The sequence below is a fragment of the Acidovorax sp. 99 genome (genome assembly GCF_003096455.1).
Classification (GTDB): domain Bacteria; phylum Pseudomonadota; class Gammaproteobacteria; order Burkholderiales; family Burkholderiaceae_C; genus Acidovorax; species Acidovorax delafieldii.
Genome location: NZ_QEKU01000001.1, coordinates 4,885,218 through 4,941,966, shown reverse-complemented (window position 1 = coordinate 4,941,966; position 56,749 = coordinate 4,885,218). Strand labels below are relative to the sequence as shown.

52 protein-coding genes, 1 other RNA gene and 1 pseudogene (2 of these 54 only partly in view) are annotated in these 56,749 nt (G+C 64.8%); 31 read left to right on the top strand and 23 right to left on the bottom strand.

All coding sequences use genetic code 11. The annotated features are described in order from the left end of the window. From C8C95_RS22685 to C8C95_RS22645, 9 genes are all read left to right on the top strand, one after another. Positions 1-134 carry the 3' end of a histone deacetylase gene (locus C8C95_RS22685; protein WP_116750071.1) on the top strand. It extends 799 nt beyond the left edge of the window, so 134 of the gene's 933 nt are visible here — the last part of the coding sequence; its start codon lies off the left edge, out of view; its stop codon occupies positions 132-134. Further along, on the top strand, positions 131-616 hold the full coding sequence (locus C8C95_RS22680) for a thioesterase family protein (RefSeq protein ID WP_116750070.1): 486 nt from the start codon (positions 131-133) through the stop codon (positions 614-616). The genes C8C95_RS22685 and C8C95_RS22680 overlap by 4 nt, the downstream gene beginning before the upstream one ends. A 226-nt stretch (positions 617-842) precedes the next feature. Further along, complete coding sequence (gene pncB, locus C8C95_RS22675; protein WP_116750069.1) at positions 843-2,063, top strand: nicotinate phosphoribosyltransferase; 1,221 nt, start codon at positions 843-845, stop codon at positions 2,061-2,063. A gap of 66 nt (positions 2,064-2,129) precedes the next feature. Next, entirely contained in the window at positions 2,130-3,542 is a 1,413-nt protein-coding gene (locus C8C95_RS22670) for a sodium:proton antiporter (RefSeq protein WP_116750068.1), read from the top strand. Positions 3,543-3,559: 17 nt separating this feature from the next. Further along, on the top strand, positions 3,560-4,543 hold the full coding sequence (locus tag C8C95_RS22665; protein WP_116750067.1) for a D-glycerate dehydrogenase: 984 nt from the start codon (positions 3,560-3,562) through the stop codon (positions 4,541-4,543). A 75-nt stretch (positions 4,544-4,618) separates the two neighbouring features. Next, entirely contained in the window at positions 4,619-6,166 is a 1,548-nt protein-coding gene (gene rmuC, locus C8C95_RS22660) for a DNA recombination protein RmuC (protein ID WP_116750066.1), read from the top strand. After that, positions 6,163-7,362 carry an MFS transporter gene (locus C8C95_RS22655; protein WP_116750065.1) on the top strand — a complete coding sequence of 400 codons (1,200 nt, stop codon included), beginning with the start codon at positions 6,163-6,165 and terminating at the stop codon, positions 7,360-7,362. The genes rmuC and C8C95_RS22655 overlap by 4 nt, the downstream gene beginning before the upstream one ends. Positions 7,363-7,402: 40 nt before the next feature. Then, complete coding sequence (locus C8C95_RS22650; protein ID WP_116750064.1) at positions 7,403-8,740, top strand: surface lipoprotein assembly modifier; 1,338 nt, start codon at positions 7,403-7,405, stop codon at positions 8,738-8,740. 47 nt (positions 8,741-8,787) lie between these two features. Continuing rightward, positions 8,788-9,762, top strand: a complete 975-nt coding sequence (locus tag C8C95_RS22645) for a FecR family protein (RefSeq protein ID WP_116750063.1) — start codon at positions 8,788-8,790, stop codon at positions 9,760-9,762. 57 nt (positions 9,763-9,819) lie between these two features. Here the strand turns inward: C8C95_RS22645 and C8C95_RS22640 are convergent, their stop codons facing one another. The 5 genes from C8C95_RS22640 to C8C95_RS22620 form a co-directional block, all read right to left on the bottom strand. After that, on the bottom strand, positions 9,820-10,683 hold the full coding sequence (locus tag C8C95_RS22640; RefSeq protein WP_116750062.1) for a TIGR00730 family Rossman fold protein: 864 nt from the start codon (positions 10,681-10,683) through the stop codon (positions 9,820-9,822). Between the two features lie 119 nt (positions 10,684-10,802). Continuing rightward, the gene (gene crcB / locus C8C95_RS22635; RefSeq protein WP_116750061.1) at positions 10,803-11,186 is read right to left on the bottom strand and encodes a fluoride efflux transporter CrcB; all 384 of its coding nucleotides are present in this window, start codon (positions 11,184-11,186) and stop codon (positions 10,803-10,805) included. A gap of 121 nt (positions 11,187-11,307) precedes the next feature. Further along, positions 11,308-12,612 carry a TRAP transporter large permease subunit gene (locus C8C95_RS22630; protein WP_116750060.1) on the bottom strand — a complete coding sequence of 435 codons (1,305 nt, stop codon included), beginning with the start codon at positions 12,610-12,612 and terminating at the stop codon, positions 11,308-11,310. A gap of 17 nt (positions 12,613-12,629) precedes the next feature. After that, on the bottom strand, positions 12,630-13,139 hold the full coding sequence (locus tag C8C95_RS22625) for a TRAP transporter small permease (protein ID WP_056746372.1): 510 nt from the start codon (positions 13,137-13,139) through the stop codon (positions 12,630-12,632). A gap of 18 nt (positions 13,140-13,157) precedes the next feature. Beyond that, a complete protein-coding gene (locus tag C8C95_RS22620) occupies positions 13,158-14,141 on the bottom strand; it encodes a TRAP transporter substrate-binding protein (RefSeq protein WP_056746370.1) in 984 nt (327 codons plus the stop codon). Between the two features lie 187 nt (positions 14,142-14,328). Here C8C95_RS22620 and C8C95_RS22615 point away from each other — a divergent pair, with 187 nt between their 5' ends. Then, a complete protein-coding gene (locus C8C95_RS22615; protein WP_056063673.1) occupies positions 14,329-14,865 on the top strand; it encodes a winged helix DNA-binding protein in 537 nt (178 codons plus the stop codon). A 92-nt stretch (positions 14,866-14,957) separates the two neighbouring features. Next, the gene (locus C8C95_RS22610; protein ID WP_116750059.1) at positions 14,958-18,608 is read left to right on the top strand and encodes a hydantoinase B/oxoprolinase family protein; all 3,651 of its coding nucleotides are present in this window, start codon (positions 14,958-14,960) and stop codon (positions 18,606-18,608) included. Positions 18,609-18,673: 65 nt separating this feature from the next. On the opposite strand, the gene mnhG is transcribed toward C8C95_RS22610, so the two are convergent. The 16 genes from mnhG to gyrA all read right to left on the bottom strand — a co-directional run bounded on the left by mnhG (position 18,674) and on the right by gyrA (position 37,787). Next, positions 18,674-19,072, bottom strand: a complete 399-nt coding sequence (mnhG, locus tag C8C95_RS22605; protein ID WP_116750058.1) for a monovalent cation/H(+) antiporter subunit G — start codon at positions 19,070-19,072, stop codon at positions 18,674-18,676. Then, the gene (locus tag C8C95_RS22600; RefSeq protein WP_056063664.1) at positions 19,069-19,347 is read right to left on the bottom strand and encodes a K+/H+ antiporter subunit F; all 279 of its coding nucleotides are present in this window, start codon (positions 19,345-19,347) and stop codon (positions 19,069-19,071) included. The genes mnhG and C8C95_RS22600 overlap by 4 nt, the downstream gene beginning before the upstream one ends. Further along, entirely contained in the window at positions 19,344-19,835 is a 492-nt protein-coding gene (locus C8C95_RS22595; protein ID WP_110961973.1) for a Na+/H+ antiporter subunit E, read from the bottom strand. Before C8C95_RS22595 ends, C8C95_RS22600 begins: the two co-directional genes overlap by 4 nt. Positions 19,836-19,891: 56 nt before the next feature. Then, positions 19,892-21,625 carry a monovalent cation/H+ antiporter subunit D gene (locus C8C95_RS22590; protein WP_116750057.1) on the bottom strand — a complete coding sequence of 578 codons (1,734 nt, stop codon included), beginning with the start codon at positions 21,623-21,625 and terminating at the stop codon, positions 19,892-19,894. Next, positions 21,622-21,987, bottom strand: a complete 366-nt coding sequence (locus tag C8C95_RS22585; protein ID WP_108625301.1) for a Na+/H+ antiporter subunit C — start codon at positions 21,985-21,987, stop codon at positions 21,622-21,624. The genes C8C95_RS22590 and C8C95_RS22585 overlap by 4 nt, the downstream gene beginning before the upstream one ends. After that, on the bottom strand, positions 21,978-24,923 hold the full coding sequence (locus tag C8C95_RS22580; RefSeq protein ID WP_116750056.1) for a monovalent cation/H+ antiporter subunit A: 2,946 nt from the start codon (positions 24,921-24,923) through the stop codon (positions 21,978-21,980). Before C8C95_RS22580 ends, C8C95_RS22585 begins: the two co-directional genes overlap by 10 nt. Before the next feature lie 342 nt (positions 24,924-25,265). Next, a complete protein-coding gene (locus C8C95_RS22575; protein WP_116750055.1) occupies positions 25,266-25,739 on the bottom strand; it encodes a helix-hairpin-helix domain-containing protein in 474 nt (157 codons plus the stop codon). 37 nt (positions 25,740-25,776) lie between these two features. After that, positions 25,777-26,934, bottom strand: coding sequence for a lipopolysaccharide assembly protein LapB (gene lapB / locus C8C95_RS22570; protein ID WP_056746358.1), 1,158 nt, complete (start codon positions 26,932-26,934; stop codon positions 25,777-25,779). Continuing rightward, entirely contained in the window at positions 26,924-27,253 is a 330-nt protein-coding gene (locus C8C95_RS22565) for a LapA family protein (RefSeq protein WP_056063651.1), read from the bottom strand. Before C8C95_RS22565 ends, lapB begins: the two co-directional genes overlap by 11 nt. Before the next feature lie 132 nt (positions 27,254-27,385). Beyond that, positions 27,386-27,718, bottom strand: a complete 333-nt coding sequence (locus C8C95_RS22560; RefSeq protein WP_056065071.1) for an integration host factor subunit beta — start codon at positions 27,716-27,718, stop codon at positions 27,386-27,388. 85 nt (positions 27,719-27,803) lie between these two features. Beyond that, positions 27,804-29,489, bottom strand: a complete 1,686-nt coding sequence (gene rpsA / locus C8C95_RS22555) for a 30S ribosomal protein S1 (RefSeq protein ID WP_056063647.1) — start codon at positions 29,487-29,489, stop codon at positions 27,804-27,806. 195 nt (positions 29,490-29,684) lie between these two features. Next, on the bottom strand, positions 29,685-31,727 hold the full coding sequence (locus tag C8C95_RS22550) for a bifunctional 3-phosphoshikimate 1-carboxyvinyltransferase/cytidylate kinase (protein WP_116750054.1): 2,043 nt from the start codon (positions 31,725-31,727) through the stop codon (positions 29,685-29,687). Positions 31,728-31,870: 143 nt separating this feature from the next. Continuing rightward, on the bottom strand, positions 31,871-32,743 hold the full coding sequence (locus C8C95_RS22545) for a prephenate dehydrogenase (protein ID WP_015014432.1): 873 nt from the start codon (positions 32,741-32,743) through the stop codon (positions 31,871-31,873). A gap of 12 nt (positions 32,744-32,755) precedes the next feature. Continuing rightward, positions 32,756-33,853 carry a prephenate dehydratase gene (gene pheA / locus C8C95_RS22540; RefSeq protein ID WP_056063641.1) on the bottom strand — a complete coding sequence of 366 codons (1,098 nt, stop codon included), beginning with the start codon at positions 33,851-33,853 and terminating at the stop codon, positions 32,756-32,758. Between the two features lie 65 nt (positions 33,854-33,918). Beyond that, positions 33,919-35,028: a 3-phosphoserine/phosphohydroxythreonine transaminase gene (serC, locus tag C8C95_RS22535; RefSeq protein WP_116750053.1), complete on the bottom strand. Its 1,110-nt coding sequence runs from the start codon at positions 35,026-35,028 to the stop codon at positions 33,919-33,921. A 95-nt stretch (positions 35,029-35,123) separates the two neighbouring features. Continuing rightward, positions 35,124-37,787 (bottom strand): DNA gyrase subunit A, encoded by a 2,664-nt coding sequence (gene gyrA, locus C8C95_RS22530; protein ID WP_116750052.1) that lies wholly within the window; start codon positions 37,785-37,787, stop codon positions 35,124-35,126. 223 nt (positions 37,788-38,010) lie between these two features. Here gyrA and ompA point away from each other — a divergent pair, with 223 nt between their 5' ends. The 4 genes from ompA to ssrA all read left to right on the top strand — a co-directional run bounded on the left by ompA (position 38,011) and on the right by ssrA (position 40,532). Beyond that, positions 38,011-38,655, top strand: a complete 645-nt coding sequence (ompA, locus tag C8C95_RS22525) for an outer membrane protein OmpA (RefSeq protein WP_015014428.1) — start codon at positions 38,011-38,013, stop codon at positions 38,653-38,655. Between the two features lie 90 nt (positions 38,656-38,745). Beyond that, a complete protein-coding gene (gene ubiG, locus C8C95_RS22520) occupies positions 38,746-39,456 on the top strand; it encodes a bifunctional 2-polyprenyl-6-hydroxyphenol methylase/3-demethylubiquinol 3-O-methyltransferase UbiG (RefSeq protein WP_116750051.1) in 711 nt (236 codons plus the stop codon). Position 39,457: 1 nt separating this feature from the next. After that, entirely contained in the window at positions 39,458-40,132 is a 675-nt protein-coding gene (locus C8C95_RS22515) for an HAD-IA family hydrolase (RefSeq protein WP_099730465.1), read from the top strand. 13 nt (positions 40,133-40,145) lie between these two features. Beyond that, positions 40,146-40,532, top strand: a transfer-messenger RNA (tmRNA) gene (ssrA, locus tag C8C95_RS22510). A gap of 119 nt (positions 40,533-40,651) precedes the next feature. Here the strand turns inward: ssrA and C8C95_RS23925 are convergent. Next, positions 40,652-40,840, bottom strand: a pseudogene (locus tag C8C95_RS23925) (integrase); the annotation flags it as partial. Positions 40,841-41,062: 222 nt separating this feature from the next. Here C8C95_RS23925 and C8C95_RS22500 point away from each other — a divergent pair. From C8C95_RS22500 to hutC, 8 genes are all read left to right on the top strand, one after another. Next, positions 41,063-41,530 carry a Spy/CpxP family protein refolding chaperone gene (locus C8C95_RS22500; RefSeq protein WP_056063625.1) on the top strand — a complete coding sequence of 156 codons (468 nt, stop codon included), beginning with the start codon at positions 41,063-41,065 and terminating at the stop codon, positions 41,528-41,530. A gap of 17 nt (positions 41,531-41,547) precedes the next feature. Next, positions 41,548-41,874: a hypothetical protein gene (locus tag C8C95_RS22495; protein WP_056065068.1), complete on the top strand. Its 327-nt coding sequence runs from the start codon at positions 41,548-41,550 to the stop codon at positions 41,872-41,874. A 17-nt stretch (positions 41,875-41,891) separates the two neighbouring features. Continuing rightward, entirely contained in the window at positions 41,892-42,578 is a 687-nt protein-coding gene (locus C8C95_RS22490) for a response regulator transcription factor (RefSeq protein ID WP_056063622.1), read from the top strand. After that, entirely contained in the window at positions 42,575-43,957 is a 1,383-nt protein-coding gene (locus C8C95_RS22485; protein ID WP_116750050.1) for a HAMP domain-containing sensor histidine kinase, read from the top strand. Before C8C95_RS22490 ends, C8C95_RS22485 begins: the two co-directional genes overlap by 4 nt. Before the next feature lie 406 nt (positions 43,958-44,363). Next, on the top strand, positions 44,364-45,329 hold the full coding sequence (locus C8C95_RS22480) for an ABC transporter substrate-binding protein (RefSeq protein WP_099732135.1): 966 nt from the start codon (positions 44,364-44,366) through the stop codon (positions 45,327-45,329). 22 nt (positions 45,330-45,351) lie between these two features. Then, positions 45,352-46,212 (top strand): ABC transporter permease, encoded by an 861-nt coding sequence (locus C8C95_RS22475; protein WP_116750049.1) that lies wholly within the window; start codon positions 45,352-45,354, stop codon positions 46,210-46,212. Then, a complete protein-coding gene (locus tag C8C95_RS22470; RefSeq protein ID WP_116750048.1) occupies positions 46,209-46,988 on the top strand; it encodes an ABC transporter ATP-binding protein in 780 nt (259 codons plus the stop codon). The genes C8C95_RS22475 and C8C95_RS22470 overlap by 4 nt, the downstream gene beginning before the upstream one ends. Positions 46,989-47,018: 30 nt before the next feature. Beyond that, on the top strand, positions 47,019-47,831 hold the full coding sequence (hutC, locus tag C8C95_RS22465) for a histidine utilization repressor (protein ID WP_116750047.1): 813 nt from the start codon (positions 47,019-47,021) through the stop codon (positions 47,829-47,831). 34 nt (positions 47,832-47,865) lie between these two features. Here the strand turns inward: hutC and C8C95_RS22460 are convergent, their stop codons facing one another. Beyond that, a complete protein-coding gene (locus C8C95_RS22460) occupies positions 47,866-48,828 on the bottom strand; it encodes an IS110 family transposase (protein WP_116749627.1) in 963 nt (320 codons plus the stop codon). Between the two features lie 389 nt (positions 48,829-49,217). Here C8C95_RS22460 and hutH point away from each other — a divergent pair, with 389 nt between their 5' ends. The 8 genes from hutH to C8C95_RS22420 all read left to right on the top strand — a co-directional run. Further along, entirely contained in the window at positions 49,218-50,756 is a 1,539-nt protein-coding gene (hutH, locus tag C8C95_RS22455) for a histidine ammonia-lyase (RefSeq protein WP_108497400.1), read from the top strand. A gap of 40 nt (positions 50,757-50,796) precedes the next feature. Beyond that, on the top strand, positions 50,797-52,521 hold the full coding sequence (gene hutU / locus C8C95_RS22450; protein ID WP_116750046.1) for a urocanate hydratase: 1,725 nt from the start codon (positions 50,797-50,799) through the stop codon (positions 52,519-52,521). A 105-nt stretch (positions 52,522-52,626) separates the two neighbouring features. Then, positions 52,627-53,373, top strand: coding sequence for an IclR family transcriptional regulator (locus C8C95_RS22445; protein WP_243415756.1), 747 nt, complete (start codon positions 52,627-52,629; stop codon positions 53,371-53,373). 31 nt (positions 53,374-53,404) lie between these two features. Continuing rightward, positions 53,405-54,154 carry a glutamine ABC transporter substrate-binding protein gene (locus C8C95_RS22440; protein WP_116750044.1) on the top strand — a complete coding sequence of 250 codons (750 nt, stop codon included), beginning with the start codon at positions 53,405-53,407 and terminating at the stop codon, positions 54,152-54,154. 29 nt (positions 54,155-54,183) lie between these two features. Continuing rightward, positions 54,184-54,852: an amino acid ABC transporter permease gene (locus C8C95_RS22435; protein WP_010465675.1), complete on the top strand. Its 669-nt coding sequence runs from the start codon at positions 54,184-54,186 to the stop codon at positions 54,850-54,852. Positions 54,853-54,866: 14 nt separating this feature from the next. Further along, positions 54,867-55,643 (top strand): amino acid ABC transporter ATP-binding protein, encoded by a 777-nt coding sequence (locus C8C95_RS22430; RefSeq protein ID WP_116750423.1) that lies wholly within the window; start codon positions 54,867-54,869, stop codon positions 55,641-55,643. Positions 55,644-55,699: 56 nt separating this feature from the next. Next, positions 55,700-56,593: a phytanoyl-CoA dioxygenase family protein gene (locus C8C95_RS22425; RefSeq protein ID WP_116750043.1), complete on the top strand. Its 894-nt coding sequence runs from the start codon at positions 55,700-55,702 to the stop codon at positions 56,591-56,593. Further along, on the top strand, positions 56,590-56,749 hold the 5' end (the start) of the coding sequence (locus C8C95_RS22420) for a HutD family protein (RefSeq protein WP_116750042.1). The gene runs 470 nt beyond the window's last position; the window shows 160 of its 630 coding nt (coding positions 1-160); the start codon lies at positions 56,590-56,592; its stop codon lies beyond the right edge, outside the window. The genes C8C95_RS22425 and C8C95_RS22420 overlap by 4 nt, the downstream gene beginning before the upstream one ends.

The following is a 56,749-nucleotide window of genomic DNA, read 5'->3' as shown; positions in this document are numbered from 1 at the left end:
AGCGGCGCATTCCCACGGTGTTCGTGATGGCGGGCGGCTACGGCAACGACCTGGAGGACACACTGCAGGCGCAGCTCACCACCTGGCGCGTGGCCTGGCAGTACCACCAGCGCTGGCAGAATGTGCGGCCATGACCTCTGCCGCCAGCCCCTCTCCCGTCGCTTCTTCCGCACCGGTCCGCCCGGCTCCGCAGCCGCGCAGTGCCTACCCCTTGTTCCGTCCCATCACCACGCGCTGGGCCGACAACGATGTGTATGGCCATGTGAACAACGTCGTGTACTACAGCTGGTTTGACACCGCCGTGAATGCCCACCTGATCGACCAGGGCGTGCTGGACATCCATGCGGGCCAGACCATTGGCCTGGTCATCGAGACCCAATGCAATTACTTCGCGCCACTGGCGTTCCCGCAGACAGTGGAGGCTGGCATCCGCGTCGCGCGGCTGGGTGGCTCCAGCGTGCGCTACGAGGTGGGCCTGTTTGCGCAGGGTGAGTCACTGACGGCGGCGGCAGGACACTTCATCCACGTGTATGTGGACCGCGAGACCCGTCGCCCAGTGGCCGTGCCAGACGCGTTGCGCAAGGTCTTGCAGGCGCTGGCCGTACCCAGCGCATGAGTGGTTGCATACCGTTGTCACTGATTTGATAGCAAAAGGCTCAGGTGGAATGTGCGCCCGAGCCCTGAACAGCCTGAATAGCGGGTGGCGGCAGAGCATCGGCTGAAGCCGCCCCCAGGCCGCGCACCGAGTGCCGTGATGGCCTACACTTTGCGGCTTTATTGTCCGGTCTGCGGCCGGAGCATCGCGTGCCCAGCGTGCGCGGTTTCTGAGGCGTGCCCTGTCCATGATCATCACCAGCCTGCTCGACACCGACCTGTACAAGTTCACCATGATGCAGGTGGTGCTGCACCAGTTTCCGGGCGCGCAGGTCGAATACAAGTTCAAGTGCCGCAACCCCGGCGTGCAGCTGGCGCCGTTTGCCAACGAGATCCGCGACGAGATCCGTTCGCTGTGCAGCCTGCATTTTCAGGACGCCGAACTGGCCTACCTGCGGTCGCTGCGGTTCATCAAGAGCGACTTCGTGGACTTTCTGGGGCTGTTCAGGCTCAACGAGAAATACATCACCGTCGTGCCCCAGCACAACGGCGAGATCGACATCACCATCCGCGGGCCCTGGCTGCACACCATCCTGTTCGAGATCCCGGTGCTGGCCATCATCAACGAGGTGTACTTTCGCAACACGCAGAAGGTGCCCGACTTTCCGGAAGGCCGCCGCCGTCTCGATGCCAAGATTGCGCTGCTTCAGGGCGAGGGCCTGTCCGACCTCAAGATTGCCGACTACGGCACGCGCCGCCGCTTCTCGCGCGCCTGGCACGAGGAAGTGCTGCGCGTGCTGGTGGCACGCCTCGGCACCGGGGACCGCCGCCCAGGTGCGCCCGCAGGTCCCGGGCAGTTTGCGGGCACCAGCAACGTGCTGTACGCGATGAAGCTGGGCGTGACCCCCCTGGGCACCATGGCGCACGAATATCTGCAGGCCTGCCAGGCGCTGGGCCCGCGGCTGCGCGATAGCCAGGTGTTTGGCTTCGAGATGTGGGCCAAGGAATACCGGGGTGACCTGGGCATTGCGCTGTCGGACGTGTACGGCATGAGCGCCTTCCTGCGCGACTTCGACCTGTATTTTTGCAAGCTGTTCGATGGCGCCCGCCATGACAGCGGCGACCCGTTCGCCTGGGGCGAACGCTTGCTGGACCACTACCGCAAGAACCGCGTGGACCCGCTGACCAAGACGCTGATCTTCAGCGATGCGCTCACCATCCCGCGCACCATCGAGCTGTACCAGCAGTTCCGGGGTCGCTGCCAGCTCGCGTTTGGTATCGGCACCAATCTGACCAATGACCTCGGCAGCCCGCCTGCCCATGAGCCTTTGCAGGTCGTCATCAAGATGACGCGCTGCAATGACCAGCCTGTGGCCAAGCTGTCGGACACGCCGGGTAAGGGCATGTGTGATGACGAGAAGTACCTGGCCTACCTGCGCCAGGTGTTTGATATCCCTTCGCCGGTGTGACCGTGCCCCGCAGGTGCCATGGCCCTGCGTCCCCTGATTTTTAGCAATGAGACGGAGACAAGAACCATGAAATTTTCGCGCGGGCTGGCAGTGGCCGGCCTACTGGCGGCGTTGCCGGGTCTGGCACTGGCGGCCGATATTGATGGCAGTGCGTTGTCAGTGCTGTGGGGCGTGCCCTTTGCCGGTATTCTGCTGTCGATTGCCTTGATGCCGCTGTTGGCGCCCATCTTCTGGCACCACCACTTTGGCAAGGTCGCAGCCGGTTGGGCGCTGGCTTTTCTGGTGCCGTTTGCGCTGGTGTTTGGCCCCGGCGCGGCGGGCGCGAGTTTTGTGCATGCGCTGGTGGCCGAATACATTCCGTTCGTCATCCTGCTCACCGCGCTGTTCACCGTGGCGGGGGGCATCTACATCCGGGGCAACCTGCATGGCAGCCCGGCGCTCAACACGGCCATCCTCGCTATTGGCGCGGTGCTCGCCAGCGTCATGGGCACCACGGGGGCGTCGATGCTGCTCATCCGCCCGTTGATCCGCGCCAATGACAACCGCAAGCACACAGCGCATGTGGTGGTGTTTTTCATCTTCATCGTGTCCAACGCCGGGGGCTCGCTCACGCCCTTGGGTGACCCACCGCTGTTCCTGGGCTTCCTGAAGGGCGTGGACTTCTTCTGGACTGTGAGCCACATTTTCCCCGAGACCCTGTTTCTGGTGGGCTCGCTGCTGGCCATCTTTTTCGTGATGGATTCCTGGTACTACCACCGGCGCGAAGAGGTGCTCAGGGCCGACCCCTCGCCCGACACCAAAGCCATCGGCTTTGACGGCAAGGCCAACTTTGCGCTGCTGGGCGTGGTGGTGGTGCTGGTGCTGCTGAGTGGCCTGTGGAAGTCGCAGGTGGCGTTCACCATCGCCGGGGCCGAGGTGGGGCTGCCCGGCATCGTGCGGGACGTGGGCCTGATTCTGGTGGCACTGGTGTCCCTGCGCATCACGCCCAGGCAGGTGCATGAAGACAACCAGTTCAGCTGGGGCCCCATGCAGGAAGTGGCCAAGCTGTTTGCGGGCATCTTCCTCACCATCATCCCGGTGATCGCGATGCTCAAGGCGGGCGTCAATGGCCCCTTTGGTGCCGTGGTGTCCGCCGTCACGCGGCCGGACGGCACACCCGATCCGGCCATGTACTTCTGGGCGTCCGGGCTGCTCAGCTCGTTCCTCGACAACGCGCCGACCTACCTGGTCTTCTTCAACACCGCCGGGGGCGACCCGGCCGTGCTGATGACCACCCTGGCCCCCACGCTGGCCGCCATCTCAGCGGGCTCGGTGTTCATGGGTGCCAACAGCTACATCGGCAACGCGCCCAACATGATGGTCAAGGCCATTGCCGAAGACCGGGGCGTGAAGATGCCCAGCTTCTTTGGTTACATGCTGTGGTCCGGCAGCATTCTGGTGCCGCTATTTGTGGTGATGACGTTTATCTGGTTCCGTTGATTGGAGTTTTGAGCGCTATGAGCAAACCTCGCATCCTGGTCGCCCGCGCGATCTTTCCTGACATCGTGGACCGCCTGCGCCAGCATTTCGATGTGGAAGACAACCCCGACGACGTGATCTGGACTCCGCAAGAGCTGGCCGCGCGCCTGGCTGACAAGGACGGGGTGCTGACCACCGGCAGCCAGCGCATCGACGCCGCGCTGCTGTCCGCTGCGCCGCGTCTCAAGGTCTGCGCCAACATGGCCGTGGGCTACAACAACTTTGACGTGGATGCCATGACCGCCGCTGGTGTGTTGGGCACCAACACGCCCGATGTGCTGACCGAGACCACGGCCGACTTTGGCTTTGCGCTGCTGATGGCCACGGCCCGCCGCATGACCGAGAGCGAGCATTACCTGCGAGCCGGGAAGTGGACCAAGTGGAGCTACGACATGTTCGCGGGCAGCGACATCCACGGCAGCACGCTGGGCATCATCGGCATGGGCCGCATCGGGCAGGGCGTTGCCAAGCGCGGGGCGCATGGTTTTGGCATGAAGGTGGTCTACCACAACCGTTCGCGCCTGTCGGCCGAGCTGGAGGCCGAATGCAAGGCCACCTACGTGGGCAAGGATGAGTTGCTGCGCACCGCAGACCATGTGGTGCTGGTGGTGCCCTACACGCCCGCTTCGCACCACACCATCGGCGCGGCCGAGCTGGCGTTGATGAAGCCCACGGCCACGCTGGTCAACATTGCGCGTGGCGGCATCGTGGACGACGCTGCGCTGGCTGTGGCCCTGCGCGAGCGTCGCATTGCGGCGGCGGGGCTGGATGTGTTTGAAGGCGAACCCAGCGTGCACCCCGATCTGCTGACCGTGCCCAACGTGGTGCTCACCCCGCACATTGCCAGCGCCACGGTGCCTACCCGGCGCGCCATGGCCAACCTGGCGGCGGATAACCTGATTGCCTTCTTTGACGGGCGGGGGCCGCTCACGCCGGTGAATCAGCCCTCCACTCTCCGTTGATGCGGGATTCTGGGTCCAATCGACCGGATGCGCTAGTCAATCATGCGCTGATAGCTATCAAAAATATAGTAAATCTTGGCCACTGACACACTTGTTCTCTTGGCGGCGCTGGCACTGGCGCTGGTCCTTCTGGTGGTGCTCTTGTTGCGCCGTCCCCGCGTGGACCTGCCGCCCGAGTGGCTGGCACGCCTGCAGTCGCTGGAGCAAACCACACAGGCGACGCAGATTGCGGTGGCCAAGAATGACGGCGCGCTGGACGGCATGGGCCAGCAGCTGCGTGGCTTTACCCAGACCACACAGTCCACGCTGGAAACACTGCGCCAAGCCGTGGACGAACGCCTGGCCCAGGCCGTGGCCGAATCCCGCAACGGCCGCGCCGAGCTGTTGGCTGCCTTTGGCGTATTCGAGGCGCGGCTGGAGCAGCGCCTCACGGCCCTGGATGCGGCCACACGCCTCACGCTCGATTCGCTCAAGGGCGATACCCAGTCGCAGCTGGGAGTGATGTCGCAAGCGCTCAAGGACCAGCTCGAAGCCAACGGCTTTCAGATCAAGAACCAGTTTGCGGTGCTGCAAGACGCCGTGTCGCAGCAGCTCACCGGGCTGGTGCAGGGCAGCCAGCACAACGCCGAGCAACTGCGCACCGCGCTCAACGAGCGGCTGGCCGCCATCCAGGCCGACAACGCCACCAAGCTTGAAGAAATGCGCCGCACGGTGGACGAAAAGCTGCACGCCACGCTGGAGCAGCGCCTGGGCGAGTCGTTCAAGCTGGTGAGCGACCGGCTCGAACAAGTGCACAAGGGCCTGGGTGAAATGCAGACCCTGGCGGGCAGCGTGGGCGACTTGAAGCGCGTGATGACCAACGTGAAGTCGCGCGGCACCTGGGGCGAAATGCAGCTGGGCGCCATCATCGACAACGTGCTCACGCCCGACCAGTTCGCGCGCAACGTCAAGACGGTGCCGGGCAGCGACGAGCTGGTGGAGTTTGCGATCCGCCTGCCTGGCAAGAGCGACGAGCACCCGGTGTGGCTGCCCATCGACTCCAAGTACCCCGTGGAGCAGTACCAGCGCCTGCTGGACGCGCAGGACGCGGTCGACAAGGCAGCCATCCTGTCTGCAGGCAATGCGTTCGAGACGTCGATCAAGCTGGAGGCCAAGAAAATCTTTGCCAAGTATGTGTCGCCCCCACACACCACCGACTTCGCCGTGCTCTACCTGCCCACCGAGGGCCTGTTTGCCGAGGTGATGCGCCGCCCCGGCCTGGTCGAATCCGTGCAGAACGAGTGCCGCGTGATGATCACCGGCCCGGCCAACCTGGCCGCCATGCTCAACAGCCTGCAAATGGGCTTCAAGACACTGGCGATTGAAAAGCGCTCGTCCGAGGTGTGGAGCCTCTTGGGCATGGTCAAGACCGAGTTCGCCAAGTTTGGCGACGTGGTCGAGGCCACCAAAAAGTCCATTGACGCCGCCGCCAAGAAGTTTGACGAGGTAGGTGTGCGCACCCGTGCCATCCAGCGCAAGCTGCGGGATGTGCAGGACCTGCCTGCGCCCGACACAGCCGTGCCGCTGGCAGGGGCCAGTCCATCGGCATTGCCTGGTTTGGATTCCGAGGACGACCTGCCGTGAACTGGGCCCTGGCGCGCCTGATTGCGGGGCAGATCTGCGTGCACGCCTGCATGGCGGGCATGCGACTGGCGGCGCCACTGCTGGCGCTGCGCGAAGGCCACAGTGCAGCAGCCGTGGGGGTGTTGCTGGCGTTGTTCGCACTCACGCAGGTTTTTCTGGCCTTGCCCGCAGGGCGCTATGCGGACCGGCACGGCTTGAAGCGCCCCGTGGGCTACGCGGTGGCCCTTGCATCGGCAGGGGCTGCGCTGGCGCTGGTGTTTCCCGTCTTTCCGGTGTTGTGTGTGGCTGCGTTGATGACCGGTGGCGCCACCGGGGCCGCCACCATTGCACTGCAGCGCCACGTGGGGCGCGCTGCGCACGACGCCACGCAACTCAAGCAGGTGTTCAGCTGGCTGGCCATCGGGCCTGCGGTGTCCAATTTCATCGGGCCGTTCTGCGCGGGGCTCATGATCGACAACGCGGGCAGTGCTGCGGGCAGTACCGAGGGCTATCGCGCCGCCTTTGCCCTGATGGCGGTGTTGCCCCTGCTCACCTGGTTCTGGGTGCGAGACACGGTCGAGCTGCCGCCCGTTATTGCCGCCGCGGGCGGCCCCCCGCAGCGCGCGTGGGACCTGATGAACGAACCTCCGTTTCGCCGCCTGCTGCTGGTCAACTGGATCTTGTCCTCGTGCTGGGACGTGCACACCTTCGTGGTCCCGCTGCTGGGGCACGAGCGGGGCCTGTCGGCGTCCGTCATCGGCTCCATCCTGGGGGCGTTTGCGATTGCCGCTGCCGTCATCCGCGTGCTCATGCCCATCGTGGCCGAGCGGCTGCGCGAGCGGGTGGTGGTGGCGGGGGCCATGGTGGCAACCGCCGTGCTGTTTGGTGTGTACCCGCTGCTGCACAGCGCGCTGGCCATGGGCGTTTGTTCGGTGCTGCTCGGGTTTGCGCTGGGCTCAGTGCAGCCCATGGTGATGAGCCTGCTGCACCAGATCACGCCGCCAGCGCGCCACGGCGAGGCACTGGGCCTGCGGCTCATGGCCATCAATGCATCCAGCGTGCTCATGCCCATGCTGTTTGGATCGGCCGGGGCCGTGATTGGCGTGGGAGGGCTGTTCTGGGTGGTCGGCTGCGCCGTGGGCACGGGTGCACGCACAGCGTGGCGCATGGGTGAAAACCACCCTCCTGAGTCCCCCAAAAAGGGTAAACAGGTGTAAATTGCCTCCACCCGGCAGCGGGTTTCGAGAGGGGGCGTTCATGTACCTGCGAATTTGGTCACGGCGCGTGCTGCCATGGTGCGCGGTTCTGGCCTGGGGCGGTGGTTTGTCATGCGCGGCGCGGGCTGATGAGCTGGTACAGCAAGCGCTGGCGCTGGTGCAACAAGGCCAGGCACTTCAGGCGTTCCGCTTGCTGGATGCCCAGGAGGCCCAGCGGGCGGGCGACCCGGCGTTCGACGCCGCCATGGGCGATGCTGCGCATGCCGCCGGGCAGTACACGCGGGCCATCATGGCGCGCGAGCGTTGGCTGGCTGCACAACCCGGCAACATGGAGGCCCAGGTGGCGCTCGGGCAATCCTTGCAGGCTGTGGGCGACCGCCGGGGCGTGATGGCTTTGCCTGCACCCGTGCAGGCCGCACTGATTCCGGTGGATGCCGGGCACACGCTCGATCAGTTTTTGTATTCCTACGATCGGCTCGATGCCGGAGGACGCTCTTCGCTCAAGGGCTATGTGGAGCTGGGCGTCGGCCACGACTCCAATGCCAACGCAGCGCCTGTGGTGGGCGACCTGCAGTCGCCTGTGCCCGGCACCCCGGCGTGGGCGCTGCTGCCTGAGGCGCTGGCAACCTCCGGCAACTATGTGGTGGCGCAAGCGGGGCTGCGGGGGCGGGCAGTGCTCAACGCGCGCTGGTCGGTGGTGGGCACAGCCGTCGGGGCTGCCCGGCACTATGGGGGCGGCGCAGACCGGTTTGACCACACGGCACTGGATGGCACCCTGGGGCTGGCCTGGCGGGCAGAGCGCCATGAACTGATTGTGTCTGGCCAAGGGTCTTACTACGCGCTGGACGGCACGCGGCTGCGGACCATGGGCGGTGTGCTGGGCGAATGGATTTACCGCATAGACGGTTTTCGCCAGTGGGGCAGCTTTGTGCAGGTGCTCGATGTGCGTTACCCCGACCAGGCGCTGCGCAATGTGCGCCGCAGCGTGGTGGGCACGTCGTATTCCCATTTGTTCCGAAACGGTTCGTCGGCCTACGGTGGCGTATACGGTGGTCAGGAGCGCGCGCAGGCCAGCGGCGCCGACGCGCTGGGCCACCGGCTGTGGGGCCTGAGGGCGGGGGGGCAGTGGCCCCTGGCGCCTCAGTGGTCGGTGTTTGCCAGTGCGGACTGGGAACACCGGCGCTACGGCGGGCAGGACCCGTTTTTTGCGGTCACCCGTACCGACCGGCAGGCCCAGGTGGCTCTGGGGCTGAACTGGACTCCATCGCCGGGGTGGCGGGTCACGCCGCAATGGTCGTTCACGCGCAACGCATCCACACTGCCCATCACCGACTATGAGCGCCGGGTGTTCTCCATCACCGTGCGCCGGGAGTTCTGAATGCTGTTACATGGCTGGTCCTGTGCCGACGCACCTGGGAGTTGTCTATGACGTCAGACCAAAAATACGCGCGGCTGGCGCTGCTGATGGGCATGGTGGCAGTCTGGCCCCTGACCGGGCTGGCCGCTGCGGGGCTGGTGCAGTTCGCGGCTGGAGACGTGCAGCTGCGGCGGGGCGAGACCTTGTCCCGCCTGTCCAAAGGTGCCGAACTCGATGGTGGAGATGTGGTGCTCACCGGCACCGAAGGAAGGGCACAGATACGGTTCTCCGACGGGGGGCTGGTGGCCTTGTACCCAGACTCGCAATTCACCGTCACCCGATATGCCGACGGTGCAGGAGCGGGCGAAGACCACTTTGTGGTGAACCTGCTGCGGGGGGGGATGCGCGCCCTCACGGGGCTCATCGGCAAACGCAATCCCGCCAACTACAAGGTGGTCACACCGACGGCGGTGGTGGGCATCCGGGGTTCCGCTTTCTTACTGGCCATCGATGCCAACGGCCAGGTGTTCGTCTCAGGGGAGCAGGACGAGATCGAGGTCTGCACCCAGGCGGGTTGTGTGGGTGTGACGGCGGGCGAGGCCGTGCTGGTGGTCTCAGACCAGGACTTGCCTGTCTATACCCATACCCGTGCGTTGTTGCCGGTGCCCCAGGTTCAGACACCCTTGCTGGCGGGCGACCAGCTGGATGTGCAGGGGCGCCGCGCCTTTGTCTACATCGTTCCGGCGCCGGTCCCTGTGCCCGTTCCACCGCCGCCAGAGACCGCGCCGCCCCCAGCGCCCGTGCCCGTGCCCCCACCACCTCCCACGGGTACACCACAGCCGGGTACTCCAGCGCCGCCCGCCCCGACACCGACTACGCCACCGCCACCCACGCGGCCTACGGCACCGCCGGTGACAACGGCACCGCCGCCTGCGACGACGGCGCCACCGCCGCCGACAGTGCGGCCGCCTATCGTGTTCATCCCCGTCCTACCCATCATCCTGCGCCCGCCACCTCCGCCGCCACCGCCTGTCATCAGGTAGCAGAAAGAGGCCTCAACACTCCACCGACACGCGCGTGCGTCGGTGGAGGGTTAACTTTCAGAGCTTGTAAAACGCCCGGATCAGGTCCCAGGCCTCCTGAGGGTCATCGGTGTAGTGAAACAGGTTGAGGTCCTGCGCAGAGATGGTGCCTTCTTCCACCAGTACGTCGAAGTTGATGAGGCGCTTCCAGTAGTCGGTGCCGAACAGCACGATGGGTACAGGCTTGGCCTTTTTGGTCTGAACCAGGGTCAGCACTTCGAACAGCTCGTCCAGCGTGCCAAAGCCGCCAGGGAAGGCCACCAGCGCCTTCGCACGCATCATGAAATGCATCTTGCGCAGCGCGAAGTAGTGGAACTTGAAGGACAGCGAGGGCGAGATGAATCGGTTGCCGCTTTGCTCGTGGGGCAGGGCGATGTTCAGGCCCACGTTCAGTGCGCCGGCATCGTGGGCGCCCCGGTTGGCGGCCTCCATGATGCCGGGGCCGCCGCCGGTGCAGATGTAGATGCGGTCGGCAGGGCGCTGGCGCTCGCTGTAGTCGGCCACCAGCTTGGCGAACTGGCGGGCCAGGTCGTAATAGCCCGCGTTGCGCACGGCCAGGCGCGCGCGGCGCACGCGCTCGGCATCGCCACTGGCTTCGGCGTCGGTCAGCTGGGCTGCGGCTTCGTCGGGCGCCACAAAGCGCGCACTGCCGTACACCACCACGGTGCTTTCAATGCCTTGTTCGGCCTGACCCAGGTCGGGCTTGAGCATTTCGAGCTGAAAGCGGATGCCGCGCGTTTCACGGCGGAACATGAATTCGGGGTCGGCAAAGGCCATGCGGTTGGCATCGGCCTGCAGGGGGTTGCCGTTGTGGGCGTGGTTGTGCAGCTCGGCCCAGGCATCGGCCAGGCGGCGTTCGTTGAGTTGGGTGTTGGCTTCCATGAGGGGCTCGCGTATCGATAGGTGAACAGAGAAGAGCGGGACAGCACCGGCAGCAGCAGGTGAGGGCCCATGCAGTGTGGCGTGGATTGATGACGAAATGACGTGCTAGTGCCGGAATATCAAGCGCGAGATGCTATGAAATACGAAGCACTTTGCATGCCAAGTACCGTAAGGCCCAGGGAGCCCAACAGATGCAGTGCGGTGGTGCCCAGTGCCAGGGCGTAGCGCTGCACCATCAGCATCTCAACGACTTCGGCCGAGAAGCTGGAGAAGGTGGTGAGTGCGCCCAGAAACCCGGTGACGAGTGCCAGCCGCCACACGGGGTCCAGCTGGGGCATGGCGTGGAACACGGCCACACACACGCCAATGAGGTAGCCGCCCACCAGATTGGCGGCAAGTGTGCCCCAAGGAATCAGCCCGCCGGGGCTGAGCCACAGGCTCAGGCGCCAGCGCGCCAGCGCGCCCACACAGGCGCCGATGCAGATGGCAAGAACGTTCAACATCGGGCCATTGTCGCTGTATTTTGAGGCGTCGGACGGGCGGCTCTCCAGCCCCCAAAACGCCAAGCGGGGCGTCCCCGGTGGGGGCGCCCCGCTTGGCGGTGCCTGCTGGTGGCAGGTGTGTTCAGCGCGCCGACATCTGCTGTGGCAACCAGGTCACGATGCCGGGGAAGACATAGATCAACGCCACAGCGCCACACATCAGGAAGAACATGGGCATGGCCACCTTGGCAATCCAGGGCAGCTGGCGCCCCGTCATGCCCTGCAGCACAAACAGGTTGAAGCCCACAGGCGGCGTGATCTGCGCCATCTCGACCACCAGCACGATGAAGATGCCGAACCAGATGGTGTCGATGCCAGCCGCCTGCACCGTGGGCATGAGCACTCCCATGGTCAGCACCACCATCGAGATACCGTCGAGAAAGCAGCCCAGGATGATGTAGAAAACCGCCAGCGCCACGATGAGCTGCGCCTGGTTCAAGCCCAGCGACGCGATCCACTCCGCCAGGTGGCGCGGCAGGCCGATGTAGCCCATGGCCAGCGTGAGGAAGGCAGCACCCGCGAGGATCAGCGCGATCATGCAGTACAGGCGCGTGGCGCCCATCAGCGAGTCCTTGAACGTGCCCCAGGTCATCGAGCCCTGAACGGCCGACAGCACCAGCGAGCCCACCACGCCCACGGCCGCTGCCTCGGTGGCGGTGGCAAAGCCGGTGTAGATGGAGCCCAGCACGGCTGCAATCAGCAGCACCACGGGGATCAGGCTGCGCGATTCCGACAGCTTTTGCATGAAGCTCATGCTCACGTCGGCGGCAGGCACCTGCTCGGGATGGCGGAGCGCCCACAGCATGATGTAGCCCGAGAAAAGTGCCGCCAGCAAGATGCCCGGCAGCACACCCGCAATGAACAGCTGCGAGATCGACACCTCGGCCGACACGCCGTACACGATCATGATGATGGACGGCGGGATCAACAGACCCAGCGTGCTCGCGCCCGCCAGCGTGCCCACCACCATGTGCTCGGGATAGCCGCGGCGCGTCAGCTCGGGCAGCGTCATCTTGCCGATGGTGGCGCAGGTGGCAGCGCTGGACCCCGACACAGCGGCAAAGATGGTGCAGCCCACCACGTTGGTGTGCAGCAGCCGGCCCGGCAGCGCCTGCACCCACGGGGCCAGGCCCTTGAACATGTCTTGCGACAAACGGGTGCGGAACAGGATTTCGCCCATCCAGATGAACAGGGGCAGGGCGGTGAGGGTCCAGCTGGAGGCGCTGCCCCAGATGGTCACGGCCATCGCATCGCCCGCCGGGCGGGCGGAGAACAGCTGCATGGCGATCCAGGCGACGCCGGAGAGGGTGAGCCCGATCCATACGCCGCTGCCCAGAATCAGGAACAGCGACAGTACGAGCAGGCCGGTTATGGCGAGGTCACTCATGGTAGGTCGTGCCGGGTTTATTCATTGCGCAATGCTTCGCCAGAGGAGGCATCCACACGCTTGCCCATCATCTCCAGCACCAGCTCGTCCAGGAACGCGATCGCCAGAATCACCGTGCCCAAGGCCATGGCGATCTGCGGAATCCACAGAGGCGTGGCGTCGCTGCTGGTGGAGATGTCGTGGAACTCGTGCGACTGCCAGGCCAGCTTGCAGCTGTACACCGCGAACAGTACGGCCAGCAGGGTGGCAATGGCCAAAGCCCAGATCTCGAACGCCTTCTTGGCGCCGCCCTTCAGAAAGTTGAGCAGCAGTGTGACGCGGATGTGCTCGCCGCGCTTCAAGGTGTGGGCGAGCGCCAGAAAGCCCGATGCGGCCATCAGATAGCCCGCATAGGCATCCGTGCCCGGCACGTGGAAGTGGAACTGGCGGCTGGCGATGGACAGCAGCACCATCCCCAACAAGCCGACCATGAAAAGCGCCGCCAGGGCGGCGGCGCTGTCGTACAGAAAGTCCAGCAGACGACGCATGTGCGTGGGCGCCTGGGCTTACTTGCGGTAGGCGTCGATGAGCGCCTTGCCTTCGGGGCCGGCCTTGTCCAGCCATTCCTTGAGCATGGTGTCGCCCACCTTGGCCATGTCGGCCTTCAGGGCGGCCGGTGGGGCCACCACATCCATGCCATTGGCCTTGAGCTTGGCGACGGTGTCGGTGTTGACCTTGGCACTGTTGGCCCAGCCGCGTGCTTCGGCGTCGGCTCCGGCCTTCAGCAGCGCGTCCTGGCTGGGCTTGTCGAGGGCGTCAAACGCCTTCTTGTTCACCAGCACGGCGTTCTTGGGCAGCCAGGCCTGGGTGTCGTAGTAGAACTTGAGGTGTTCGTACAGCTTGCTGTCCACACCGGTGGCGCCCGAGGTCATCGTCGATTCGACCACGCCCGTGGCCAGCGCCTGCGAGAACTCTGCGGCCTGCACCGTCACGGGCTGGGCGCCGACCAGCTCGGCAATGCGGGCGGTGGCAGGGCTGTAGGCGCGCCACTTGATGCCCTTGAGGTCGGCGGCAGAGGCCAGCGGCTTCTTGGTGTAGATGCCTTGTGGAGGCCAGGCCACGGCGTACAGCAGCATCATTCCCTGCTCAGCCAGCTTCTTTTCCAGGAAGGGCTTTTGGGCGGCGTAGAGCTTCTTGGAGGCGTCGTAGCTATCGGCCAGGAAGGGCAGGCCATCCACGCCAAACAGCTGCCATTCGTTCTGGAAGTTGGCCAGCAGGATCTCGCCCATCTGCGCCTGGCCGCCTTGCACAGCGCGCTTGATTTCAGGGGCCTTGAACAGCGCGGCGTTGGCATGCACCGTGATCTTGAGCTTGCCGCCCGTGGCCTTGTCCACATCGCTGGCCAGCTGCACCATGTTCTCGGTGTGGAAGTTGGTGGCGGGGTAGGCGGCGGCCAGGTCCCACTTGGTCTGGGCGAATGCCGAGGTGGCAGACAGGCCCGCAGCCAGGGTCAGGGCGAGTGCGGTCACGGGGAAGATTCGACGCTTCATGGATATTGCTCCGCAGGGTTGTATGTACAAGATTGGATGTAACAAATCACTGTATCGGAAGCCGATCCGATTGCGATAGGTGTTTTGCCTAAACGCTGACAAATTGCCAACAAATTACCATCGACTTGCCTACAATGCCCCATGCATATCCCGTGCCAATGACAGAACCCGCAGGCCTGAACCAGCCATGAAATCTGACGCCAAGCCCAAGGCCAAAACCGACTCCGGTCCCATCGTGTCTTCGGCGCATCTGGTGTCGGCGCAGAGTGCAGAGATGAGCGAGTTCGAGTTCGGCCTCATCGTGGCGGGCAACGCTTTCCACCGCTGGGTGGTGCACTGCATGGCGGCGGCGGGTCTCAAGGACCTGACGCCGCTCGACGTGGTGGTGCTGCACCATGTCACGCATCGCGCGCGCGACAAGCGACTGGCCGACATCTGCTTCATCATGAACGTGGAAGACACGCACCTGGTGAACTACTCGCTCAAAAAGCTGCAGACCCTGGGCGTGGTCGCCTCGCAGAAGAACGGCAAGGAAGTCACCTACGCCGCCACCGACACCGGCCGCGCCTATGTGCAGCGCTACCGCGAGATCCGCGAGAGCTGCCTCATCGATGCATTGAATGCCGATGACGCGCTCAACCGCGACATCGGCGAACTGGCCCGTTTGCTGCGTGTGCTCTCGGGCATGTATGACCAGGCAGCGCGCTCCGCAGCGTCGCTATGACAACCTGCCCCTGGTTTCTGGTTTTTTGAATGAAATGCAGCTGTAGCGCAGGTATTCAATGCGCTGGCAGCTATTGATTAGATAGCATCATCATGTCCCAACAAGTTTCTCCTTTGTCCCGCTGGCAGTTCTGGATCGACCGGGGCGGCACCTTCACCGACGTGGTGGGAAAGCGCCCGGACGGCACCTTGGTCACGCACAAGCTGCTGTCCGAGAACCCCGAGCAGTACAAGGACGCGGCGGTGGCCGGCATCCGCCACCTGCTGGGCTTGCAGCTGGGCGAGCCGGTGACGCCCGCGCTGGTGGAGTGCGTGAAGATGGGCACTACCGTGGCCACCAACGCGCTGCTGGAGCGCAAGGGCGAGCCCACGCTGCTCATCACCACCAAGGGCTTCAAGGACGCGCTGCGCATTGCGTACCAGAACCGCCCCCGTTTGTTTGACCGCCACATCGTGCTGCCCGAGCTGCTGTACGAGCGCGTGGTCGAGGCGCAGGAGCGCATGGGCGCGCAGGGCGAAGTCATTGAGCCGCTGGACGAAGCGCATTTGAAGGAACGCCTGTGGGCCGCCTACGACGCGGGCCTGCGCAGCGCGGCCATCGTGTTCATGCACGGCTACCGCTACACCGCCCATGAAGAAGCCGCCGCCCGCATTGCGCGCGAAATCGGCTTTACGCAGGTGAGCGCCTCGCACGCCACCAGCCCCATGATGAAGCTGGTGAGCCGGGGTGACACCACGGTGGTGGATGCGTACCTGTCGCCCATCCTGCGCCGCTATGTGGACCAGGTGGCGAGCGAAATGCCGGGCGTGAAGTTGTTCTTCATGCAGTCGTCGGGCGGCCTCACGGATGCGCAGGTGTTCCAGGGTAAGGACGCGATCCTGTCGGGCCCCGCAGGCGGCATCGTCGGCATGGCCCGCACCGCCGGTTTGGCAGGCCACCACAAGGTCATCGGCTTTGACATGGGGGGCACCAGCACCGACGTGAGCCATTACGCGGGCGAGTTCGAGCGCGAATTCGAGACCCAGGTGGCGGGCGTGCGCATGCGCGCCCCGATGATGAGTATCCACACCGTGGCGGCCGGTGGCGGCTCCATCCTCGGCTTTGATGGCGCACGCTTCCGCGTCGGCCCCGAAAGCGCGGGCGCCAACCCCGGCCCCGCCAGCTACCGCCGGGGCGGCCCGCTGGCCGTGACCGATGCGAACGTGATGGTGGGCAAGATCCAGCCCGCGCACTTCCCCAAGGTGTTTGGCCACGCTGCGAACGAGGCGCTGGATGGCGATGCGGTGGCACAGAAGTTTGAAGGCCTCGCCACACAGACCGGACGCAAGGCCGAGGATGTGGCCCACGGCTTCATTCAGATTGCCGTGCAGCAAATGGCCAATGCGATCAAGAAGATCAGCGTGGCGCGCGGCTACGACGTGACGCGCTACACGCTGCAGTGCTTTGGCGGCGCGGGCGGTCAGCACGCCTGTTTGGTGGCCGATGCGTTGGGCATGACGCGCGTGTTTGTGCACCCGCTGGCGGGCGTGCTCAGTGCTTACGGCATGGGCCTGGCGGACCAGAACGTGATCCGTGAACAGGCGGTGGAAACCAAGCTCGCGCCCGAAGCGCTCGCAGGCATCGAGGCCACGCTGGACCAACTCGCCACCACCGCGCGCACCGAGCTGGAGCGCCAGCAGGTGGGCGCGGGCACTGCCGTGGTGCACCGCCGCGTGCATGTGCGCTACGAGGGCAGCGACTCGGCACTCATCGTACCGTTTGGCTCGCTGACCGAAATCACCGCCGCGTTCGAGAACGCTTACCGCCAGCGTTTTGCATTCCTCATGCAGGGCAAGGGCCTGGTGGTGGAGGCTGTGTCGGTCGAGGCCGTGGTGCCCGGCGACGCGCCCGTGGAGCCACGCCACACGCTACAGCCCGCGCGCGAGGTGCCGCGCCGCAGCACCGTGCGCATGTACACCGGTGGCATCGATGGCGTGCCTGCATGGCACGACGCCGCCCTGGTGGTGCGCGAGGACCTGCGCCCCGGCGATGTGATCCCCGGCCCGGCCATCATTGCCGAGAAGAACGCCACCACCATCGTGGAGCCCGGCTGGGAAGCAGCACTGACCGATCTGGACCACCTGCTGCTCAACCGCCGTGTGGCCCGTGCCGTGCAGCACGCCGTGGGCACCACGGTGGACCCGGTGCTGCTCGAAGTGTTCAACAACCTGTTCATAAACATTGCCGAACAGATGGGGCTGCAGCTGCAGAACACGGCGTACTCGGTGAACATCAAGGAGCGGCTGGACTTCAGTTGCGCGCTGTTTGACACCGCAGGCAACCTCATCGCCAACGCGCCGCATATGCCGGTGCACCTGGGCTCGATGGGCGAGAGCATCAAGACGGTGATCCGCGAGAACGCGGGTCGCATGCAGCCTGGCGATGTGTTCGTGCTCAACGACCCGTACCACGGTGGCACGCACCTGCCGGACATCACGGTCATCACGCCGGTCTACATCGCCAACGAGGCCGAGCCCACGTTCTATGTGGGCAGCCGGGGCCACCACGCCGATGTGGGCGGCACCACGCCGGGCTCCATGCCGCCGTTCTCCACGCGCATTGAAGAAGAGGGCGTGCAGATCAACAACGTGAAGCTGGTGGAACGCGGCACCTTGCGGGAACGCGAGATGATTGCGCTGCTGGAAAGCGGCGAATATCCATCCCGCAACCCGCAGCAGAACATGGCCGACCTGCGCGCGCAGATCGCCGCCAACGAGAAAGGCCAGCAGGAGCTGCGCCGCATGGTGGCCGAGTTTGGGTTGGACGTGGTGCAGGCCTATATGCGTCATGTGCAGGACAACGCCGAAGAGTCCGTGCGCCGTGTCATCACACGGCTCAAGGATGGTGCGTTCACGCTGCCTCTGGACAACGGCGCGCAGATCAGCGTGGCGGTGAAGGTGGATGCGCAAAGCCGCAGCGCCACCATCGACTTCACCGGCACCAGCCCGCAGCAGACGAACAACTTCAACGCGCCCACGGCGGTGTGCATGGCGGCGGTGCTGTATGTGTTCCGCACGCTGGTGGATGACGACATTCCGCTGAACGCGGGGTGCCTCAAGCCGCTCAACGTCATCATCCCGCCCGGCAGCATGCTCAACCCCAACCCGCCAGCCTCGGTGGTGGCGGGCAATGTGGAAACGTCCACCTGCATCACCAACGCGCTGTATGGCGCCTTGGGCCTGATGGCGGCGGGACAGTGCACGATGAACAACTTCACGTTTGGCAGCACGCGCTACCAGTACTACGAGACCATCTCGGGCGGCAGCGGCGCGGGCGGTGTGTGGGATGCCAACGGGCAACTGGCGGGCGGTTTTGACGGCACCAGCGTCGTGCAGTGCCACATGACCAACTCGCGCCTGACGGACCCCGAGGTGCTGGAGTTCCGCTTTCCGGTGCGGCTGGAGGGCTACGAGATCCGCAAGGGCTCGGGCGGCGCCGGGCAGTGGAAAGGTGGCGACGGCGGCGTGCGCCGTGTGCGCTTTCTGGAGCCGATGACGGCCAGCATCTTGTCGAACGGCCGCCACCATGGCGCGTTTGGCATGGCGGGTGGTCAGCCGGGGGCCATGGGTATCAACAAGGTGGTGCGCAGCGATGGCCGGGTGGAGCTGCTGGACCACATCGGCCAGGCCGAGATGGCGCCGGGCGATGTGTTCGAGATTCACACCCCCGGTGGCGGCGGGTTTGGTGCGCCAAGGACGAAATAAGGGCCAAAAATGCTGCAGGCGCATGTTTTATATGCGCCTGCAGCTATCAAATCAGGAGTTTCTGATCAGGAGTCTTTGGCTTCTGTGCCGCCATCCACCTTGGGCTGGCTCAGGCTGGGTGGCACATCACGCCCAGCCTGGCGGGCGCGGAATAACGCCGCACGCATCAGAAAAATCGACATGATGGGCACCGTGATCGCCACGAACACGGCAATCAGCAGCGCATGGAGGGCCAGGCTGCTGTCGGCCACCGAGAAGTACAGCACCGTGCCGTGCATGATCAGCCAGCAGCCCAGCGTGGCGATGATGGAGGGGGCGTGTACCCGTTCAAAAAACGTGGGCAGCCGCAGCAACCCGATGGAGCCCAGCAGGGCCAGCGCGGCACCGGCCAGCACCAGCACGGCCACGATGATTTCCAGCCACAGCGGAAGAACAGCGGTGGCGGTGGTGGCGGCTTCGGTCATTCGATCACCTCGCCGCGCAGCAAAAACTTGGCCATGGCCATGGAGCCGACAAAGCTGAACAGCGCCAGCAGCAGCGCGGCCTCGAAGTAGTTCTTGCTGCCGTAGAGCAGCCCCAGCACCAGCATCACCAGCATGCCGCTCAGGTACATGCAGTCCAGCGCCAGCACACGGTCTTGCGCGGACGGGCCCTTGAGCAGTCGGATCAACGCACAGCCCATGGCCAGCGCGAGCATCAGCAGGGCGGCCGGCAGGGCCCAGTCCAGCACGGGGGTCATTCAAAAATCTCCATCAAGGGGGCCTCGTAGCGCTGCTTCACCTCAGCGATTACCGTGGCGGGGTCGTCCAGCTCCAGCACGTGCAGCAGCAGCATGCTGCGGTCCAGCGAAATCTCGGCCCAGGCGGTACCGGGCGTGATGCACACGATCATCGCCAGCACGGCCAGTGCGTTGGGGTCCCGCACGTCCAGCGGGATGTGCACAAAGCCCGCTGGGTGGCGCCTGCGGCCGGGCGCCAGCAGCAGGCGGGCCACGGCCAGGTTGGACCGGGTGGTATCTGCCACCACCGTGAGTGCCAAGCGCAAGACGGTGCCTGGCTTGCGAATGCGCACCGGCAGCGGGCGCAGCCCGGCTGTCAGCAGCGGGATGGCCAGTGCCAGCACGGAGCCCAGTACCAGGTGACCTGCACTCAGGCTGCGGTTGAGCAGCAGCCACAGGCCCAGCAACGCCAGCGAGAGCAGCGGGGCGGGCACCAGGCGCCGCAACAGACCGGGGCGCGGGGGAACGGCTGGGGCGTTGGATGCCGTCGATGGGCCTGGTTGGGTCATGGCTTGCTCCCCGGTGGCAGGGTTTCAGGCGCTGCTGCAGGCGAAGGTGCGACGGGCGCCGCGGTCATCACCGCACGCACGTAGGTGCCGGGCGCATGCAGGGCATCGGCCGTAGCCTGGGTGTAGCGCATCACTGCACCGGCTTGCCACACCAGCGCCACGCAGGCCAGCAGCAGCAGGGCAATGGGCAGTCCCTCCAGCACCAGCAGTTGCGGTGAAGCCCGGCCCTGGGCCGACCAGAAATGGCGAATGCCTGCGCGCGTGAGCGCCAGCAGTGCCAGCAGCCCCGAGCCCACCAGCAGCGCCACCAGCGTCCAGCCCGCAGCGCCCAGGCGGAAGCCCTGGGCCGCGCCCAGCCCCAGAGGGTTGAGCAGTGCGTGGATCATGGCGAACTTGCCCACAAAACCGGGCAAGGGCGGCAGGCCCGCAATGACCAGCGTGCAGGCCATGAACGCCAGGCCGAGAAAGGCCGCAGCGGCAGGGATGACCTGGCCGATCAGCGCCTGTTCCTTGTCGTCCAGGTTCATGCCCTCGGTGGGCACCAGGTCGGCCGACAGAAAGGGTGCGTCGTCGGTCTGCTCATACGGAGCCAGATTGGCACCGTTGTTGCGCCAGCGGTCGATCAGGTCGGTGAGCAGGAACAGCGCACTCACGGCCAGGGTAGAGCTGAGCAGGTAGTACAGCAGCCCGCCCGTGAGCAGGTTTTGCCCAAAGCCCACGGCGGCCAGCAGCGTGCCCGAGGACAGCACGGCGCTGAACCCGGCCAGGTGCCCCAGCCGCTGCGAGCCCAGCATGCCAATGGCACCAAAGGCCATGGTCAGCATGCCACCGCCAATGAGCCACTGGCTGCCAAACAGCGCGGATTCACCGGCCTCGGCGCCAAACAGCAGCGTCCACAGCCGCAGCACGCTGTACACGCCCACCTTGGTCATGAGCGCGAAAAGCGCACCCACGGGCGCCGTGGCCGCGCTGTAGGCAGGCACCAGCCAGAAGTTGAGCGGCCACACGGCGGCCTTGATGAGGAACGCGACCGCCAGAATGGCCGCGGCCGCATGCAGCAGCCCCCGGTCTGCCACGGCCACACCCGCAATGCTCTGGGCCAGGTCGGCCATGTTGAGCGTGCCGGTGATGCCGTAGAGCATCGACACCCCGATGAGGAACAGCGAAGAGGCGGCGAGGTTGATGGCGATGTAGTGCAGCCCCGCCGACACGCGCGGGCGGCCCGAGCCGTGCAGCAGCAGCCCGTAGGACGCCGCCAGCATGATCTCGAAGAACACAAACAGGTTGAACAGGTCGGCCGTGAGGAACGCACCGGCCAGCCCCATGAGCTGGAACTGGAACAGCGGGTGAAAGTGCACACCCGCCCGGTGCCAGCGCGCGGCCGAGAACAGCACCGTGGCGAGCGCCACTGTGCTGGTCAGCACCAGCATCATGGCCGACAGGCGGTCGATGACCAGCACGATGCCGAACGGCGCCGGCCAGTTGCCCGGCAGGTACACGCCCAGGCTGGTCTGCACGCTGGGCTCCTTGGCCTGCACCAGCAGCAACACAGCCACCACCAGGCCGACCAGGGTCGATGTGATGTTGAGCGTGACCTTGGTGCGCTGGCGTTCCTCGCGCAGCAGCAGCATGAGCCCGGCCGTGAGCAGGGGCAGCGCAATGGGCGCGAGGATCAGGTGCGGCATGAGCCACGCGGTGATCGATGCGGTGATGCTCGTGCCTCCCGTCATGGCATTTCTTGCGCATCTTTGGCGCGGGTGCCGTCCACATGGTCGGTGCCGGCCATGCCGCGCGATGCCAGGAGCACCACCAGGAAGAGGGCGGTCATGGCAAAGCCGATCACGATGGCCGTGAGGGTGAGCGCCTGGGGCATGGGGTCGGCATAGTGGGCAAGGTCTTGCGGCACCCCGGGCTGCAGCACGGGCTCCTTGTCAATCGCGAGGCCCAGGCGGCCCATGCTGAAAATGAAGAGGTTGACCGCGTACGACAGCAGCGACAGTCCCATGATGACCTGGAAGGTACGGGGCCGCAGAAGCAGCCACACGCCGGAGCCGGTGAGCACGCCGATGGCCAGGGCCAGTATCAGTTCCATGGACCTTCTCCCGGTGTGGCGGCGGCCTGGGCTTCTTCGGCCGCGCGTGCGTTGTTGTAGCGGTGGCTGCGCACCGACTGGTGGGCAATGCCGGTGAGGATGAGCATGGTGGAGCCCACCACCAGGGTGAACACGCCGATGTCGAAGAACAGCGCGCTGGCCACGTGGATCTCACCCACCACGGGCAGCGAAAAATGCGCCGTGTGGCTGGTCAAAAACGGATAGCCCCAGGCCAGTGCACCCAGGCCCGTGGCCAGTGCGGCGAGCAGGCCCACACCGATCCAGCGGCGCGGGTACAGCGGCAGATGTGCCTCGACCCACGAGGTGCCCGAGACGATGTACTGCAGCAGCAGGGCCACCGAGAACACCAGCCCCGCCACAAAGCCGCCGCCGGGCTCGTTGTGGCCGCGCATGAACAGGTAGACCGCGACCAGCGTGGCAAACGGCAGCATCAGCCGCACCAGCACGGCGGGCACCATCAGGTAGCCCACGGCGGTGTCGGCAGTCTGGCGTGGGTTGGCGAGGTCGGTGTCCACATCGGCGGGCAGTGCGCGCTGCTGGGGCGGCAGGTCCATCACCTCGCGCGCGGGCCGAAAGCGCCGCAGCAGCGCATAGACCGTGAGGGCCACGATGCCGAGCACCACGATCTCGCCAAAGGTGTCAAAGCCCCGGAAGTCCACCAGCATGACGTTGACCACGTTGGTGCCGCCCCCTTCAGTAAGCGCACGCTCCAGGAAGAATGTGGAGGTGCTGTCGGGGAAGGGGCGGCTCATCATCGCGAACGACAGCAGGGCCATGCCACCCCCTGCGGCCAACGTCAGCGCCATGTCGCGGTAGCGGCGCAGCTGGGTGCGGCGCTCTTCGGCCAGCGTGGGCACGCGCAGGCTCTCGTCGCGCCGCGGCAGCCAGCGCAGGCCCAGCAGGATGAGGATGGTGGTGACCACCTCCACCACGATCTGCGTGAGCGCCAGGTCGGGCGCCGAGAACCACAGGAAGGTCAGGCACACGCACAGCCCGGAGCCACCCACCAGCGTCAGGGCGGCCAGCCGGTGGTACTTGGCCTGCCATGCTGCCGCCACGGCGCACACGGCACCCAGCAACCACAGCAGCGCAAAGGCGGGGGACAGCGGCAGCTGCACCCGGTCGCCAATGGGCAAGCCCCGCGCCCACAGGGGCAGGATGCCTGCCACCAGCGCAGCGCACACCAGCCACAGCATTTGCCACTGCAGGCGACCGGTGCCCAGCAGGCGGCGGCCATTGCGGCCCATCAGGCTGAGCACGGCCAGCGTGGCCTCGAAGGCCCGCTGGCCGCTGATGCGGCGCATGACGGGTGGCGCATCGATGGCACCCTTTTCGCGCTGCCAGCGCAGCAGTGCGTAGAGCGCGATGCCCCCGCCCAAAGCCACCAGGCTCATCACAAAGGGGGTGTTGAACCCATGCCAGACCGCCAGGCTGTAGGTGGGCAGCTCGCCTCCCACCACGGGCCGTGCGGCAGCGGCCAGGTAGGCCCCCACCGACCATGCGGGCAACGTGCCCACCACGAGGCAGGCCAGCACCAGCAGTTCGACCGGAACGCGCATCCAGTGCGGCGGCTCATGGGGCGGGCGCGGCAGGTCGGTGGCGGGCGGGCCAAAGAACACATCCACCGTGAAGCGCAGCGAGTACGCCACGCTGAACATGCCGGCCACCGTGGCGGCCACCGGCAGCAGCCACTCGAGCAATGGCGTGGTGTTCACGTACACCGTCTCGGCAAAGAACATTTCCTTGGACAGGAAGCCATTGAGCAGCGGCACGCCCGCCATGGCCGCGCTGGCCACCATGGCCAGGGTGGCGGTGATCGGCATCATGGTGCGCAGGCCCGACAGGCGCCGGATGTCCCGCGTGCCGCTTTCATGGTCCACGATGCCCACGGCCATGAACAGCGAGGCCTTGAAGGTGGCGTGGTTCATGATGTGGAAAACGGCCGCCACGGCGGCCAGCGGGCTGTTCAGGCCCAGCAGCAGGGTGATGAGGCCCAGGTGCGAGATGGTCGAGTAGGCCAGCAGCCCCTTGAGGTCGTTCTGAAACATGGCCGCGTAGCCGCCCACCAGCAAGGTGGCTAGGCCCGCGCCGCCCACCAGCCAGAACCACTGCTCGGTGCCCGCCAGCGCGGGCCACAGGCGCGCCAGCAGAAACACGCCCGCCTTGACCATGGTGGCCGAGTGCAGGTACGCCGACACAGGCGTGGGCGCGGCCATGGCGTGGGGCAGCCAGAAGTGGAACGGGAACTGCGCGCTTTTGGTGAGCGCGCCCAGCAGAATCAAGACGAGCGCGGTGGTGTACAGCGCGTGGTTCTGGATGAGCTGGCCGGCGGCGAGCACATGATCGAGGTCGTAGCTGCCAACGATGTGCCCCAGCACCAGCATGCCCGCCAGCATGGCCAGGCCGCCCGTGCCGGTGACGGTGAGCGCCATGCGCGCGCCGCGCCGCGCATCCTTGCGGTGGTGCCAGTAGCCGATCAGCAGGAAGGAAAACAGGCTGGTCAGCTCCCAGAAGAACGCGATCTGGATGATGTTGCCCGACAGCACCACGCCTGCCATCGCACCCATGAAGGCCAGAAAAAACGAGAAGAAGCGCGGCACCGGGTCGGCCGCAGACATGTAGTAGCGCGCATACAGCACCACCAGGCTGCCCACGCCCAGCACCAGCATGCAGAACATCCAGGCAAAGCCGTCCATGCGGATGACGAGGTTCAGGCCCAGCGCGGGCAGCCAGGCCAGCTCTTGCCGGATCACGCCGCCGTCTGCAATCTGCGGGAAGTAGAGCGCCGCCTGCACGGTGCAGAACAGGGCGATGAGTCCTGCCAGGGTGGACTCGGTATTGCGGGCGTTGGAGGGCAGAACCGCTGCCAGCAGGCTGCCGATGAAGGGGAGAAGGATGAGCGTGATCAGGGGCATGCGCGATTGATTCTAGGGCGTGTCCCCCTTCAATTCCCCCACGCGCTGGCGGTGCAATGCGGATGGATGCCCGACAAAGCAGACGCCGCATTGCGCCGCCAGCCCGAAGGGAAAGCCAGCCAAGCCGCACATTGCGTCGTTGCCCTTCGCTTGTGTAGCCAAGCTACACGGCGCTCAGGGCGCCTGGCACTGCACGGCCTGGATGGCTTTCGCGTGGGGGAATTGAAGGGGGACACGCCCTGGGGGCAGCGCCTAAAAACCCTGCCCGCCCCTTGCTGTCGCGCATGCCCTGCCGCAAAAAAACAAGCCCGCTGGAGCGGGGTTGCTGCTTGTGAAGCGTGCTTAGTTTTTGCTAGCGCCGGTTGCCGGTGCTGGCGCGGCCGGTGCCGCAGTCGCAGTCGCAGTCGCAGTCGCAGTGGCGGGTGGTGTGGCTGGCGTGGTTGCCGTTGCAGCCTCTTTGTCAGCGCTGCCACGGGCCTTGCGGTCTGCTGCCTGAGAGCTGCTGTGCTTTTTGCCGGATTTGGCTTCGGCCTTGGCAGCGGCTGCTGCGCTGTACTTCTTGCCGTTGACGGTCAGGCCCTCTTTGGAGAAGTTGACGGCACTTTTGTTGCCCACGCCACCCACACGGCCGATGAAGTCGGCCCAGTCCTTGAAGGGGGCACTCTGGCGCTCCTGGAGGATGCGGCCCGACAGGCCGGGCCCGATGCCCTTGATGCCGTCCAGTTCGGCCTCGGTGGCGGTGTTCACATCCACGGCGGCCCAGGTGGCGGTGGCGAGCAGCGTGGCAACCAGCAGGGTCAGCAGTTTCTTCAGCATGGCAAGGGTCTTACAGCGTTGTGGATGAAGGCTTGGGTCAGAGTTCTTCGACCCGGCGTGCGGGGTAGCTGTCCCAGGTCTGGCAGCCGGGGCATTGCCAGAAATGCTGGCGCGCCTCGAAGCCACAGGCCGCGCAGCGGTAGCGGGTCAGGGGCTTGACGGCATGGTCCAGGGCACGTTGAACCTGGGGGTGGAATTCTTCGTGTTCCAGCTTTTCGGTGGCCAGCCATTTGGCAGCAGCGACCAGGGAGCGCTCCTTGTCCAGGTGCTCCACATAACGCTGGCGGGCGGATGGGCGGGTGGCCTCGTCGGCGGCTTCCATGGCCACGATGCTTTCCAGCACGTCCAGCGAAGGCGCTTGCGCATAGTGCGCCTGCAAAAGGGCATGTACTTCCTGGGTGCGGCCGGTAGCGGTGGCAGCCTCGACCATCAGCGGGGCGGCCAGGGGCAGCGCTGCGGGGTTGCGCTCGCCCAGCGCCTTGAGTGTGGACAGCACGGCAGCCGGCTGACCCATCAGGCGTTGCAGGCGCGCCAGTTCAATGCGCGCGCGCGCGGCCTCGGGAGCCGCGGCCACTGCCTGGTCCAGCAGGGCCTGAGCGCCCGGCAGGTCGCCTTGCGCGCTCAGCGCCAGCGCCTGCTCGCACAGGTAGTGGGCTTGCCGGGTGCTGAAGTCGCCCTGATCGGCGTCGTGCATCTTGCGGGCAATGGTGGCGGCATGCGGCCAGTCGCGCGAACGTTCGTAGATGGCCAGCAGCGCCAGGCGGGCCTGGGCCTCGAACGGGGTGCCCTCCAGGCGCTGCAGCGCATCTTCGGCGCGGTCGAGCAACCCGGCCTTGAGGAAGTCGAGCGCCAGCGCATGCTGGGCGCGTTCGCGGTCAGTACGGCTCAGGTCGCCGCGCGAGAGCAGGTGCTCATGCACACGCACGGCACGGTCGTACTCGCCCCGTCGGCGAAACAGGTTGCCCAGGGCGAAGTGCAGCTCGGAGGTGTCGGGGTCGTTCTGCACGGCCTCGATGAAGGCGTCGATGGCTTGGTCCTGCTGCTCGTTGAGCAGGAAGTTCAGGCCCTTGAAGTAGGCCTTGGGGGCGCGGCGGTTTTCGGCGCGCAGCTGGCGCAGGTCAAAACGCGACGCCAGCCAGCCCAGCACAAAGGCCAGGGGCAGGCCCAGCAGTATCCAGCTCAGGTCAAATTCCATGGATCGAAGGCAGGTCAGGAGGTGGTGGGGGCGCTGCCGGGGTGGCGCTGGCGGCGGGGGCCGTTACGGGCGTTGGTGCCACCACGACTGCTGCCTGGGCGCGGCGTGCAGCGTTGCGGTGGCGCCACCAGCGCGGCACCATGCCCAAGGCCCCAACGACCAGACCTGCGGCAAATGCGGTCAGCACCACCAGCACCAGCGGCGCGCGCCATTGCGTGCCAAAGAAGAAATGCACGGTCGCATCCTGCTGGTTGTTCAGCGCGAAGGCGAAGAGCGTAAAAAAAATGGCTGCCTTGAGCAGCCACAGGAGGTATTTCATCGGTCTCCCCAGTGGTGGGGCGATTCTAAGAGCTTGGCGCAGGGGGCCTGTGGATGCCTTCTCTCAGGTCAATACAAGCCAAAACGGCAGCAGGTGCTAGTGAATCATGCGCTTGCTGCTATCAATTTGATATCAGTTGCCCAGGGTACCCGTTGCGGGCGGTGCCTTTTCTTCCATTTCGGCCGTGCGTTTGTCGACGGCTTCGCGCAGGGCCTTGCCCGGCTTGAAATGGGGCACACGCTTTTCGGGAATGGCCACGGCCTCGCCGCTGCGTGGATTGCGGCCCATGCGGGGAGGGCGGTGGTTGACCGAGAAGCTGCCAAAGCCCCGGATCTCGATGCGGTGCCCGCGCACCAAGGCCTCGCCCACGGCGTCCAGAATGGTCTTGACGGCGTATTCGGCATCGCGGTGGGTGAGCTGGCCGAAACGGGCGGCCAGTTCTTCGACGAGGTCTGAGCGGGTCATGGAATCTTGGGACATAGGCAGTCTTGGCTGAAAAAAGAGCGGGCGCCGAGGCGCCCGCTGTCTGACCGTTTAACGGGTCAGCGCTTTACTTTTCCGAGTTGTCCAGCTTGGCGCGCAGCAGGGCGCCCAGGCTGGTCGTGCCGGCGCTTTCGCGGCTCGATTGCTGGCTCAGGTTGGCCATGGCGCCTTGTTCGTCAGCCATGTCCTTTTGCTTGATCGACAGCTGGATGTTGCGGGTCTTGCGATCCACGTTCACCACCACGGCCGTGACTTCGTCGCCTTCCTTGAGCACGTTGCGGGCATCTTCCACGCGGTCGCGGGAGATTTCCGAAGCGCGCAGGTAGCCCACGATGTCTTCGCCGAGGTCGATTTCAGCGCCACGGGCGTCCACGGTCTTGACCTTGCCGGTCACCGTCTGGCCCTTGTCGTTCACGGTCACGAAGGTCGTGAATGGGTCGCCGTCGAGCTGCTTGATGCCCAGCGAGATGCGTTCGCGGTCCACGTCCACGGCCAGCACGATCGCTTCCACTTCCTGGCCCTTCTTGTAGTTGCGAACAGCGGCTTCGCCGGGTTCGTTCCACGACAGGTCAGACAGGTGCACCAGGCCGTCGATGCCGGCAGCCAGGCCCACGAAGACGCCGAAGTCGGTGATCGACTTGATCGGACCCTTCACGCGGTCGCCGCGCTTCGTGTCCTGTGCGAATTCTTGCCATGGGTTGGCCTTGCACTGCTTCATGCCCAGGCTGATACGGCGCTTGTCTTCGTCGATTTCCAGAACCATGACTTCGACTTCGTCGCCCAGCGAAACCAGCTTGGCAGGAGCGATGTTCTTGTTGGTCCAGTCCATTTCAGACACGTGCACCAGGCCTTCGATGCCGGGTTCGAGTTCGACGAACGCACCGTAGTCGGCAATGTTCGTGATCTTGCCGAACAGACGCGTACCTTGGGGGTAGCGGCGGTTCACGCCCATCCATGGGTCGTCGCCCATTTGCTTCAGACCCAGCGAGACACGGTTCTTTTCGGTGTCGAACTTCAGGATCTTGGCAGTGATTTCCTGGCCAGCGGTCACCACTTCGGAGGGGTGACGCACGCGGCGCCATGCCATGTCGGTGATGTGCAGCAGGCCGTCGATGCCGCCCAGGTCCACGAACGCACCGTATTCGGTGATGTTCTTGACCACGCCTTGAACGATGGAGCCTTCCTTCAGGGTTTCCATCAGCTTGGCGCGCTCTTCGCCCATGGAGGCTTCCACCACAGCGCGGCGGCTCAGCACCACGTTGTTGCGCTTGCGGTCCAGCTTGATGACCTTGAATTCCATGGTCTTGTTTTCGTACGGCGTCAGATCCTTGATCGGACGGGTATCGATCAGCGAACCGGGCAGGAATGCGCGGATGCCGTTGACCAGAACGGTCAGACCGCCCTTGACCTTGCCGCTGGTCGTGCCAGTGACGAATTCGCCGGATTCCAGGGCCTTTTCCAGGCTCATCCAGGAAGCCAGACGCTTGGCGGTGTCGCGCGACAGGATGGTGTCGCCGTAGCCGTTTTCGATGGAGCCAATGGCCACCGACACGAAGTCACCCACTTGGACTTCGACTTCGCCCTTGTCGTTCTTGAACTCTTCCAGCGGCACGTAGGCTTCGGACTTGAGGCCAGCGTTCACAACCACGAAGTTGTGCTCAACGCGCACGACTTCAGCGGTGATGACTTCGCCTGGGCGCATTTCCGTGCGCTGCAAGGATTCTTCAAAAAGGGCGGCAAAAGATTCGGACATGTGTTTCCTTGCCACAAACAGGATTCCGGCAGCACCATTGCTACCGTTTTTATAGCTGCTTGCGGTGGTTTTTTGCGGCAGAGCCGCGGGTTAGGTTATCGATCCACACAACCTGTGCGCTGACGCGCGATGGGGGCTGCGTGGGCCTGTGGCAAGGCCTTTCGGCACTGCCTGGAGCCCGAGGGCTCCACGTTGTCAGCGCTGCGCAGAAGCTGCGAAGGGCTGGCGCTCCTGCCACCAGGCCAAGACCTTTTCGACGGCTTGTTCAATCGTCAAATCGGAGTTGTCCAGGACCAGAGCGTCCTGCGCGGGCTTCAAGGGAGCAACGCTGCGGGAACTGTCCCGGGCGTCGCGCGCCTCCAAATCTGCGCGAAGGTCTTCGATACTAGCCGAAAAACCCTTAGAAATCAACTGCTTATAACGGCGCTCTGCGCGGCAGGCGGCGCTGGCCGTGAGATACACCTTCAACGGTGCCTCGGGGAAGATCACGGTGCCCATGTCGCGGCCGTCGGCCACCAGCCCCGGCAGGCGCTGGAAGCTGTGTTGCAGGTCCACCAGCGCCGTGCGCACGGCAGGCAGGGCGGACACACGGGACGCGTTCATACCGGCTTCTTCGGTGCGGATGGCCTCGGTCACGTCGTCGCTGCCCAGCCACACCTTGCCGACCTCAAACCGCACCGGCAGAGTTTGGGCCAGGGTGGCGATACGGGCTTCGTGGTCCGCATCGATGGCGAAACCCGCCCGCAGCGCGGCGAGGGCGGTGATGCGGTACATCGCGCCGGAATCCAAAAAGCGATAGCCCAGCCGCTGCGCCACCGCCGCCGCCACCGTGCCCTTGCCCGAGGCTGTGGGGCCGTCAATACAGATCACCGGGATGTGGGCGGTGTCGACCAGTGCGACCGAGAACAGCGCTTCGAAATAGTCCGGAAAGGTCTTGGCTACGCACTTGGGGTCTTCGATGCGCACCGGCAGACGCGCCGGGTTGAAGGCGGCCAGCGAGAAGCACATGGCCACGCGGTGGTCGTCGTAGGTGTGGATGCTGGCGGCTTTCCAGTCCGCTGCCTGCGCCGGAGGCGTCACGCGGATGTAGTCCGCACCTTCCTCCACCGTGGCGCCGAGCTTGCGCAGCTCGGTGGCCATGGCGGCGATGCGGTCGGTTTCCTTCACGCGCCAGCTGGCGATGTTGGTCAGCGTGGTCGTGCCCTCGGCATACAGGGCCATCACGGCCAGCGTCATGGCCGCATCAGGGATGTGGTTGCAGTCCAGGTCAATGGCCTTGAGGGGCCAGGCGCCGCGTTCGATCTGCAGCCAGTTGGGGCCCCCGGTGATCACCGCGCCCATGGCCCGGGCCGCTTCGACAAAGCGAATATCGCCCTGGATCGAGTCGAGGCCCACGCCTTGTATCTTGATGCCGGATTTGGCATCTTTTTGGCCAGTAGCGCTAGTCGCTATTGTTCCAAGTGCTATGAAATAGCTAGCGGATGAGGCGTCCGCCTCCACATGAATACTGCCGGGCGACTGGTAGCGGCTACCCGCCGCGATGGTGAAGCGCTGCCAGTTCTGGTGCTCGACCACGATGCCAAACCGCGCCAGCAGCTGCAGCGTGATGGCGATGTAGGGCTTGGAGATCAGCTCGCCCACCACCTCGATCACGATGGCCTGCGCGCCAGCCGCCAGCGGCAGCGCCATGAGCAGGGCAGTGAGGAACTGGCTGGACACATCGCCGCGAACGCGGATGGGCTCTGTCAGCGCCAGGGCAGGAACCCCCTGGGCATGGGCGATGCGCAGCGGTGGGTAACCGTCGTTGCCCAGGTAGTCGATCTGGCAGCCCAGCTGGCGCAGGGCATCAATCAGGTCGCCAATCGGGCGCTCGTGCATGCGTGGCACGCCCGACAGCTCGAACTCGCCACCCAGCAGTGCCAGCGCTGCCGTGAGTGGGCGCATGGCCGTGCCCGCATTGCCCAGGAACAGCTTGGCGGGGGATTGGGGCAGGCGGCCACCCAGGCCCGTGATGCGCACCGTGCTTCCGGCCTCATCCACCGTGCACCCGATCTGGCGCAGAGCGTCCAGCATCACGCGCGTGTCGTCGGACGCCAGCAGGTCGTGCACGGTGGTGGTGCCGTTGCTCAGCGCTGCCAGCAGCAGCACCCGGTTGGAGATGCTCTTGGAGCCCGGCAGGTGGACTTCGCCTGCAGCGGCTTGCAGAGGGGGCAGATCAAGGAATGCGGTGCTGTACATCGATCGATATCTTTCAGCCGGGGCCTCAAAAACTGGCGCGCCCCAGGCGAGGGCACCCGTGGAACTGGCTTGACCAGGCCACCGGGTGCGTCCCCCTTGGGGGAAGGCGCCATAGGCGACTCAGGGGGGATTACTTCCGGGGGTTACTTCCGCTTCGCGCCCATGCGCCAATGCGCACGGGTTTCGCTGGCCAGGGTCAGCATGTCTTCAAGCGCCTGGGCATTGCCTTTTTCCATGGCCTGCTCGATGTTGCGCAGGGCCTGCTGGAACAGCTTGGACTGGGCAATCAGCTCGTCCCGGTTGGACAGCAGGATGTCGCGCCACACCTTGGGGTCGCTGGCGGCAATGCGGGTGAAGTCGCGGAACCCGGGGCCTGCGAGGGACAGAAAGTCGTCACCGTGCGTCTGGCCCGTGATGCTGTTCATCATTGCAAACGCGAGCAAATGGGGCAGGTGGCTGACGGCGGCAAAGGCCGCGTCGTGCGACTCCGGCGACATGCTGGTCACGCGGCAGCCCAGCGCAGTCCAGATCTTTTCGGCGTCCTGCAGCTGGGCCGTCAGGGTGCGCTCGGTGGGGGTCAGGATCACCTGGCGCCCGCTGTACAGGTCGGCTTCGGCGTGTTCCACGCCCGACACCTCGCGCCCGGTGATGGGGTGTGCGGGCACAAAGGAGCCCACCTGGTCCCGCAGCGAACGCTGTGCGGCCTGCACCACATCGGACTTGGTCGATCCCACGTCCATGATGAGCATCTGGGGGGTGACAAGGTGCTTGATGGCCTTGAGGGTGGCCTCGGTGGCTGCCACGGGGACTGCCACCAGCACAATGTCTGCGCCCGCCACGGCCAGTAGCGCGGAAGGCGCCTCGACGTCGATCACGCCCAGCTGGCGGGCGCGGTCGGTGGTGGAGGGCGACTTGCTGTAGCCCACCACGCGTTTGACCAACCCGGCCTTCTTCATGGCCAGGGCGAATGAGCCTCCCATGAGCCCACAGCCGATCAGTCCCAATTGTTCAAACATGGCGGCTGCTCCTCAGGATGACACGGGGTAGGTGCCCAGGACCTTGTAGAACGCACACAGGCTGCGCAGTTCTTCCAGCGCCCGTGCCACGTGGGGCTGGGCGGGGTGGCCGTCGAGATCGATGTAGAAGTAGTACTCCCACTGGCCCGTGCGGGCAGGGCGCGACTCAAAGCGCGTCATGGACACGCCGTGCGTCTTGAGTGGCACCAGCAGGTCGTGCACGGCGCCGGGGCGGTTGGGCACCGACACCACGAGGCTGGTGCAATCCTTGCCCGAAGGAGGCGGCGTCTGCAGCGTGTGGGGCAGGCAGATGATGGCGAAGCGGGTACGGTTGTAGGCGTCGTCCTGGATGGCGTGGGAGACGATGTGCAAGCCAAACTGGGTGGCCGCACGCTCGCTGGAGAGTGCTGCCCAGGCCGGGTTGGTGGTGGCCAGTCGCGCGCCTTCGGCATTGCTGGACACCGGGCGGCGCTCGGCATGCGGCAGGTGCTTGGACAACCACGCCTGGCACTGTGCGAGTGCTTGCGGATGGGCCAGCACCACTTCGATGCCATCGAGCGAGTTGCTGGTGCGCAGCAGGTTGTGGCGCACCAGCAGGCTGACCTCGCCCACCACATGCGTAGGGGTGTGCAGGAACAGGTCCAGAGAGCGGGTGACCACGCCCTCGGTGGAGTTCTCTACGCCCACCACGCCATATTGGGCACTGCCCGCCGCCGTGGCGTGGAACACCTCGTCGAAGTTGGCGCAGTACATCAGGTCGGCGGCACCGCCGAAGAATTCAATCGCGGCCTGCTCGCAGAACGTGCCCTCGGGGCCCAGCACGGCCACACGCTGGGGTGATTCGAGGGCCAGGCAGGCAGACATGATCTCGCGCCAGATCGCCGCCACGTGCGCACCCTTGAGCGGGCCCGGGTTGGCGTTGGTGATCTTGTCGATGACCTGCGCCACACGGTCGGGGCGGAAGAAGGGCGTGCCCTCACGTTTCTTGACTTCACCCACCTGTTCAGCCACCAGCGCCCTCTGGTTCAGCAGCGTGAGCAGTTGCTGGTCGATGCTGTCGATCTGCACGCGCAGGCTGGCGAGGTCGGGTGAGGCTTGCGGATTGTTCATGGACGGTGGGGTAGCGGTGCGTGCTCTGGGAGCCGTTTTCTGTTGCTGTCGTGTGGGGTGCGCGCTCAGGCGTGCTTTTGCTCAAATTCTCGCATGTAGTCCACCAGCGCCTGCACGCCCGCCAATGGCATGGCGTTGTAGATGCTGGCGCGCATGCCTCCCACGGACTTGTGGCCTTTGAGCTGCAGCAGCCCGCGCTCCTTGGCACCGGCCAGGAAGGCGTCGTTACGGCTTTCGTCACGCAGGAAGAACGGGACGTTCATGCGCGAGCGGCAGTTGGCCGCCACCTTGTTGACGTACAGCTGCGATTGGTCGATGGCGTTGTACAGCAGCGTGGCCTTGGCAATGTTGCGCTGCTCCATGGCGGCCACGCCAGTCAGGCTGCCTTCGGTCTGGCGCTTGAGCCACTGGAAGGTCAGCCCGGCGACGTAGATGCCCCAGGTGGGCGGCGTGTTGTACATGGACTGGTTGTCGGCCACGATTTTGTAGTCGAAGGCGCTGGGGCAGGCGGGCAGGGCATGGCCCAGCAGGTCGTCGCGCACGATCACCAGCGTGAGGCCTGCGGGCCCCAGGTTCTTTTGCGCTCCGCCAAAGGCAAGACCCACGCGGCTCCAGTCCACGGGCCGCGAGGCCACGTGCGAGGAGAAATCGATCACCAGCGGCGCATCGCTGCCCAGCGCCTTGAGGTCGGGCAGCTGCTGGAATTCGGTGCCGTGGATGGTTTCGTTGCTGCACAGGTGCAGGTAGCTCGCGCCCCGACTCACCGTCCACGAAGCTGGGTCCGGCACGGTGGTATAGCCCGTCTCTTCGCCCGTGGCGACGATGTTGACTTCTGACGCATATTTGCGCGCTTCCTTTTGCGACTTCTGGCTCCAACTGCCGGTCACCACAAAATCGACCACGCCGGCACGCGACAGGTTGAGCGGAACGATGGCGTTTTCGGCCAAGCCACCACCTTGCATGAAGAGGATCTTGAAATGCGACGGCACGGCCAGCAGCTCGCGCAGGTCGGCTTCCGCCTTTTCGTAGATGGACAGAAACTCCTTGCCGCGGTGGCTCATTTCCATCACGCCCATGCCGCTGCCGTGCCAGTCCAGCATCTCGGCGGCGGCTTGTTGCAGGACTTCGGAGGGGATGGCGGCGGGGCCTGCGGAGAAGTTGTAAGGGCGTGTCATGTTAGGGGCTAAAAATGCATCAGGCGCTTATTCAATAAGCGCCTGATGCTTCGCTTTTGATAGCATTAGCGGGGCGTCTTCACGCCCTGCGGTGGTCAGGCGTCGGGGGCTTCAGGTGCGGAGGAAGTGCCACCGTCCGGGCTTGCATCCCCGTCAGCTTCTGCATCCGTCACATTGGCGTCGTTCTCAACAATGCGCTGCAAGCCACTGAGCTTGGAGCCTTCGTCCAGTGCGATCAACGTCACGCCCTGCGTGGCACGACCCAGTTCGCGGATCTCGCTCACGCGGGTGCGCACCAACACGCCCTTGTCGGTGATCAGCATGATCTCGTCGTCCGCGTGCACCAGCGTGGCGGCAACGACCTTGCCGTTGCGCTCGCTCTGCTGGATGGCGATCATGCCCTTGGTGCCACGGCCATGGCGGGTGTACTCGACGATGCTGGTGCGCTTGCCGTAGCCGTTTTCTGTAGCAGTCAACACACTCTGCGTTTCGTCTTCGGCGACCAGCATGGCGATCACGCTCTGACCGTCTTCCAGCATCATGCCGCGCACGCCACGTGCCGCACGGCCCAGGGGACGCACATCGTTTTCGTCGAAGCGCACGGCCTTGCCACCGTCGCTGAACAACATCACGTCGTGTTTGCCATCGGTGAGGGCGGCACCGATCAGGTAGTCGCCGTCATCCAGGTTCACGGCAATGATGCCGCCCTTGCGCGGGTTGCTGAACTCGTCCAGTGCCGTCTTCTTCACGGTGCCCATGCTGGTGGCCATGAACACGTAGCGGTCCGCAGGGAAGCTGCGCATGTCGCCGGTGAGTGGCAGTACCACGTTGATCTTTTCGCCGTCCTGCAGCGGGAACATGTTGACGATGGGGCGTCCACGCGAGCCGCGCGAGCCTGCCGGCACTTCCCACACCTTGAGCCAATACAGGCGGCCACGGTTGGAGAAGCACAGGATGTAGTCGTGTGTGTTGGCGATGAAGAGCTGGTCGATCCAGTCGTCTTCCTTTGTCGCGGTCGCCTGCTTGCCGCGTCCGCCACGCTTTTGGGCACGGTATTCGGACAGAGGCTGGCTCTTGATGTAGCCGGTGTGGGACAGCGTCACCACCATGTCGGTGGGGGTGATCAGGTCTTCGGTGGAGAGATCCTGTGCGCTGTATTCAACGATGGAGCGACGTGCGCCCAGCTTGTGCTGGCCGAACTCCTGCTTGAGGGAGGTGAGTTCGTCGCCGATGATGACCGACACGCGCTCGGGCTTGGCCAGGATGTCCAGCAGGTCTTCGATGACCGCCATAACTTCCTTGTACTCGGCGACGATCTTGTCCTGCTCCAGGCCCGTGAGGCGTTGCAGGCGCATCTGCAGGATTTCCTGGGCCTGCGTTTCCGACAACCGGTACAGGCCGTCCTGGCCCATGCCGAATTCCTTTTCCAGGCCGTCGGGGCGATAGTCGTCGGCGTTGATCACACCGCCATCGGCACGCGTGCGCGTGAGCATCTCGCGCACCAGCTTGCTGTCCCAGGGGCGGGCCATCAGCTCAGCCTTGGCCACAGGCGGCGTGGGCGCGTTGCGAATGATGGCGATGAAGTCGTCGATGTTGGCCAAGGCCACGGCCAAGCCTTCCAGCACATGGCCACGGTCGCGTGCCTTGCGCAGCTCGAACACCGTGCGGCGAGTCACCACTTCGCGGCGGTGCTGCAGGAAGACGCTGATCAGATCCTTCAGGTTGCACAGGCGGGGCTGGCCGTCAATCAGCGCCACCATGTTCATGCCGAACGTGTCCTGCAGCTGCGTCTGCTTGTACAGGTTGTTGAGTACCACCTCGGGCACTTCACCGCGCTTGAGTTCGATCACCAGGCGCATGCCGGATTTGTCCGACTCGTCCTGGATGTGGCTGATGCCTTCGATCTTCTTTTCGTGCACCAGCTCGGCCATACGCTCCTGCAGCGTCTTCTTGTTGACCTGGTAGGGCAGCTCGTCCACGATGATCGCCTGGCGCTGGCCGCGGTCGATGTCCTCAAAGTGGCACTTGGCACGCATCACCACCTTGCCGCGTCCGGTGCGGTAGCCATCCTTCACGCCGTTGATGCCGTAGATGATGCCAGCGGTGGGGAAGTCTGGGGCCGGGATGATTTCCATCAACTCATCGATGGTCGTTTCGGGATTGCGCAGCATGTGCAGGCACGCATCGACCACTTCGTTGAGGTTATGCGGCGGAATGTTGGTGGCCATACCCACCGCAATACCTGCCGATCCATTCACCAGCAAGTTGGGCAGCTTGCTGGGCAATACCAGCGGCTCTTTCTCGCTGCCGTCGTAGTTGGGGCCGAAATCGACAGTTTCCTTGTCAATATCTCCCAGCATTTCATGGGCGATTTTGGCCAGGCGGATTTCGGTGTATCGCATGGCCGCAGCGTTGTCGCCGTCCACGGATCCGAAATTACCTTGTCCATCCACCAGCATGTGGCGTAACGAGAAGTCCTGCGCCATCCGCACAATGGTGTCGTACACCGCTGAGTCACCGTGCGGGTGGTATTTGCCGATCACGTCGCCCACGATACGAGCCGACTTTTTATAAGGCCGGTTCCAGTCGTTATTGAGCTCATGCATGGCGAAAAGAACGCGGCGGTGCACAGGCTTCAAGCCGTCACGCGCGTCGGGCAGTGCACGACCCACAATCACGCTCATCGCGTAATCGAGGTAACTGCGCCGCATCTCTTCTTCGAGGCTGATCGGCAGGGTTTCTTTGGCAAACTGGGTCATTGGGACGGCGGGGGCGGCAAAGGAGAGCCATTTTAGGCGTAAGACCGTGTAGCGACGGCGCAACATATCGAAGCAATTCAGGTTTTGTCCTACGGGCCCCGACCAGCGCGCGCAGCTTTTGCCCTGTTACGTATGGCACAATCGTTTGAACGCTTAGGGTGGTGGTCACCCCAGGCGTCCTGATTCGCAGCGCGGCTGCGGCTTTTTCCCCAAGAGGAGAACCATGAAGAAACTGAACAAAGTGGCGATGTTGTTTGCCTCTGCAGCGCTCGCAACCGCCGCTGGCGCACAAACCGTTGACAACTGGCGCGATGCTTCTGGCCAACTGGTCTGGAAGAACGGTACCAACGAATACTGCTGGCGCGATGCCAACTGGACGCCTGCTACGGCAGCTCCTGGCTGCGACGGCGCAATCGCTGCTCCCGCTCCTGCCGCTGCACCAGCTCCTGCTGCTGCTCCAGCACCCGCTGCCGCCCCTGCACCTGCTCCCGCACCAGCTCCTGCAGTCGCCACCAAGGTGACCTACGCTGCTGACGCCTTCTTCGACTTCGACAAGTCGGTGCTCAAGCCAGAAGGCAAGGCCAAGCTGGACGACCTGGTTTCCAAGGTCAAGGGCATCAATCTGGAAGTGATCATTGCTGTGGGTCACACTGACTCCGTCGGCTCTGATGCTTACAACCAGAAGCTGTCGGTGCGTCGTTCTGAAGCCGTGAAGGCTTACTTGGTGTCCAAGGGCATCGAAAAGAACCGCGTGTACACCGAAGGCAAGGGCGAAAAGCAACCCGTGGCTGACAACAAGACCGCCGAAGGCCGTGCGAAGAACCGTCGCGTGGAAATCGAAGTGGTTGGCACCCGCGCCGCTCAGTAATCTTCGGATTGCTTCACAAAAAAGCCCCGCTTGCGGGGCTTTTTTGCGTCTGGGGCTTTTCGCGCTCTCCCTTCATGGACAATCAGCGACATGATCGAAACCGTCAATGCAGATCCGGCCGAATTGGCCAAGTTTTCCGAATTGGCCCACCGGTGGTGGGACCCTGAAAGTGAATTTCGTCCCTTGCACCAGATCAACCCGCTGCGGCTTGACTGGATTCACGGCCTGAGCGCCTTGACCGGCAAACGCGTGCTGGATGTGGGTTGTGGCGGTGGCATTTTGGCCGACTCCATGGCGCGCAAGGGTGCAGATGTGCTGGGTATTGACCTGGCAACCAAGGCGTTGCGCGTGGCGCAGTTGCATGCTCTGGAGGCTGGAACCCAAAACGTGCAGTACCGTGAAATCAGCGCTGAAGCGATGGCCTTGGAGCAACCTGCTGGTTTTGATGTGGTGACCTGCATGGAAATGCTGGAGCATGTTCCGGATCCCGCCTCGGTGGTCCGCGCGTGCGCCACGTTGGTAAAACCCGGGGGCTGGGTCTTTTTCTCCACCATCAATCGCAACGCCAAGGCGTTTATGCTGGCCATTGTGGGTGCGGAATATGTGCTTAACATGCTGCCGCGCGGCACCCACGAATACGCCAAGATGATCCGCCCCAGCGAGCTTGCAGGGCATTGCCGCAGTGCGGGCTTGGATGTTCTGCACACCAAGGGCCTGGAATACAACCCCCTCACGCGTCGCTATTGGCTCAGCGCCAACACCAGCGTCAATTACCTGTTTGCCGCGCGTCGCCTGGGCTGATATGGCTACCGTTTTTCATGGCATTCGCGCAGTCCTTTTTGATTTGGATGGAACTCTGATCGACAGCGCACCAGACTTGGGGGCGGCCGCAGACAAAATGCGCACCGACCGAGGTCTGCCTTCGCTGCCCCCGGCCCGATATCGCCCCATGGCGGGAGCAGGGGCCCGTGGCATGCTGGCAGAAGCCTTTGGCATGGGGCCAGATCACCCAGACTTTGCCGTCATGCGCGAAGAGTTTTTCGTGAACTATGAAACTCGCATGACCGAGCAGACCACCATTTTTGAAGGTGTGCCTGAATTGGTGCGCCAGATTCTCGAACGTAACATGACGTGGGGTGTGGTCACCAACAAGGCTGCCCGCTTTACCGAACCCCTGACCCAGGCCATTCCGCTGTTTGCTACCGCTTCGGCAGTGGTCAGTGGCGACACCACGCCACACGCCAAGCCCCATCCCGCGCCCCTGCTGGAAGCGGCTGCGCGGTTGTGTGTGCCGCCGGAGCAGTGCATTTACGTGGGTGATGACGAGCGTGACATCGTGGCAGGTCTGGCGGCAGGCATGGGTACAGTGGCCGCCATCTACGGCTATTTGGGCGCCAAGACCGACCCTGCAGAATGGGGCGCGCACGCTGCAATTAAATCTCCCAGCGAGCTCTTGCAATTGCTCGCGAACGCCTAAAATAAGGAGTCTAGGGGCTGTCCTGGTTTCGACGTGGGTTCGGGATCAGTGTGGTGCATGTCGAGCTTGAGTCACGCTCGTAAATCTCGATTTAACAAACTAACTGCAAACGACGAACGTTTCGCACTCGCTGCTTAATTGCCAGTGAGCCTTGCAACAGTTGGCCGATGGGCTGGGCAAGGGGGTTCTGAGCAATCAGTGCCTCCCGGCTGCAAGGATAATTACATGGGCTGGCTTCCATCCGGGTACCTTGGGTGGAGGCGAGAAAATAGGGTGCTGGCGGCCCATGTAGCGTGCGACTGCGCGACCTGGGTAGCGAGATCCAAATCAGACCGCTAAACATGTAGATCTGCCTGACGAAGGCTTGCGGACGCGGGTTCAATTCCCGCCAGCTCCACCACTCAAGATACCGCCACACACTGGAAACCCACAGTCTGTGGCGGTTTTTATTTGCCTTTCGGGGTCTGGCGGTGTCCAGAAAATCGCACCGATTTCGCACGCGAATCGCACCGATCCAATTCATCCCACGATACGCAATTCAGCCTTGGGCTTCTGGTAATCCTCGCGGATGAACTTGCCGTAGGTGCTGAACACCATTTCCACGTCCTCGTGCCTCAGCTGCTGGGCAACTTACCAAGGGTTCTGACTGGCCGTCAGTAGGGTTGACGCATGGGTGTGTCGGACCTGGTAAGGGTTGCGGTAGGGCAACGGCAATCCGCGTGGCTGGATATCCTCCGCTTCGCGCTGTAAACCCAAGACAAAATCGACTAACACCCTGCCGTCCGCGCAGTCAAACACCTGTCAACGTGCTTCGCCAACACCGCCCAAGAAACAAAATGAAATAAACCGAAACTGGCTCGAGACCACGTTCCAAGCCGCTGCGCGCACCATCAGGGTCATGTTCCATACCGTCTTTGAAAGGACAGCATCATGAAACCCTGGATCAAAAAAACGCTGATGGGCATTTTTGGTGCGTCCATCGCGGTGGGTGGGCTGACGGCCTGCTCCAGCGGGCACCACCAGCGCGGCCCGATGACTGCGGAAAAGATGGCGGAAGTGCGCGGCAAGATGGTGGACCGGGTGAGCAGCAAGCTGGATTTGAACGAGGCACAAAAGACCAAGCTCAATGCCTTGGCCGATCAACTGGAAGCCCAGCGCGCAGCGTTCGTCGGCAAGACGGCAGACCCCCGAGCCGAGGTGCAGGCCATTGTGGCGGGCGACAAGTTTGATCGGGTGCGGGCGCAGTCCCTGCTCGAAGACAAAACGCGTGCGGTGCAGGCCCACAGTCCCGCAGTGGTCAATGCGATGGCCGACTTCTATGACAGCCTGAACCCTGACCAGCAGCAAAAAGTGCGGGAGCTGATGCAGCGTCGCAAGGGCTGGATGGCCCGCGGGTGATGGGTGGGGAGCATTGCATGTCACCCACGCTGGAACCTATCCACCGCCTCGCCCAGGGCGTTCGTGTGCACGGGCCCGCGCTGCTGTCGGGCATGCCGGAGCCTCACGATGAGCTGATGTCGCTGGTCTGGGGGCCGCGCTTTGACCGCGAGCATGCGATGGGCCTGGTCGCCCGCCAGCCCTCGGTGGCGGCCCACACGCTGCCTGCCCTGCTGGCAGCTGCCGACCATTTTGATGCGCTCCATGCCGGTGCGCAGGGCCGTTTGCGGCGACTCATCGTGCGACACCGCGCATTGTGTGCGGCTGGCGCTTCTGTCGATACCGCCCTTGGGGAGCGCGCCTGACGGTGTGAGAATTGCTCATGCACCGCATATTGTTGATTGACGACGACGCGCAGTTAGGCGCTCCCCTGGCCACTTACTTCCAGCGTTTTGAACTGGAACTCGTTCATGCACTTCGGCCGAGCGATGGCTTGGCACAGCTGACGGCCGGCGGGTTTGACGCTGCCATCCTCGACGTGATGCTGCCCGAAATGGACGGGTTTGAGCTGTGCCGCACCATCCGCAAGCAGGGCGACCTGCCCATCGTGATGCTGACCGCGCGCGGCGAAGTGATGGACCGGGTGGTGGGGCTGGAGCTGGGGGCTGACGATTACCTGCCCAAGCCCTTTGAGCCACGTGAACTGGTGGCGCGCCTCCAGACGGTGTTGCGCCGGCGCAGGGCGCCGGGGCAGGGCGTTGCCGTGGGCGCGCTTGAGTTCGAGGGCCTGTCCATCGACGCAGCGCGCCGCAGTGTGCAGCGCCATGGTGTGGTGGTGGAGCTGACCGGCACGGAGTTCGACCTGTTGCACCTGTTGGCGCGCGAGCCCGGCAAGGTCTTCAGCCGCGACGACATCCTGAACCAGCTGCGTGGTCATGAGGCCGAGCTGTACACCCGCGCGGTGGACATCGTAGTGAGCCGGTTGCGCAAGAAGCTGGAGCCGCTGGACTGCATCAAGACATTGCGCAACGTGGGCTACTCCCTGGCTTTGCGCCGCGCTGCCCCATGAAGCAGATTTGTTCTCCCATTCACGACCCGAACTGCCCCTGGCACCGCCGGGCGCGCCACGCGGTAGGGCATTCGCTGCGCATTCGGCTGGTGCTGGTGTTCATGGCACTGGCCGTGACTGTGGCGGTCACGTTCATGGGCGGGGTGCAAAAGGCCGTGTCCGTAGGCTGGCGCGAGGCTGCGCGGCCGCTGCTGATGGACTATGTGGACCGCCTTGCCGCCGAGATTGGCAGCCCGCCGAGCATTGAGCGCGCGCAGGCGATTGCCAATCGCCTGCCACTGACCTTGCGCATCGACGGGCCGCAGATCCACTGGGCATCGCACCCCGACCAGCAGAACCCCGACTGGGTAAGCGACAAGGTCCGCCAGGAAGACCGCTGGACCGGGGACGAGAACGGGCACAGCCTGCTGCGCCGCACGACGGCAGATGGGCACCATATCGAGTTCGGCCTGAACGCGCTGTCCTGGGACAAGCGCCCGCGCATTGCGTGGGGCACGCTGACCGTGCTGCTGCTGCTCACGGCGCTGGCCTATGTATATGTGCGGCATCTGTTGCGTCCGCTGGACGACATCCGCCAGGGCGCGCAGCGCTTTGGCAACGGCAACTTTGCCCAGCCCATACCGGTGCGGCATGCCCACCGGCCGGACGAGCTGGGCCAGCTGGCCGAGACCATCAACACCATGGGGGATGATATCCACCAGATGCTGGAGGCCAAGCGTGCACTGTTGTTGGCGATGAGCCATGAGCTGCGCAGCCCGCTCACGCGGGCCCGCCTGAACACGGAGCTGCTGCCCGAAACGACCGATGTGCAGCCGCAGCGCCTGGCGCTGATGCGCGACCTGGGTGAAATGGCGGGCCTCATCACGGACCTGCTGGAAAGCGAGCGCTTGGCGGGCCGCCATGCGGCGCTGCACCGCGAGCCCACCGATGTCACCGAGCTGGCGCGCGAAGTGGTGGCCGACCTGTGTTCCCGCCATGCCGGGGCCGCCGACATTGCCTTGCACGTGGCGCCGGACTTGCCCTCGGTGCGGTTGGACCGATCCCGCCTGCGGCTTTTGCTGCGCAACCTGCTGGACAACAGCCTTCGCCACAGTGAGTCGGGTGCCTTTCCCCCTGAGCTGCATTTGCGGCTGGCGGATGAGGGGAGGGTGCTGGAACTGGAGGTGCGTGACCATGGGCGCGGTGTGCCCCCCGAGCACCTGCCACACCTGGCCCAGGCGTTCTACCGCCCGGACACCGCACGCCAACGTGCCACCGGTGGCGTGGGGCTGGGCTTGTACCTCTGCCGCCTGGTGGCGCAGGCGCACGACGGACAATTGCACATGCGCAATGCCGAGCCCGGCCTGTCGGTCACCGTGCGCTTGCCGGTGGTGGAATAGGTCGCGAGCCGGTGGCATAGACAGGTTGGCCTCTGCGCTGGCAGGTGGCGTCGCACCGACGCGGCCAGGCCAGCGCACAGGTCTGGTGCAATGGGGAAGTGGACCTACAAGCGGCCATGTCCGGCTTCTCAACGCAAATTGATGGCTTTTTTGCGCTGTGGCGCAGGTGTTTATTGCCCTGATAGCTATCAAATCAGGAGTTATTTCTGGTGCCTTGGACCACCAGAGAACACACCATCCTCCCTGGCCCCGTTCTTGCTGAAGATCGACACCCCCTCGCATGAGTCGGATTTTTCAGTGTTTACCCTGTATATACAGGTATGCTGAAACTGTCATCATGGCTTCCGGTACGCAGGTGCGTTCCGGTGGGCAGGGCCAAGGTACTTTCTTCAAACAGGAGCAGATGATGACTCGATCGGTTGTGAAATGGACGTCGCTGGCAGCGGCAGCAGCATGCATGATGGCCCTGGCCGCACCGGCCCAGGCGCAGGACACCAAGATTGTGCTGGGCATGTCCGGCTGGACAGGTTTTGCACCGCTCACGCTGGCCGACAAGGCTGGCATCTTCAAGAAGAACGGCCTGGATGTGGAGATCAAGATGATTCCGCAGAAGGACCGCCACCTGGCCCTGGCCTCCAAGTCCATCCAGTGCGCCGCCACCACGGTCGAAACACATGTCGCCTGGAACGCCAACGGCGTGCCCATCGTGCAGATCTTCCAGATGGACAAGTCCTACGGCGCCGACGGCATTGCGGTGCGCGGCGACATCAAGGGCTTTGCCGACCTCAAGGGCAAGACCATCGGCGTGGATGCGCCCGGCACCGCCCCGTACTTCGGCCTTGCCTGGATGCTGAGCAAGAACGGCATGAGCCTCAAGGACGTTAAGACCACCACGCTGTCGCCCCAGGCGGCCGCGCAGGCCTTCGTGGCGGGCCAGAACGACGCCGCCATGACGTACGAGCCCTACCTCTCTACCGTGCGCGACAACCCTGCGGCCGGCAAAATTTTGGCCACCACGCTCGACTACCCCATGGTGATGGACACCGTGGGCTGCGACCCCGCCTGGCTCAAGGCCAACGGCAAGGCCGCACAGGCACTGGCCAACTCCTACTTCCAGGCGCTGGACATGATCAAGGCCGACCCGACCAAGTCCAACGAGATCATGGGCGCCGCCGTCAAGCAGACGGGCGAGCAGTTTGCCAAGTCGTCGTCCTTCCTGCGCTGGCAGGACAAGGCCGCCAACCAGAAGTTCTTCGCGGGCGAGCTGACCACGTTCATGAAGGACGCCACGGCCATCCTGCTGGAGGCCGGCATCATCCGCAAGGCGCCTGAAGACCTGGCCGTCACCTTCGACGCGAGCTTCATCAAGTAAATAGACGGAAGAAGAGCGCTCCATGTCCGCCGTGCAACCCCTGTCCGTTACCGAGCCAAAACCCGAGCAAAAAGCCGGACCGCATGCCCCCGCGCGCCGGCGCTCGCTGGCCCCGCTGGAGCCTGTGAGCAGCAGCGCCCGCTGGATGCTCGGGCTGGCCTTCTTCGTCGTGTTCATGGCGGTGTGGGCGTTCTTCACATTGGGCGGCTTCGTGTCGCCCACCTTCCTGGCCAGCCCCGTCACCATGGTGAAGGAAGGCTGGCTGTTGTTCACCGAATACGGCTTCATCAAAGACATCGGCATGACCATCTGGCGTGTGGTCGGCGGCTTCATCCTGGCCGCCGTCATTGCCGTGCCGCTGGGCATTGCGATGGGCGCGTACAAGGGCATCGAGGCGTTCTTTGAGCCCTTCGTCTCGTTTTGCCGCTACCTGCCTGCGTCGGCCTTCATCCCGCTGTTGATCCTGTGGGCCGGTATCGGCGAGGCGCAGAAGATCTTGGTCATCTTCATCGGCTCGGTCTTCCAGATCACGCTGATGGTCGCCGTCACTGTGGGCGGCGCGCGGCGCGATCTGGTCGAGGCCGCCTACACCCTGGGCGCGGGCCACAAGGGCATCGTCACGCGCGTGCTCATCCCTGGCGCGGCGCCCGAGATCGCCGAGACCCTGCGCCTGGTGCTGGGCTGGGCCTGGACCTATGTGATCGTGGCCGAGCTGATCGGCTCGTCCAGCGGTATCGGCCACATGATTACCGACAGCCAGTCGCTGCTCAACACAGGGCAGATCATCTTCGGCATCATCATCATCGGCCTCATCGGGCTGGTGTCCGACTTCGCCTTCAAGGCGCTCAACCACCGTCTGTTTGCCTGGAGTTTCGTGCGATGAGCTCTGTTTCCATTCAAGCCGTCTCGCGTGTCTTCGAGACTGCCAAAGGCCAGCGCACGCAGGCGCTGCAGCCGGTCGATTTCGAGGTGAAGGACAACGACTTCGTGACCATCCTGGGCCCCTCGGGCTGTGGCAAGTCCACGCTGCTGCGCATTGTGGCGGGGCTGGACCATGCCACCAGCGGCCGCGTGCTGCTGGATGGGGTGCCCGTCGAAGGCCCCGGCGCCGACCGCGGCATGGTGTTCCAGAGCTACACGCTGTTCCCCTGGCTCACCATCGAGCAGAACATCCGCTTTGGCCTGCGCGAACGCGGTATGCCCGAGTCACAGCAAAAGGAACGCGCTGCGTACTTCATCGCCAAGGTCGGCCTGCGCGGCTTTGAGCAGCACTTTCCCAAGCAGCTGTCGGGCGGCATGCAGCAGCGCACCGCCATTGCGCGCGCACTGGCCAACGACCCCAAGATTTTGCTGATGGATGAGCCCTTCGGCGCGCTCGACAACCAGACCCGCGTGCTCATGCAAGAGCTGCTGCTGGGCATCTGGGAGGCCGAGCGCAAGACGGTGCTCTTCGTCACCCACGACATCGACGAAGCCATCTTCATGGCCAACCGCGTGGCCGTGTTCAGCGCCCGGCCCGGCCGCATCAAGACCGAGCTGGCGGTGGACCTGCCGCACCCGCGCCATTACACGATCAAGACCAGCCCCGAGTTCATGGACCTCAAGGCGCGCCTCACCGAAGAGATCCGCGCTGAATCCATGGCGGCGGACCTGCACTGATCTGAACCTGCACCAGCCCCGCATCCACACATGAGCGCCCGTCCTTCCCGCCGCACTGCAGTCACTGCCCCGCGCAGCGCCACGCCCGCCAAGGCGGTGGTCGCCGTGGCTGCACCCGCGCAAGCCATGGCGCTGTACGAGCAGGTCAAGGACCACATCTCGCGTAAAATCCAGGAAGGCATCTGGCGCGCGGGCGACCGCCTGCCATCCGAGAACGAGCTGGTCACCCAGTTCGGCATCTCGCGCATGACCGTGAACCGCGCGCTGCGCGAACTGGTGGAGCAGGGCCGCATCGTGCGCGTGGCGGGCGTGGGCAGTTTTGTGGCCGAGGACAAGCCCCAGTCCACGTTGTTGCAGATTGCTAATTTGGCCAGCGAAATCCGCCAGCGCGGGCACGACTACCGCTGTGACGTGCTCACGGTGGAACGCACCTCCGCCACGCTGGAAGTGGCCGCCGCGCTGGACCTGCGGACGGGCGAGTCGGTGTTTCACTCGCTGTGCATCCACCGCGAGGACGGCCTGCCCGTACAACTGGAAGACCGCCACGTAAACCCGCGCCAGGTGCCCCAGTTCGTCGCGCAGGACTTCACACTGCTGCAACCCTCCGAATACCTGGTGCGCAACGTGCCCTTTGACCAGATCGAGCATGTGGTCGATGCCGTCATGCCCACCGCCGAGCAGGCCGCGCTGCTGGAGATGTCGCCGCAGGAGCCCTGCCTGCTGCTCACCCGCCGCACCTGGTCGCGCGGCGTTCCCATCACCGTGGTGCGCTGCCTGCACCCCGCCACCCGTTACCGCCTGGGCAGCCGCTTCCGCGCCGACGGCAATCCCGTCGCCGGTTGAATATGAAGCACCCCCTGAGTAACCGTCTTCAAAGTCAAGCGCGATGAAGCGAAGCATCCCAAGGTTTCCCGGTTCTGACCATGGCGTTGAGCATGGTCAGCAGCTTGCGCATGCAAGCGACCAAGGCTACCTTGGGCAGTTTGCCTGCGGCTTTGAGGCGCTCGTAGAACGCCCGGATGACGGGGTTGTAGCGCGTGGCGGTCAGGGTCGCCATGTACAGCGCACGCCGAATTTCAAAACGCCCGCCCTGCACCCTGCGCCTGCCTTTACGGTTGCCCGAGTCGTTGGACATAGGGGCCACGCCCACCAAAGCCGCTATCTCGCGGCGATTGAGCCGACCCAGTTCAGGCAACTGGGCAATCAGCGTTGCGCTGGCCACAGGACCTATGCCGTTGGTCGATTGCAGCAACCCGTCGAGTTCGCTGAAGTGCTCGCGCACATGGCCCACCATCTGTGCCTCCAGATCATGGAGTTGGGCCTTGATGGCGGCAATGATGGCCTCGATGCTGGGGTGCAGTTTTGTGGGCGTGATCTGCAGACGCTGGCGTTCGCTGCCCAGCATGGCCAGCAACTGACGGCGGCGCGTGACCAAAGCCGCCAGCCACTGCTGACACTCATCGGCCACAGGGCGCAGAAAGCGCGCCAAATCCTCGCGGCGCACCAACACCGCTGCCATCTCGGCCAGCATGCGCGCATCCACGGCATCGGTCTTTGCCAGACGGCCCATGCTCCTGGCAAAGTCACGCGCCTGGCGCGGGTTCAGCACGGCCACAGGCAGGCCCGAGGCTTGCAACGCACAGGCCAGGGCAGCCTCATAGCCACCGGTAGCCTCCATGACCACCAGGTCAACCCCCAAGGGCAACAAACTGGCCGCCAGTGCCGAGTGTCCATCGGGGTCATTGGAAAACCGCTGCGCACCGCTGTCGGCGCCCAGCACACAGACATCCACGTGGGCCTTGGCCACGTCGATGCCTACCGTCAGTGAAAAAGCAGACATGATCTTCAGCTCCCATGCTTGTACATGCGCGCTCGAAGGCGGCGCGCGTAACCGTTCGGGCTTCATGAAGACCAGCGCGGCAGCCGTGCGTTATGTACTCAGGGACGGGCTCGAACACCCCAGTCGCTACCAAACTGCACGGACCGGTCTGGCTACCCCCAAAAGGGCAATCAAACTTTACCGCGAGGGTCGGATGGAAGATACAAGTCGCTTCGCGCCTTCCCCCTCAAGGGGGACGACACCTTCGCTGCGGGGCGGCCCTTGCTCGGCGTCTCTCGCGGGTGCCCTGACAGTTTCACCCGTTGCGGGATTGGCTAATAGGATTTGAAGAACAAATTAACGCTGTTTATTTTTTGCTTGTACCTACTTGTATATACAGGATCAACGCCATGACACACAACGCTTCATCCCTCACCCTGCACCCCGGCCGCGTCACGCTGGCCGAGCTGCGCCGCATCCACGCGGGCCCTGTGCAACTGGTGCTCGATGCGTCGGCCCGCGCGGGTTTGCAGAAGTCCCTGGCCACGGTGCAGCGCATTGTTGATGAAGACCAGGTCGTCTATGGCATCAACACCGGCTTTGGCAAGCTGGCCAGCACCAAGATTGCGCACGAGCGCTTGGCCGAACTGCAGCGCAACCTGGTGCTGTCGCACAGCGTGGGCACGGGGGACCCGCTGCCCGACGATGTGGTGCGCCTCATCCTCGCGACCAAGGCCGTGAGCCTGGCGCGCGGCCACTCGGGCGTGCGGCCCGAGCTGGTGGATGCGCTGCTGGCCCTGGCCAACGCCAACGTGCTGCCGGTGATCCCGGCCAAGGGCTCGGTGGGGGCATCCGGCGACCTGGCGCCGCTGGCGCACATGGCCTGCGTGCTGATTGGGGAAGGGCAGGCCAAGGTAGATGGCAAGGTGGTGCCCGGTGCCGAGGCCATGCGTTCCATCGGCCTGCAGCCCTTTGTGCTGGGCCCCAAGGAAGGGCTGGCGCTGCTCAACGGCACACAGGTGTCCACCGCGCTGGCGCTGGCCGGGTTGTTCGGCGCCGAGAGCGTGTTTGCTGCCGCACTGGTTGCCGGTTGCCTTTCGCTTGAAGCCATCAAGGGCTCGGTCAAGCCGTTTGATGCACGCATCCACGAAGCACGCGGCCAGGCCGGGCAGATCGCAGTGGCTGCCGCCGTGCGCGCGCTGCTGGACGGCAGCGCCATCGACCCCTCGCACCCCAACTGTGGCCGCGTGCAAGACCCGTATTCCATCCGCTGCGTGCCACAGGTGATGGGCGCGTGCCTGGACAACCTGCACCACGCTGCGCGCGTGCTGACCATTGAGGCCAATGCGGCATCCGACAACCCCCTGGTGTTCGACAACGGGGACGTGATTTCCGGCGGCAACTTCCACGCCGAGCCCGTGGCCTTTGTGGCCGACATCATCGCGCTGGCCGTGGCCGAGATCGGCGCCATTTCCGAGCGCCGCCTGTCGCTGCTGCTGGACCCGGGCCTCTCGGGTCTGCCCGCCTTCCTGATCCTCGACAGCGGCGTGAACTCGGGCTTCATGATCGCCCAGGTCACCGCCGCCGCATTGGCGGCCGAGAACCAGTGCCTGGCCAACCCCAGCAGCGTGACCAGCCTGCCGACATCGGCTAACCAGGAGGACCATGTCTCCATGGCCACCTACGGCGCGCGGCGCCTGGGCGACATGGTGCGCAATGCGGCGGTGATGGTCGGCATCGAGGCCATGGCCGCTGCGCAGGGCATGGAATTCGACCGCACCCTGAAATCCTCTCCGCTCATCGAAGCGCAATTCGCCGCCATCCGCGAGCGCGTGGCCTACCTGGAGCAGGACCGTTACCTCGCCCCCGACATCGAAGCCATGCGCGCATGGGCCCAGCAGTCCACCTGGCCTGCAGCGCTCACCCAGTGCCTGCCCAGCTTCGCCTGATTTTCTCTACGCGTACCCCATTGATTCACAGGAGCCCACCATGAACGCCAACGACGCCATCATCGCCGCCGCCTCCAACACTGACCCCCGCCACGACGCCAGCCGCGTGATCCGCGCGCCGCGCGGCAGCCAGCTCACTTGCAAAAGCTGGCTCACCGAGGCCGCCTACCGCATGATCCAGAACAACCTCGACCCCGAGGTGGCCGAGCGCCCGCAGGACCTGGTGGTGTACGGCGGCATTGGCCGTGCCGCGCGCAACTGGGAGTGTTTTGACCAGATCCTCGCCTCGCTCAAGGACCTGAATGACGACGAGACCCTGCTCATTCAGTCCGGCAAGCCCGTGGGCGTGTTCAAGACCCATGCCAACGCGCCGCGCGTGCTGCTGGCCAACTCCAACCTGGTGCCCAAGTGGGCCAACTGGGAACACTTCAGCGAGCTGGACCAGAAGGGCCTGTTCATGTACGGCCAGATGACGGCCGGCAGCTGGATCTACATCGGCACGCAAGGCATCGTGCAAGGCACGTACGAGACCTTTGCCGAGGCGGGTCGCAAGCACTTTGGCGGCTCGCTCGAAGGGCGCTGGATCTTGACCGCTGGCCTGGGCGGCATGGGCGGCGCGCAGCCGCTGGCCGCTACCTTTGCGGGCGCGGTGTCGCTCAACATCGAATGCCAGCAAAGCAGCATCGACTTCCGCCTGCGCACACGCTATGTGGACAAGCAGGCGCGTGACATCGACCATGCGTTCGAGCTGATCCAGCAGCACACGGCGGCCAAAGAGGCCGTGTCGATTGCCCTGCTGGGCAACGCCGCAGAGATCCTGCCCGAGCTGGTGCGCCGCGCCAAGGCCGGTGGCTTGAAGCCCGACTTGGTCACCGACCAGACCTCGGCACACGACCTCGTCAACGGCTACCTGCCCGCCGGCTGGACGGTGGCGCAGTGGCGCGCTGCGCAGCAGGATGTGACCCAGCATGAGGTGCTGAAAAAGGCCGCCGCCAAGTCCTGTGCGGCGCATGTGCAAGCCATGCTCGACTTCCAGCACATGGGTATCCCCGTGGTGGACTACGGCAACAACATCCGCCAGGTGGCGTTTGACGAAGGCGTGAAGGACGCGTTCGACTTCCCCGGCTTTGTGCCCGCCTACATCCGTCCGCTGTTCTGCGAAGGCAAGGGCCCATTCCGCTGGGTGGCCCTGTCGGGCGACCCGGAAGACATCCGCAAGACCGACGCCAAGATCAAGGAGCTGTTCCCCGAGAACAAACACGTGCACCGCTGGCTCGACATGGCGGGCGAGCGCATTGCCTTCCAGGGCCTGCCGGCGCGCATCTGCTGGCTGGGCCTGGGCGAGCGCCACATTGCGGGCCTGGCCTTCAATGAGATGGTGAAGAACGGCGAGCTCAAGGCCCCCATCGTCATCGGCCGCGACCACCTGGACACCGGCAGCGTGGCCAGCCCCAACCGTGAGACCGAGGGCATGCGCGACGGCACCGACGCCGTGAGCGACTGGCCGCTGCTCAACGCGCTGCTCAACACCTCGGGCGGCGCCACCTGGGTCAGCCTGCACCACGGCGGGGGCGTGGGCATGGGTTACTCGCAGCACTCGGGCATGGTCATCGTGGCCGACGGCACTGAAGCCGCGGCCCAGCGCCTTGCCAATGTGCTGGTCAACGACTGCGGCAGCGGCGTGATGCGCCATGCCGACGCGGGCTACGAGCTGGCGGTGGAAACGGCCAAGAAGCAGGGCCTGAAGCTGCCCATGGTGAAGTGAAGGGGCGAGGGAGGGAATGACAGGAATGTGAAAAAAGGGAACTGCATTCCCATTCGTTGGGAATGTTGGGTTTGAATGCCGCTGCAATCCTTTGATACTGAGTCCATGCCCACCCGTGGACCCACCTCCGTTGCCGCCGCCGACCGTGTTCTGCACGTGCTGGCGGTGCTGGCACAGCACGGGCAGCCCATGTCGGCTGTCGAGCTGGTGGAGGCCACGGGCCTGGCGCGCAGCACGCTGTACCGGCAGCTGGCGCGGCTCAAGCTGTGGGGCTTTGTGCTGGAGAGCAGCGGGCACTACGCGCCCGGGCCGCTCAGCCTGCAACTGGCGCTGGGCTTTGACATGGCGTCGCATCTGGTGCACCACGCGCGGCCGGACATGCAGGCCCTGGCCCGGCAGTCCCACGAGAGCGTGGGGCTGGTGGTGGCCGTGAATGACAGCGTGGTGTGCCTGGACATGGTGGACAGCACGCAGGCCCTGCGCTGCTCGTTTGAAAAAGGGCGCAGCGTGCCGCTGCGCGCGGGGGCCTCCGCCAAGTGCCTGCTTGCCCACGTGGCCCCGGCCACGCGCAATGCCATTCTGGACCTGCACTACGGCGCAGACACTGCTGAGCGCCAGGCGGCGCTGACCGAGCTGGAAGGCATTGCCAAGGCGGGTTACGCCGTCAGCTCCGGCGAAGTGGATGCCGGTGTCTGGGGCGTCAGCGTGCCCGTGTTCGGTTCTCCCCGGCAGGCCGCCGGAGCCATCACCCTGATGGCCCCGATCTTGCGGGCCCAGGGGCAGGAGACCGCACTCACCGGCATGGCCGTCGTCGCTGCAGCGCGCATCTCCCGCCAACTCACTTCTCCCTGATTTCCCTCACCCCTCCTCAAGAGCTTTCCCCATGAACCTTCGCCGCAACCTTCTTCTGGCCAGCCTGGCCGCCGCAGTCTTCTGCACCACGGGTGCACAGGCCCAGGACAACGTCCTGCGTGTGGGCACTGATGCCACTTTCCCGCCCATGGAGTTTGTCGAAAACGGAAAACGCACGGGCTTCGACATCGAGCTGGTGGAGGCCATCGCCAAGACCATGGGCAAGCAGGTCGAGTGGGTGGACATCGACTTCAAGGGCCTGATTCCCGGCCTGATCTCGAAGCGTTTTGACATGGCGGTCTCGGCCATCTACATCACCGACGAGCGCAAGAAGGTGGTGGACTTCACCGACTCCTACTATGCCGGCGGCCTGGTGGTGATGGTGAAGGCCGACAACAAGGCCATCAACAAGCTGGCCGACCTGGACGGCAAGAAGGTCAGCGTGCAGGTGGGCACCAAGTCGGTGGCGTACCTGACCGAGAAATTCCCCAAGGTGCAGCGTGTCGAGGTCGAGAAGAACCAGGAGATGTTCAACCTGGTGGACATCGGCCGCGCCGACGCTGCCGTGACCGGCAAGCCCGCCGCGTTCCAGTATGTGCGCACCCGTCCCGGCCTGCGCGTGCTCGACGAGCAGCTCACCACCGAAGAGTACGGCATGGCCCTGCGCAAGGACACGCCTGAGCTGACGAAGGCCGTCAACGGTGCCATCACCAAGCTCAAGGCCGATGGCACCTATGCGGCCATCGTCAAGAAGTGGTTCAGCAACAGCGCTGCCAAGTAAACCGCAGCCACACGTTGCCGAACTGAGCCATGGAACTCGATTTTTCTCCTGTCTGGGCCGGACTCCCCCAGTTGCTGGCGGGTGCGCTGGTCACTGTGGAAATCACGGCTGCCTCGCTGCTGCTGGGCTGCGTCATGGGCCTGCTGGTGGGCATTGGCCGCCTGAACCCCAAGCGCCGCGTGGTCTACGCCCTGTGCACCGCCTACGTGGCCGCCATCCGGGGCACGCCGCTGCTGGTGCAGCTGTTCATCCTGTTCTTTGGCCTGCCGCAGTTCGGCATCCTGCTGCCCGCTTTTGTGTGCGGCGTGATCGGCCTGGGCATCTATTCGGGCGCCTATGTGTCCGAGGTGGTGCGCGGCGCCATCCAGTCCATTGACAAGGGACAGATGGAGGCGGCGCGTTCCATCGGCATGTCCTCGGGCCTGGCCATGCGCACCGTGGTGCTGCCGCAGGCCGTGGTGCGCATGATTCCGCCACTGGGCAATGAGTTCATCGCGCTGATCAAGAACTCGGCGCTGGTGTCGCTGCTCACCATCCACGACCTGATGCACGAAGGGCAGAAGATCATCAGCGTGTCGTACCGCTCGCTGGAGGTGTACCTGGCGATTGCGGTGGTGTATTTCATCCTCACGGGTGTCACTTCGTTGGTGCTGCGCCGCATGGAGCTGCGCCTGCGCGCCGGGGGGATGGTGCAATGAAGAAAAATTCTGTGATGACCGGAGCAAGCCCATCCGCCGAGCCGATCGTGCGCATTCGCGGACTGCGCAAGTCGTTTGGCAACCACGTGGTGCTGAACGGCATCGACTTTGACGTGCTGCCGTCGCAGGTGGTGGTGGTCATCGGGCCCAGCGGCTCGGGCAAGAGCACCTTTTTGCGCTGCTGCAACGGGCTGGAGCAGTCCGAGGGCGGCACCGTGGAAATTTGCGGACGCACGCTGGTGCAGGACGGCCGCATGCTGCCCGACCATGACCTGAACGCCCTGCGCGAAGAGGTGGGCATGGTGTTTCAGTCGTTCAACCTGTTTCCGCACCTTTCGGTGCTCGACAACGTCACGCTGGGCCCGCGCAAGCTGCGCGGCCTCTCGCGCAAGGACGCCGAAGAGCGCGCACAGGCCCTGCTGACCAAGGTGGGCCTGGCGCACAAGGCTTTGGCCATGCCTGCCAGCCTGTCGGGCGGGCAAAAGCAGCGCGTGGCCATTGCCCGCGCACTGGCCATGGAGCCGCGCGTGATGCTGTTCGACGAGCCCACGTCGGCGCTGGACCCGGAGCTCGTGGGCGAGGTGCTGCAGGTCATGAAGCTGCTGGCCAGCGAAGGCATGACCATGATGGTGGTCACGCACGAGATGGACTTTGCACGCGAGGTGGGCGACGTGGTGGTGGTGATGGACGGCGGCGGGATCATTGAGTCCGGCCAGCCTGCCACCATCTTCACCAACCCCACGCAGGAGCGCACGCGCTCCTTTCTGCAGGCGGTGCTCACGCGCGCCTGAGGCTGGGTGTGCGTGATGGACGACAACGGTCAATAGCCTACAAGGAGACAGCTCGTATGCACCCGGTTTCACCTGCCAGTGACCTGAGCCAACAACAGCACTTTCAACAGCGCTTGCAGGAGCGCCTGACCGCCGGCGACATCGCGCGGTTTGACCGCGACGGCGCCATCTGCATCAAGCAGCTGCTCACGCCCGAAGAGGTAGCGCTGCTGCGCGACGGCATCGATGCCAACCTGGCCGCGCCCAGCCCGCGTGCCAAAGTGGCCAGCAGGCCGGATGACCCCGGCCGCTTCTTCGAGGACTTCTGCAACTGGCAGGACATCCCGCAGTTTGGCCGCTTTGTGCGCGAAACGCCGCTGGCCCTGGCCGCGCAGCGCCTGATGCAGTCACGCACTGTGCGGCTGTACCACGACCATGTGCTGGTGAAGGAGCCCGGCACGCGCCAGAAGACGCCCTGGCACCAGGACCAGCCTTACTACAACATTGACGGCCAGCAGAACATCAGCATGTGGATTCCGGTCGATCCAGTGTCGCGTGCGGCCACGCTGGAGTTTGTGGCGGGATCGCACAAGGGGCCGTGGCTCATGCCGCGCACCTTCATGGACAACCAGGCCAAGTGGTTCCCTGAAGGCAGCCTGCAGGACCTGCCCAACGTCGAGGCCAATCGCGACGCTTTTCCCATCGTGGGCTGGGAGATCAAGCCGGGCGACGTAGTGTGTTTTCACATGCTCACGCTGCATGCGTCCGGCGGGGTGGAGGGGCCCAACCGGCGCCGCGTGTTCTCGGTGCGGTTCTTGGGCGACGACACGCGCCACGCGCCAAGGCCGTGGAAGACCTCGCCCGAGTTCCCGGGGCTGGCGGACCAGCTGCCCGCTGGGGCAGCCATGGACCACCCGCTGTTCCCGCTGCTGGTGGGCGGGAACGGTGTGCCGCAGGGTGAAGGCGCGTGAAGCAGTTTCTGGACTTGGCCTCCACGCCCCCAGTGCCGTGGAAGAACGGCGGCGGCAGCACACGCGAGCTGGCGTGCTGGCCGCCCGGCGCGGGCATTGACAGCTTTGCATGGCGCGTGAGCGTTGCCACCATTGCAGGCCCCGGGCCGTTCTCGG

What these genes read in the sequence shown, in the direction of transcription:
- C8C95_RS22545 (WP_015014432.1), bottom strand. Translation starts at nt 32,743, where the DNA reads ATGTTTGAACAATTGGGACTGATCGGCTGTGGGCTCATGGGAGGCTCA.
- ompA (WP_015014428.1), top strand. Translation starts at nt 38,011, where the DNA reads ATGAAGAAACTGAACAAAGTGGCGATGTTGTTTGCCTCTGCAGCGCTC.
- C8C95_RS22500 (WP_056063625.1), top strand. Translation starts at nt 41,063, where the DNA reads ATGAAACCCTGGATCAAAAAAACGCTGATGGGCATTTTTGGTGCGTCC.
- C8C95_RS22485 (WP_116750050.1), top strand. Translation starts at nt 42,575, where the DNA reads ATGAAGCAGATTTGTTCTCCCATTCACGACCCGAACTGCCCCTGGCAC.
- C8C95_RS22495 (WP_056065068.1), top strand. Translation starts at nt 41,548, where the DNA reads ATGTCACCCACGCTGGAACCTATCCACCGCCTCGCCCAGGGCGTTCGT.
- serC (WP_116750053.1), bottom strand. Translation starts at nt 35,028, where the DNA reads ATGACACGCCCTTACAACTTCTCCGCAGGCCCCGCCGCCATCCCCTCC.
- mnhG (WP_116750058.1), bottom strand. Translation starts at nt 19,072, where the DNA reads ATGACCGAAGCCGCCACCACCGCCACCGCTGTTCTTCCGCTGTGGCTG.
- C8C95_RS22470 (WP_116750048.1), top strand. Translation starts at nt 46,209, where the DNA reads ATGAGCTCTGTTTCCATTCAAGCCGTCTCGCGTGTCTTCGAGACTGCC.
- C8C95_RS22480 (WP_099732135.1), top strand. Translation starts at nt 44,364, where the DNA reads ATGACTCGATCGGTTGTGAAATGGACGTCGCTGGCAGCGGCAGCAGCA.
- crcB (WP_116750061.1), bottom strand. Translation starts at nt 11,186, where the DNA reads ATGTTGAACGTTCTTGCCATCTGCATCGGCGCCTGTGTGGGCGCGCTG.
- C8C95_RS22430 (WP_116750423.1), top strand. Translation starts at nt 54,867, where the DNA reads ATGACCGGAGCAAGCCCATCCGCCGAGCCGATCGTGCGCATTCGCGGA.
- C8C95_RS22590 (WP_116750057.1), bottom strand. Translation starts at nt 21,625, where the DNA reads ATGACGGGAGGCACGAGCATCACCGCATCGATCACCGCGTGGCTCATG.
- C8C95_RS22560 (WP_056065071.1), bottom strand. Translation starts at nt 27,718, where the DNA reads ATGACCCGCTCAGACCTCGTCGAAGAACTGGCCGCCCGTTTCGGCCAG.
- C8C95_RS22645 (WP_116750063.1), top strand. Translation starts at nt 8,788, where the DNA reads ATGACGTCAGACCAAAAATACGCGCGGCTGGCGCTGCTGATGGGCATG.
- C8C95_RS22515 (WP_099730465.1), top strand. Translation starts at nt 39,458, where the DNA reads ATGGCTACCGTTTTTCATGGCATTCGCGCAGTCCTTTTTGATTTGGAT.
- ubiG (WP_116750051.1), top strand. Translation starts at nt 38,746, where the DNA reads ATGATCGAAACCGTCAATGCAGATCCGGCCGAATTGGCCAAGTTTTCC.
- C8C95_RS22650 (WP_116750064.1), top strand. Translation starts at nt 7,403, where the DNA reads ATGTACCTGCGAATTTGGTCACGGCGCGTGCTGCCATGGTGCGCGGTT.
- C8C95_RS22630 (WP_116750060.1), bottom strand. Translation starts at nt 12,612, where the DNA reads ATGAGTGACCTCGCCATAACCGGCCTGCTCGTACTGTCGCTGTTCCTG.
- C8C95_RS22575 (WP_116750055.1), bottom strand. Translation starts at nt 25,739, where the DNA reads ATGCTGAAGAAACTGCTGACCCTGCTGGTTGCCACGCTGCTCGCCACC.
- C8C95_RS22585 (WP_108625301.1), bottom strand. Translation starts at nt 21,987, where the DNA reads ATGGAACTGATACTGGCCCTGGCCATCGGCGTGCTCACCGGCTCCGGC.
- C8C95_RS22625 (WP_056746372.1), bottom strand. Translation starts at nt 13,139, where the DNA reads ATGCGTCGTCTGCTGGACTTTCTGTACGACAGCGCCGCCGCCCTGGCG.
- C8C95_RS22640 (WP_116750062.1), bottom strand. Translation starts at nt 10,683, where the DNA reads ATGGAAGCCAACACCCAACTCAACGAACGCCGCCTGGCCGATGCCTGG.
- C8C95_RS22425 (WP_116750043.1), top strand. Translation starts at nt 55,700, where the DNA reads ATGCACCCGGTTTCACCTGCCAGTGACCTGAGCCAACAACAGCACTTT.
- C8C95_RS22670 (WP_116750068.1), top strand. Translation starts at nt 2,130, where the DNA reads ATGAAATTTTCGCGCGGGCTGGCAGTGGCCGGCCTACTGGCGGCGTTG.
- C8C95_RS22665 (WP_116750067.1), top strand. Translation starts at nt 3,560, where the DNA reads ATGAGCAAACCTCGCATCCTGGTCGCCCGCGCGATCTTTCCTGACATC.
- C8C95_RS22610 (WP_116750059.1), top strand. Translation starts at nt 14,958, where the DNA reads ATGTCCCAACAAGTTTCTCCTTTGTCCCGCTGGCAGTTCTGGATCGAC.
- C8C95_RS22490 (WP_056063622.1), top strand. Translation starts at nt 41,892, where the DNA reads ATGCACCGCATATTGTTGATTGACGACGACGCGCAGTTAGGCGCTCCC.
- C8C95_RS22580 (WP_116750056.1), bottom strand. Translation starts at nt 24,923, where the DNA reads ATGCCCCTGATCACGCTCATCCTTCTCCCCTTCATCGGCAGCCTGCTG.
- C8C95_RS22565 (WP_056063651.1), bottom strand. Translation starts at nt 27,253, where the DNA reads ATGAAATACCTCCTGTGGCTGCTCAAGGCAGCCATTTTTTTTACGCTC.
- pncB (WP_116750069.1), top strand. Translation starts at nt 843, where the DNA reads ATGATCATCACCAGCCTGCTCGACACCGACCTGTACAAGTTCACCATG.
- pheA (WP_056063641.1), bottom strand. Translation starts at nt 33,853, where the DNA reads ATGAACAATCCGCAAGCCTCACCCGACCTCGCCAGCCTGCGCGTGCAG.
- C8C95_RS22550 (WP_116750054.1), bottom strand. Translation starts at nt 31,727, where the DNA reads ATGTACAGCACCGCATTCCTTGATCTGCCCCCTCTGCAAGCCGCTGCA.
- hutU (WP_116750046.1), top strand. Translation starts at nt 50,797, where the DNA reads ATGAACGCCAACGACGCCATCATCGCCGCCGCCTCCAACACTGACCCC.
- C8C95_RS22445 (WP_243415756.1), top strand. Translation starts at nt 52,627, where the DNA reads ATGCCCACCCGTGGACCCACCTCCGTTGCCGCCGCCGACCGTGTTCTG.
- hutC (WP_116750047.1), top strand. Translation starts at nt 47,019, where the DNA reads ATGAGCGCCCGTCCTTCCCGCCGCACTGCAGTCACTGCCCCGCGCAGC.
- lapB (WP_056746358.1), bottom strand. Translation starts at nt 26,934, where the DNA reads ATGGAATTTGACCTGAGCTGGATACTGCTGGGCCTGCCCCTGGCCTTT.
- C8C95_RS22460 (WP_116749627.1), bottom strand. Translation starts at nt 48,828, where the DNA reads ATGTCTGCTTTTTCACTGACGGTAGGCATCGACGTGGCCAAGGCCCAC.
- C8C95_RS22440 (WP_116750044.1), top strand. Translation starts at nt 53,405, where the DNA reads ATGAACCTTCGCCGCAACCTTCTTCTGGCCAGCCTGGCCGCCGCAGTC.
- rpsA (WP_056063647.1), bottom strand. Translation starts at nt 29,489, where the DNA reads ATGTCCGAATCTTTTGCCGCCCTTTTTGAAGAATCCTTGCAGCGCACG.
- gyrA (WP_116750052.1), bottom strand. Translation starts at nt 37,787, where the DNA reads ATGACCCAGTTTGCCAAAGAAACCCTGCCGATCAGCCTCGAAGAAGAG.
- C8C95_RS22435 (WP_010465675.1), top strand. Translation starts at nt 54,184, where the DNA reads ATGGAACTCGATTTTTCTCCTGTCTGGGCCGGACTCCCCCAGTTGCTG.
- hutH (WP_108497400.1), top strand. Translation starts at nt 49,218, where the DNA reads ATGACACACAACGCTTCATCCCTCACCCTGCACCCCGGCCGCGTCACG.
- C8C95_RS22615 (WP_056063673.1), top strand. Translation starts at nt 14,329, where the DNA reads ATGAAATCTGACGCCAAGCCCAAGGCCAAAACCGACTCCGGTCCCATC.
- C8C95_RS22600 (WP_056063664.1), bottom strand. Translation starts at nt 19,347, where the DNA reads ATGACCCCCGTGCTGGACTGGGCCCTGCCGGCCGCCCTGCTGATGCTC.
- C8C95_RS22680 (WP_116750070.1), top strand. Translation starts at nt 131, where the DNA reads ATGACCTCTGCCGCCAGCCCCTCTCCCGTCGCTTCTTCCGCACCGGTC.
- C8C95_RS22620 (WP_056746370.1), bottom strand. Translation starts at nt 14,141, where the DNA reads ATGAAGCGTCGAATCTTCCCCGTGACCGCACTCGCCCTGACCCTGGCT.
- C8C95_RS22475 (WP_116750049.1), top strand. Translation starts at nt 45,352, where the DNA reads ATGTCCGCCGTGCAACCCCTGTCCGTTACCGAGCCAAAACCCGAGCAA.